Consider the following 56,276-nt stretch of genomic DNA (forward strand, 5'->3'; position numbering starts at 1 on the left):
GCCCCCAGGACCGCGGGCGCGACCAGCCACGCCGAACCCGCAGCCGCCACAGCGCAAACGCCCCCGAGCTCTCAGGCGTTCGGCCGCAGCCCGCCCAATCACCGGCCGACGTCCGCGCCCCCAGGACCGCGGGCGCGACCAGCCACGCCGAACCCGCAGCCGCCACAGCGCAAACGCCCCCGAGCTCTCAGGCGTTCGGCCGCAGCCCGCCCCGCGCCGCCCTCTCCATCGACTCCAGCTGTTCCAGCAGCGGCATGGGGTCCGTGCCCACCGTGCCCGGCAGGAGGTCGGCGATGCGCTCGGGGGTCCAGGAGCCCTCCGCGTAGGCCGCCCGCAGTTCTCTCGGCTGCGCCCAGACCGCGATCTTGGGGCCGGCGACCGTGTAGACCTGGCCGGTGATGCGCTGCTCCTTCGCGCGGTCCGACAGCAGGTAGACCACCAGGGCCGCCACGTCCTCGGGGTCGCCGATCTCCTTCAGCTCCATCGGGACGTTCACCGACATCCTGGTCCGGGCCACCGGGGCCACCGCGTTGGCGGTCACACCGTACTTGTGCAGGCCGAGCGCGGCGCTGCGCACCAGCGAGATGATCCCGCCTTTCGCCGCGCTGTAGTTGGCCTGCGAGACGGAGCCCTGGTGGTTGCCGCTGGTGAAACCGATCAGGGTGCCCGAGCGCTGCTGCCGCATCACCGCCGACGCCGCCCGGAACACCGTGAACGTGCCCTTGAGATGGGTGGCGAGCACCGGGTCCCACTCCTCCTCGGCCATGTTGAAGAGCATCCGTTCACGCAGGATCCCGGCCACGCACACGGCGCCGTCCAGCCGTCCGTACGACCTCAGGGCCGTATCGACGATCCGCTGTCCCCCGGCCATCGTGGAGACGTCGTCGGCGACCGCGACCGCGTCCCCGCCCGCCGCTTCGATCTCCTTGACCACCGCCTCGGCGACCTCGTCGGCCGGTGCGGCGCCGTCGACGGACACGCCGTAGTCGTTGACGACGACATGGGCGCCCTCGGCGGCCGCGGCGAGGGCGACGGCCCGTCCGATGCCGCGTCCGGCGCCCGTCACGGCGACGACCTTGTCTGCCAAGAAGTTCCCCACACCCGGCCCCTTCCCGTGGTTTCTGACGGACCGTTAGATTCTATGTCCGGGCGGACGGCCGCGGACAAGCCCCGGGAAGGACCGAGATGCCACTGCCGGAGGAGTTCCACGACATCGCCAAGCGCGTGAACAACTGGGGCCGTTGGGGAGCCGACGACGAGATCGGCACCCTCAACCTGATCACCGACGAGGTGGTACGCGAGGCCGCCGCCCAGGTGCGCAGCGGGCGGCGGGTACCGCTCGCCCTGCCCCTGAAGCAGGACGGCGTGCAGACCGGCGTGATTCCGGGCCGGGTCAACCCGTTGCACGTGATGGTGCAGATCAACCAGGAGCTCTTCGGACCGGGGACGGTCGCGTGCAGCGACGACGTTGTGACCATGGGACTGCAGGCGGCCACCCACTGGGACGCGCCGGCCCATGTCTCGCACTCGGGCAGGCTCTACAACGGCCGCCCCGCAGGCTCCGTCACCGCGCACGGCGGCGCCGCGCTCTGCGGCATCGACAAGGCCCGGCACATCGTCTCGCGCGGGGTGCTGCTCGACGTCGCCCGCGCGCGGGGCGTCGACCGGCTCGACGGCGGGCACGCGGTCACCACCGAGGACCTTGAGGCCGCCGAGGACCTGGCCGGCACCCGGGTGCGCGCCGGGGACATCGTGCTGGTGCGGACCGGGCAGGTGCAGGTGTATCTCGCGGGCGACCCGCACGGCTACGGCCATCCGTCGCCGGGCCTCTCGGTGCGCACGCCGGAGTGGTTCCACACGCGCGACGTCGCGGCCGTGGCCAACGACACGCTCACCTTCGAGGTATTTCCGCCGGAGATCGAGGACTTGTGGCTTCCGGTGCACGCCCTGGACCTGGTGGAGATGGGAATGCCCCAGGGCCAGAACTGGAACCTCGAAGAGTTGTCCACAGCCTGTGGAGAAGAGGGCCGCTACACATTCCTGCTGTCGGCGATGCCAGAACCGTTCGTCGGCGCCACGGGAACACCCGTCGCTCCGGTGGCCGTTCTCTAGACCCTGCCGCCGGGCCCCGTCGCCAGGCCCTGCCCGCCGGGCCCCGTACGCCAGGCCCTGTCGGCGAAGGCGCGTTTGCCGTCAGCGGCCGGACCGTCGGGCGTACCCGGCTGGCGGCGCGCCCATGCCCGCCCCGAGCACGGCATCGCGCGCCGCCATCCGACTCCGGCGCACCGACCCCACCCCCTCGGCCCTGAAAGGGACCGGCGGACGCCGACCTCACGACTCACACTCGTCGAGGGCCTCCGTCAACCGGACCCTCGTCGTCCCCTCGCGGCGAATCGCTGATCCCAAGCGTGATCACACGGACACGAGCCGTCAACACCAGCGCTGCGATTTACCCGTTATGCCGGATTCATCATGGGCGCGCACGGAAGCATCCCCCGGCGCACAGCCTGCTTCGGACCGATGCGGAACAGCGACTTCTGCAACCATGCTCCGGGCGGCCGCACCCCGGCCTACACCGCCTCGTACGTCAGACCCTCGTACGCCGCCGTGTCGCACGTGCCGTAGGCGGCGGGTGCCGCCGCTCGCGCGGCGGACGCACAGCGGTCCAGTTCGCACCAGATGCGTTTGCCCGCGCCCTCCAGGCTCCAGCCCCAGCGGTCCGCGAGGCCGTCGACGAGGGCGAGGCCGCGGCCACCGGTGGCGTCGTCACCCACGCAGCGGGGTACGGGAGCCCGCGTGCTGTTGTCGGCGACCTCCAGGCGCACGGTGGCCGCCTCCGCCGCCGCACCGGGCAGCGACAGCCGGAGCACCGCCGGACAGCCGGTGTGCACCACGGCGTTGGTCACCAGTTCGGAGACGAGCAGGATCAGGGTCTCGGCGAGCGCCTCGTCGGCCTCTATCCCCGACCCGGCAAGCCGGGAGCGGGCCCACTTCCGGGCTCGACCCACCTCCGCGGGGTCGGGCCGGATCTCCAGCTGCACTTGAAGCACCTGCACCGCTCACACCATCCGAACCGGCGGACACATGACCCCGCACCGGGCGAGGGCCACGATCGTAGCCATTTTCTGCATGGCCAGAACAACGGCCAGAGCAAGGGTCACGGACCGTGACTCCCTTACCAGCAAGCATGGTTGACGTACTGTCACCGCGACAAGCGCTTCAGGCATATTCCCGCGAGAAGGAGTACTCGTGCGGCATACTGTGCGACGCTCGTCCCGGGGGGTCGAACAGACGGGCGCGGAGGGCGTCCTGGCCCTGCAAACAGCGGGGCGCACCGCCCGAGCCGGCCCCACGGCAGGGGCGGCACCGGGATGGCTCGTGCTCGGAACCACTCGCATTGCACACAAGGTACCCGAGCCGGACGGCGACTCCAGGACGTGACGAGTCACACCTAGGACACAACCAGATATCAACGCTCCGTAGTTCCGGTATGCCACGATCCGTGACATCCCGGCGCGCCGCTCGCCGTCGCCGCAGCCCAGCGGCCTTTCACCGCCCGGGGCCCAGGAGATCGCGGGCGAGCAGCTCCTCACTCTGTGTAATCCCGCCACCACGGTGGGCCCGCACCCACGTTCGCTTCAGGTGCAGCTGCACCTCGGTCTCCCAGGTGAAGCCCATGCCGCCGTACACCTGGAGGCAGTCGCGCACCCCGCGCACGGCGGCCTCGTCGGCGAGGAGCCGCGCCGCCGCGATGTCGGGGATGTCGCCGGTGACCGCGGCGGCGTACACCGCGGCGCGGGCCGTTTCCGCGCGGACCAGCATGTCCGCGCACAGGTGCTGCACCGCCTGGAAGGCTCCGATCGGCCGCCCGAACTGTTCCCGCGTCCGGGCGTGTTGCACGGCGAGCTCGCAGGCGCGCGTGGCCGTGCCGAGCTGCTCGGCGGCGGTGAGCAGGACGGCCACCGGGTCGGGCCCGTCCGGCCCCTCGGGATCGTCCGGCCCCTCCGGATCGTCCGGCCTGTCTGTATCACCCTGCCTGTCCAGACCGTCCGGCCCCTCCGGTCCGGACGCCCGCACCCGGTGCAGGGGCGTCAGCGGGTCAACCGACCGCAGCGGTACGGCGCCGACGGCGTCGCCGAGCACGACGTCCGCCTCCGCCAGCCACTCCACCAGGGCGCCGTCGACGGACGTCACGACCACCTCCCCGGTGGCCGCGCCGGGCACGCTCCCGGCGGCGAGGTGGGTGGCCAGCACCGGGCCCGGCAGCAGCGCCCGGCCCATCTCCTCGAACACCAACACGGCCTCGGGCAGACCGAGTCCGACCCCGCCCTCCGCCTCCGGCAGCCGCAGCGCGAAGACACCCGCCGCCCCGAGCTCCCGCCACAGCACCCGGTCCAGACCCGGCTCCGCGGCGGCCGCCCGCAGCGCCCCCGCGTCGAACCGGCGCTCCAGCAGCTGCCGTGTCGCCTCCCGCAAGGCCCGCTGTTCGCCGGTGAGTTGGAACCGCATACGGCAGCTCACCGCCCCTTCGGCAGACCTAGGACGCGCTCGGCCACGATGTTGCGCTGGATCTGCGAGGTGCCGGCGGCGATGGTGTACGACAGGGAGGAGAGCCGGCCGAGGACCCAGGGCCGGTCCAGGTCGAGGGAGTCCTGGCCCAGCACCTCGGCCGCCGCGTCGTACAGCTCCTGGCGCGCGAGCGAGTACCGCAGCTTGAAGACCGATCCGCCGGTGCCGGGAACGCCCCCCGTCGCCTCGGCCTCGCTCACGTTCCACTGCGTCAGCCGCCACAGCGCACGGAACTCGGCGTTCAGCCTGCCCAGCCGCCGCCGCAGGGCGGGGTCGTCCCAGGTGCCGTTCTTCCGCGCCCGGCCCGCGAGGTCGCCCAGCACACGGCGGCAGGCCACGACCTCGCCGACGAAGGCCGTACCCCGCTCGAAGGAGAGCGTCACCATGGTCACCCGCCAGCCGTCGTTCTCCGCCCCGACCCGGTTGGCCACCGGCACCCGCACCTCGTCGAGGAACACCTCGGCGAACTCCGCCGACCCGGCGAGCGTGCGCAGCGGCCGCACCGTGATGCCCGGCGCGCCCATCGGCATGGCCAGCCAGGTGATGCCCCGGTGCTTGGGCGCCGTGGGGCCGGTGCGCACCAACAGCTCGCACCAGTCGGCGACTTCGGCGTGCGAGGTCCAGATCTTGGAGCCGCTCACCACGTAGTCGTCGCCGTCCCGCCAGGCGCGCGTGCGCAGTGCCCCGAGGTCGGAGCCGGCGTCCGGTTCGCTGAACCCCTGGCACCACACCTCGTCGCCGCGCAGGATCGGCGGCAGCCAGCGCGCCCGCTGGCCGGCGGTGCCCTCTGCGGCGATGGTCGGCCCGGCGTGCAGCAGTCCGACGAAGTTGGCGCCCACATAGGGCGCCCCGGCCTGCTCCGTCTCCTCCAGGAAGATCAGCCGCATGGTCGGTGAGGCGTCCCAGTGGACGTCGGCGTACCCGGCGTCGTAGAGCATCCGCTGCCAGCCGAGGTCGTAGGCCCGGCGCCCCGGCCAGTCGTCGGGGGACGGCTTGGGCGGCAGGCTCGGCAGCGTCTTCGCCAGCCACGCCCGCAGCCGTGCCCGGAACTCCTCCTCCTCGGGCGTGTACGACAGGTCCATGGGCGGGGCTACCGGTCGAAGTCCAGGTCCAGCATGCGGATCGCGTTGCCCCGCATCAGCTTGTAGACCGTCTCGTCGTCCAGGCCCTTCACATGGTCGAGGGCGACCTCCCTGGTGTGCGGGAAGGTCGAGTCGACGTGCGGGTAGTCGGTCTCGAAGGTGGCGTTGTCGCGGCCGACCACGTCGAGCGAGGCGACGCCGTGCCGGTCGCGGAAGAAGCAGCAGAAGACCTGCCGGTAGTAGTACGTCGACGGCGGCTGCGGGATCGTCTCCCGCACCCCGCCCCAGGCCCGGTGCTCCTCCCACACGTCGTCGGCGCGCTCCAAGGCGTACGGGATCCAGCCCATCTGTCCCTCGGAGTAGGCGAGCTTGAGCCGCGGGAACCTCACCAGCACCCCGCTGAACAGGAAGTCCATCATCGAGGCCATCGCGTTGTTGAAGGAGAGCGAGGCCTGGACGGCGGGGGGCGCGTCCGGGGACGCGGCCGGCATCTGGGAGCTGCTGCCGATGTGCATGTTGACGACCGTGCCGGTGTCCTGGCAGACGGCGAAGAAGGGGTCCCAGTGGCCGGAGTGGATCGAGGGCAGCCCGAGGTGGGTGGGGATCTCGGAGAAGGTCACCGCCTTCACCCCGCGGGCCGCGTTGCGCCTGATCTCCTCGACCGCCAGCCCGACGTCCCACAGCGGGATCAGGCACAGGGGGACGAGCCGGCCGCCGCTGTCGCCGCACCACTCCTCGACCATCCAGTCGTTGTAGGCGCGCACGCAGGCCAGCGCGACCTCCTTGTCGTGCGCCTCGGCGAAGGTCTGCCCGCAGAAGCGGGGGAAGGTCGGAAAGCACAGGGAGGCCTCGACGTGGTTGAGGTCCATGTCCCTCAGCCGCTCGGCCGGGTCCCAGCAGCCGCGCCGCATCTCCTCGCGGGTGATGCCCTCCAGCGTCATCTCGTCGCGGTCGAAGCCGACGGCGGCGATGTTGCGCTTGTAGGGGAACTTCAGGTCCTCGTAGATCCACCAGTCGGTGGGAGGGCCCTGCGGATCCATGGTGATCTGGTACTTGCCGCCCACGTAGGCGAGTTCGCCGATCCCGGCGGTGAGCGGCTTGGGACCGCGGTCACGGTACTTCTTCGGCAGCCAGGTCTCGAAGAGGTGCGCGGGCTCGATCACGTGGTCGTCGACGCTGATGATGCGGGGCAGTTCCGAGGCGCTCGTGGTCATGGGTCCCCTCCGCCGTACCACTGAACTGACGGTGCGTCAGATCGACTGTCAAGCAGGCTAGCCCCGCACCCCTGGACCGACAAGGCGACCGGCCCTACGCTCTGCGCATTGTCTGACGCCCCGTCAGTTACAAGGGGGACCGCCGTGAACGACACCGCACACGCCCTTGGTTCCGCACCCACGCTCTGGGAGCTCGTCAGCCGCCGCGCCGAGCTCAGCCCCGGCCTGCCCGTGTTCCTGCAGGACGACCGGAGCCTGACCTTCGGCGAGCTCCACGACCGCGCCGAGCGGGTGGCGGCCGGGCTGTACGGCATGGGCGTACGCGCCGGCACGGTCGTCGCCTGGCAGCTGCCCACCCGGATCGAGACGGCACTGCTGTCCTTCGCGCTGGCCCGCCTCGGTGCCGTGCAGACCCCCGTCATCCCCTTCCACCGGGACCGCGAGGTGGGCTTCGCGCTGCGCGAGGCGAAGGCGGAGTTCTTCGCGGTGCCCGGGGTGTGGCGCGGCTTCGACCACACGGAGCTGGCCCGGCGGCTGGGCGCCAAGGGCGTCTTCGAGGTGTACGAGGCACTGCCGGACGGCGATCCCGCGGTCCTGCCCCCGCCGCCCGCGGACGGCACCACCGTCCGCTGGATCTACTGGACCTCGGGTACGACGTCCGACCCCAAGGGCGTGCTGCACACCGACCGTTCGCTGATCGCGGGGGGCGCGTGCCTGGCCCACGCGCTGCGCCCGACGGCCGGCGACGTGGGCTCGATCGCCTTCCCGTACGCGCACATCGGCGGCCCCGACTACACGGTGATGCTGCTGCTCTACGGCTTCCCGGCGGTGCTGTTCGAGCAGTTCGCGCTGCCCGGGGCGCTGGCCGGATACCGGCGGCACGGGGTGACCATCGCCGGTGGGTCGACGGCGTTCTACTCCATGTTCCTGGCCGAGCAGCGCAAACAGCCGGGCGTGAAGCTGATCCCGACGCTGCGGCTGCTGGCGGGCGGCGGGGCGCCCAAGCCGCCCGGCCTCCACCACGCCGTGGTCCGCGAGATGGGCGTGCAGCTCACCCACGGATACGGCATGACCGAGGTGCCGATGATCACCATGGGGGCACCGGACGACAGCGCGGAGAACTTGGCGACGACGGAGGGGCGGCCCCCGCAGGGGATGGAGATCCGCCTCGTGGACGGGGAGGTCCGGCTGCGCGGGGAGGCCGTGTGCCGGGGCTATCTGGACCCGGCACAGACCGCCGAGGCGTTCGACGCGGACGGGTTCCTGCGCACCGGTGACCTGGGACATCTGACGGACGGCGGACACCTGGTGCTCACCGGCCGGCGCAAGGACGTCATCATCCGCAAGGGCGAGAACATCTCGGCCAGGGAGATCGAGGACCTGCTGCACCGGCACCCGGCGGTCGGGGACGCCGCCGTGGTCGGGCTGCCGGATCCGGAGCGCGGGGAACTGGTGTGCGCGGTGGTGGAGCAGCCCCCCGGGGCCGCGGAACTGACCCTGGACGCGGTGACGTCCTTCCTGCGCTCCCAGGGACTGTCGGTGCACAAGCTGCCGGAGCGGCTGGAAGTGGTGGACGCCCTCCCGCGGGGCGAGACACTCCGGAAGGTGCTCAAGTACCAGCTGCGCGAACGCTATTCGGGCACGGTGAAGTAACGGGCGAAAGCGGGCACGATCTCCGCCTCCCCCACGTTGCCGTCCCCGTCGGCGTCGAGTCCCGCGGCGATCACCCGGGCGATGTCGTCCGGCACCCCGAGGACCCTGAGCACACGCGCGGTGTCCTCGACGGTGGCGGCGCCGTCGCCGTCCGCGTCCGCGACGGCCAGGGCGGCGTGCAGGAAGGGGCGGGCGATCTCGGCGAACCGGTCCGGGTTGTCGCGCAGGCGCTTGACCGCGCCGCCCACGAACTCCTCCCGGGTGATGCGCTGGTCGCCGTCCCGGTCCGCGATCCCGGCCATGCCCTGCCAGAAGGCCTCGGCACCGGCGTACAGGTCCTGTCCCTTGTCGGAGCGGGCGGCGGTGCCGAACTCCGCGAGCAGCGCCTTGGCCGCCACGCTGAAGTCCTCGCGGTCGATGTAGCCGTTGCCGTCCTGGTCGAAGGTGGCGAACCGGGCCCCGATCCTGCGCTCGTACTCGCTGCTGACCATCTCTTCTAGAGCCGCCTCACATGTGGGGTGCATCTGGCAGGGAGCGTACGACGGGAAGGGCCGTCCGCGGACTGGAATCGACGGTTGTGCCAAGACCGGGGGAATTCTGCGACAACTGAGTGGCACGGCGGCGGGCGGGGACGGCGCGCGGGGGTCAACCGCGTGCGGCGCCGCGTGCCGTGGTGAACCGCGTGCTGTGGTGCGGCGCACGGTGGTGAACGGCGCGCGTCTGCCGCGCCGGTGTGCGGTCCGGGTCAGGCGGACAGTGGTTCGTCGTCCACCGCCGCCGCGAGGTCCGGGTAGACGTCGAACAGGCGGCGGATCCCGAGGGCGCCGAGCACGCGGTTGACGTGGGAGCCGTCGACGGCGCCGCGGGCCGGCAGGATCAGGCGCAGGCGGCCCTGGCAGGAGCGGATCAGGCGGCGGGCGGCTATCAGGACGCCGACGCCGCTGGAGTCGCAGAAGAAGACCTCCGAGAGGTCCAGGACCAGATGGTGGTGGCCCTGGGCCACCACCTCGTGCACCCGCTGGCGCAGGACCGGCGACGACACCAGATCCAGTTCGCCCGAGACCTGGAGCACGCTCCACTCGCCCTGTTCGTCATCGGTCACCTTGAACGCCACGGCCCGCCCTCCGCTCGCCGGAACTTCCCCGGAACCGCTCAGAACGGAAGCAGTTCCTACGCTTCTTTCCGCGCGGCTGCCCAGCGGCCGTTCCCTGAAACACCGCGCGACAAACCGATACCGATCACTCAAGGACTTGTTTCAGTCACCTTCGATCGTGTTCGATCGGAGTTGGTCGGAAAGTGCAGGGGTAGGCGAGACGGAAAGCGCCAGCCGCCCAGGGCCTCGCCCTCTACCACCGGCGGCTCGTCGGGGGGCGCACATTGCCACAAAGGGGCGTGCGCTGTCAGACGTGCCGACTACATTCGAGGAGACGGCCGGCGGACGCTGGACAGGACAGACCGGGACAGAAGCACGGCACGAACAGGCGCAGAGGGGGCCGCATGGCGAAGAAGGACGCACCGCCCCGCTGGGACCGCAAGATGCAACAGCGGCTCGCACGCGGAGAGGCGGCCGCCCTCGGCGAGCTCTACGACCGTTTCGCCTCGCTCGTGCACGGCCTCGCCCACCGCGTCCTCGGGGACGAGCGGGCCGCCGACGGCATCACCCGCGAGGTCTTCGCCCACGTGTGGGAACACCCCGACGCCTACGACCCGAGGGAGGGGCCCCTGCGTGCCTGGGTCGCCGGCCTGACCCACCGGCTCGCCGTGCAGCGGCTGCGTACCACCGAGACCGCCGCGCTGGCCCGCGGCGGCCAGGGCTCCGCCGAGGAGCTGGAGCGCAAGGTGCGCCGCGCCTCGGTCGCCGCCCGGGCCGACTACATCGTCCACTCCATGCCCACGCCACTGCGGGCCGCCCTGGAGCTGGCCTACTTCCAGCGCCGCGACTACCGCCAGACCGCCGTCGACCTCGACGTCACCGAGGACGAGGCCCGCCGCCGGCTCCGCCTCGGCCTCCAACTGCTCTCCACCGCCCACGAGACCGGAGCCCCGGGGGCACCACCCGGATACGGGGGTGCGGCGTGAGCGGAGCGAGCGGGTTCGAGGCGTACGACGAGCACGGCGGACACGACGAGAAGGAGCACCCCGCGGAGAACGACGGCCACGGCACCTCCGGTGCCGACTCCGGCTCCGGTACGGATGCCGGTTCAAGTGCCGGACCCCGCGGACCCGGCGGGCCCGGCGGTCCGCCGGGCCGGGACGGTCGCGACCCGGCCCGGCCGCCCCGCATACCGATGCCCCGCGCCTCGGTCGAGGACACCGGACGACCGCTGCCCGCGCTGGAGGACCTGGACGAACCCCCACCGCGGGTCGAAGCGCCGGCCGGAAGGCCGGCGCCCCTCGTGCTGGAGCACCACGTCCTGAAGTCGCTCCTCGGTGCGTGGGCGCTGGCCGCCTGCTCACCGGAGGAGACCGCGGCCGTCGAGGAGCACCTCGGCGAGTGCGGCGGCTGCGCGGACGAGGCGCTGCGCCTGAGGGAGGCCGTCGGTCTGCTCCACCGGCCCGACAGCCTCGACCTGGATCCGAGCCTGCGCACCCGGGTTCTGGAGCACTGCCTGGACCGGCGGCCGCCGCGCATCCCGGTGCCCGACTGGGCGGACCCCTACGACGCCGAGACCGCGCGGCTCGACGCGCTGCTGCAGGACATAGGGGACGCCGAGTGGCACGCGCCGGTGCGGCTGCGCTGGTTCGACGGCGAGAACGCAAAGAGCGCAGACCGGCGTACGACCGTCGCCGGGGTCATCGCCCACCTGCTGAGCGTGGACGGACTGGTCGCGGGGGCGCTCGGGCTGGACGACCCGCTCGGGGACGTCGCCGCCGAGGGCCGGAACCCGGCGGCGCGCACCGAGGCGTACTGGCGCGCCTCGCACTTCCCGCCCACCCGGTCCGTACGGCCGCTCTGGCGGGAGCAGACGCACGCCCTCGTGCGGACGGTGTCCTTCACCGGCGGCACCTCGGGGAAACTTCCGGTGTCCTACGGCGAGTTCGAGCTGCCGCTGCGCGACGCCATGCTCGACCGGGCCTTCGAGTGCTGGGTGCACGCGGAGGACATCGCCGAGGCGGTCGACTATCCGTACGAGCCGCCGGCCCCGCGCCATCTGCACGGGATGCTCGACCTGGCGGCCCGGATGCTGCCGAGCGTGCTCGCCGCACGCCGCCGCGCCGGGCTGGCCTCGCCCGGCCGGGCCCGGCATCTCGTCCCGGCGGGCGAGCCCGGGCGCAGCCTGCGGCTGGAGATCGAGGGGCTGGGCGGCGGCGAGTGGCTGATCCCGCTGGACTCACCCGGCGCGGTGGGCTCGGCGGAGCACGAGGTGGCCCATGTGGCGCTGGACGGCGTGGAGTTCTGCCGGCTGGCGGCGGGCCACGTCTCGCCGCGGGAGGCGGCGGCCGGTCAGGCCGGGGACCGGGAGGCGATCAGGGACGTGCTGTACGCGGCGGCGTCGCTGAGCCGCATGTGACACCCACCGCCCCACACGAAGCCGTACGCGAGACTCACCGGCCCCACACGAAGCCGTACGCGACGCCCACCGGCCCCGCGCGAAGCCGTACGCGAGACCGACCAGCCCCACACGAAGCCGTACGCGAGACTCACCGGCCCTACGCGAAGCCGTACGCAGGACCGACCAGCCCCACACGAAGCCGTACGCGAGACCGACCGGCCCCACGCGAAGCCGTACGCGAGACCGACCGGCCCCACACGAAGCCGTACGCGACGCCCACCGGCCCCACACGAAGCCGTACGCGAGACCGACCGGCCCTACGCGAAGACGACCGTCCGCCGTCCGTTCAGCAGGATCCTGCGCTCCGCGTGCCACTTGACCGCGCGCGCCAGCGCCTGGCACTCCACGTCCCGGCCGATCGCGACCAGCTGGTCCGGCGTGACGCCGTGGCCCACCCGCTCGACCTCCTGCTCGATGATCGGGCCCTCGTCGAGGTCGGCCGTCACATAGTGGGCCGTCGCGCCGATCAGCTTCACGCCCCGCGCATGTGCCTGGTGGTACGGCTTGGCGCCCTTGAAGCTCGGCAGGAAGGAATGGTGGATGTTGATGATCCGGCCGCTGAGCTGCTTGCACAGGTCGTCCGACAGCACCTGCATGTAGCGGGCGAGGACGACCAGTTCGACGTTCTCCTCCCGCACGAGCTCCAGCAGCCGCGCCTCGGCCTCCGGCTTGGTGTCCTTGGTCACCGGGATGTGGTGGAAGGGGATGTCGTACGACGCCACCAGCTCGGCGAAGTCGGTGTGATTGGACACCACCGCCGCGATCTCCACCGGCAGGGCGCCGATACTGGCGCGGAAGAGCAGGTCGTTCAGGCAGTGCCCGAACTTGCTGACCATGAGCACGATGCGCATCTTCTCCTCGGCCCGGTGGATCTGCCAGTCCATCTGGAAGGAGTCACCGACCGCCGCGAAGCTGGCGCGCAGCTTGTCCACCGTGGCCGGAGTCTCGGCCGAGAAGTGGACGCGCATGAAGAACAGTCCGGTGTCGTGGTCGCCGAACTGCTGGCTGTCCTCGATGTTGCACCCGGTCATGAACAGGTAGCTCGACACGGCATGCACAATGCCCTGCTTGTCGGGGCAGGCAATGGTCAGGACGTACTGGTCGCCCTTGGTCGTGGCTCGGGAGGACTGCTCGCTCATGGACGACAGGGTCTCATGCCCCGCCGGGCCCGCGGGGGGCCGTCCGGGAAGCGGACCGCCGGAGCGCGCTACGCGGACCGCGTCATGATCCGCAGCACCTCCAGGCTCCGCGGCGGGGCGTCGGGGTCCTCCCCGTCACTCGCCGCGAGGCGCAGGTGCGCGTCCCGCGCCGCCCGCACCGCCTCCGGCCAGGCGTGGTGGTCGACGTAGGCCGACACCGGCGCGTCCGGGCCGACCTGGTGCATGATGCGCAGCACGCGCAGCACGGCCGTGTCGACCAGCGCGGCCTCCTGGGAGTCCCGGAAGATCGTGCCGACGTACTTCTCGGCGGACCAGCTGTCCAGCCAGGTGTCCTCGACCAGGCGGTACACGGCGTCCGTGACGTCGCCGTATCCCTCCACACCGGCCAGCCAGACGTCCCGCTGGAACACCGGGTCGGAGAGCATGTGCAGCGCCGAGCGCACGTTGCTGCGCCAGCGCCACCACGGCATGTCATTCAGGGGCATGCCGCCCATGGTGGATGAGCGACGGCCGCGACGGGAAGAGTTCTCCGAACCTTGCACGGTCATCGATCGTACGTTCCCCGCCCCAGCAGCCTCACCGGCCCCCGTAATTCACCTTCAGGTCACCTTTCGTTGACCATGGGTCACTCTCTGGTTAGTGGTGTGACGGAATCGTGTGTGTGCATGACCGGCAGGCGACGCACCCGCAGCACTTTCCTCCCCAGCTCCACCGGGCCCGTCACAAGAAAGACCGTGCTGTCCGCGGGCGCTCTGGTGGCGTGTGCGTCGCTCGCCGCCGGATGCGGTGTCATCCCCGGTGCCACGGGGGGCTCCGGGGACGACACCGTCAAGGTCATGACCTGGGCGCCGGAGAACACCCGGGCGACCAACAAGCCCGGCATGCCCGCCATGGCGCGGGCGTACGCCCGCTGGGTCAACGCCCACGGCGGCATCGACGGCCGCAAGCTCGACGTCGTGACCTGCAACGAGAGCAACGACAGCGTGGCGGCCGGCAAGTGCGCCCGGCAGGCCGTCAAGGAGGGGGTCGTCGCCGTCGTCGGCTCCTACAGCCAGTACAGCGACGCCTTCTTCCCGCCGCTGGAGGGCGCGGGCATCCCGTACATAGGCGGCTACGGGGTCACCAGCGCCGAGTTCACCCGCGCCCTGTCCTATCCCGTCAACGGGGGCCAGCCGGTCCTGCTGGCCGGCCTCGGCAGGGAACTCGCATCGGAGTGCGGTCCGGTGGCGCTCGTCAGGCCCGACACCATCGCGGGCGACGAGCTGCCCAGCCTGCTCGACGCCGGTCTCAAGGCGGGCAAGCACGAGCCGGCGCGCGACCAGCGGGCGGCCGAGGACGCCACCGAGTACTCGAGCCAGTCGGACCGGGCGCTGCAGCAGGCGACGACCGACCCGGCGAAGAAGGGCTGCGTGGTACCCGCCCTCGGGGAACGCACGGACATCTTCATGGACTCCTTCCGGCGCGACCGCGAGGGCTACCGGCCGGTGCGGACCGCCGCCGTGCTCGGCGACGTCGACCAGACCGTGATCGACACGAGCGGCGGCCAGTCGGGTCCCTACGAGGGGGCCTACATCACCGGCTGGTACCCGGCCGCGGGCGACCCGCGCTGGGGAGAGATGAAGAAGGTGATCAACGAGGAGGCCTTCGGCGACAACCGCATCGACCCCGCGGACGCCGGAGTGCAGACGACGTGGATCGCCTACACCGTGCTCAGCGCCGTACTGGAGAAGATCGGCAGCGGCGAGGTGACCGCCGACACCGTACGGCGGACCCTCGACGGCGGGCTCGAGGTCGCCACGGGCGGCCTGACCCCGCGGCTGCACTGGCGCTTCCAGGACCTGCTCGCCTCGGTCGGCTTCCCCCGTCTGGTCAACGCCGACGTGACCCTCCAGGTCGTACGGCAGGGCCGGCTGGAGTCGGCCACGAACGGCTTCGTCGACGTGACGAAGACCCTGGAGGACGCGGACGTGTCCTGACGTCCGGCACCGGGGCCGCGCCCTCGCACCCGCCCTCCGGGGGCCGGTCGCGGCCGGCCCCCGGAGCCCGGTCAGAGCTGGGTCGGCTGGCGCTGGGTGAGGCCGTACGTCTGCGCGATCGCGTTCCACAGCTGCGCGGCCTTGGCCTTCTGGGCGCTGGCGACGCCGCTCGCGCGGTTGCCGGCCTGGGCCTCGCCGGTGACACGGGCGTGGCCCTTCTTGCAGCCCCTCTTGCCGCCGGTCTGGTCGGCCCAGGCCGCGTAGTGGTCGTCGGCCGACGCGGACGCCTTCCACGCGCCGTTGAGGGCGGCGGTCAGCTCGGCGTGACCCGGCAGCTTGTCGACGGACAGCTGCCCCAGGCTGGTCACCAGGTCGTTGCGCTGCTTGGCCGCGTCGCGCAGGTCGGAGGCCGCCTTGTCGGGGTTGTCACAGCCCTTGACGTCGGCCACCGCCTTGATCACGGAAGCGCGGCTGCTGCCGCTGTCGGCGAGCAGCTTGTCCAGCGCGACCGCCTGCTGCCGCGCCGGGTCGGCCGCCGCCGAGGAGGAGCCGTCGGGGGCCGCCGAGGAGGCGGCGACGTTCTGGTTCTTGTCGCCGCTCCCGCCGCCCGAGCCATTGCCACCGCTGAGCAGGGCACCCGCGCCGACGCCCAGCACGACCAGACCGACACCGACGGCGGCGATCACCGGCAACCGCGAGCGCTTGCCCCGTCCGCCGTCGTCGTCCGGCCCGTCGTACGAGCCTGCGCGCGGCGGCAGGAACGACGGCTGGGCGGAGTGCGACGGCTCGACGCGCGGCAGCTGCTGGGTCGAGCCGCCCGGAACACCGCCGCCGGGCCCGCCGCGGAAGAGGTTGTCGAACTCGGCGGGCGTCTGCCGTACACCGGCGCCACCGGGTCCCGCGCCGTGCGGCGGCGCACCCGCGGACTGCGCGTCCACCGGAGCGATGTACTGCGTGGCCTCGGCGTCCGGATGGCCGCCGGCGGGCGGCAGCGGGCCCGGCCCGCCGTGCGGCACCCGGCCCAGGAACCGGGTCGACTGGTCGCCCGGCGCCTCGTGCGGCGGCGCCCCCGCCGTCACCGGCGGTATGTACTGCGTGGCGCCCTCGTCCGCCGACGCCGCCGCGGCGACGGGCGGCAGGTACTGGGTGGCCCCTTCGTTTCCGGGGGCGGCCCCGGCCGGCGGCAGGTACTGGGTGGCACCCTCCTCGGCCGGGGGCAGGGCGCCGGGGGCACCCGGACCGGCAGCCGCGTACGGGGCGGGCTGCCCGGCCGCAGAGCCGTAGGGGCCGGTACCGAGGTCGGCACCGGCGGGCGGCAGCGGGGCGGCCGCCTGACCGGTCGCGGAGTACGGCTGCTGGGCCGCCGGGCCCTGCCGGCCGTGGAACGGCGCGGGAGCGGCGCCCTGCTCGCCATGAGCCGACGCAGCAGCGCCCTGCCGGCCGTGGGACGGTGCCGGAGCGGCGCCCTGCCGGCCGTACGACGGCGCTGCAGCTGCGCCCTGCGGCCCGTGCGACGGAGCCGGAGCCGCGCCCTGCCGGCCATGGCCCGACGCCGGAGCCGCGCCCTCAGGCGGCAGCGGGCCGGCACCCGCCTGGTGCGGGGGTTCCGAGGCGCCCGCGCCCTGGGTGCCCCACGCTGCCTGCTGCGGCTGCTGGTACCCCTCGGAGGCCCAGGGCTGGGCGGGCGGTGCCTGCCAGCCCTGGTCCTGCGGCGCGGGCGGGGCCTGCTGCGGGCCGGGCCCCCACGGCTGGCCCCACGCCTGGCCGCCGGCCGGAGCCGAGGCCGGGGCCGGCTGCGCGGGCGGCGGGCCGCCCGCTTCACCCGTCATGCCCGGCAGCAGGGGCTCACCACCGTCCGAGGGCAGCACGATGCCTTCGTGCGCGGGCCGCGCCGAGGGCTCCTCGCCCTGTCCACTCTGCGTCACCGGGACTCCTACGAATGGGGGACTTTCGGAATCGTCGGCTCACGCTACCGGGTCCCCCGAGCCCGGTGCCACGCAGCACAGGGCGCGATCTTCTTCCCTGTGACCGCAGTAACAAAACCCGCCCGCCGTGCGCTGTCTATGCCCGCGCCTGCACGCCCGGCGGTCGTTTCCCCCAGGTTCACGCGGGGATGAACCGCGCGTTCACGCCGCCGCCTGGAGCTCCAGGCGCGCCCCGAATTCCCGCACCACCGGCTCCTCCCGGTACGGGTCCAGGCGCTGCTGGAAGTCCTCCAGATACTCCGCGCCCCGGTTCGAGCGCAGCGTCTGGAGGAGTTCCACCGCCTTCAGCCCGGTGTGACAGGCCTGTTCGATCTCGCGCTGCTGCACCTGCGCGGTGGCGAGCAGCACATATCCGATGGCCCTGCGGCGCGCCCGCGACGGCGGATGCCCGGCCAGCGACTCCTCCGCGTGCCGCGCCGCCGCCTCCGCCTGCCCCAGGTCCCGGTGGCAGTGCGCCAGTTCGTCGGCGAGGTAGGCCCCGTCGAAGTGCGCGATCCAGGCCGGGTCGTCCGCCGAGCACGGATCGGCGGCCTCCAGCGCGCTCACCGCCCGCCCGGAGGCCAGCTGGGCCGCCCGCGCGTCTCCCATCAGGGCGTGCCCGCGCGCCTCGGCCGCATGGAACATCGCCTCCGCCCGTGGGGTCACGCGCCCCCGCGCCCCCTCCTGCGCCGCCCGCGCCAACTGCGCGATCTCCCGCGGGTTCCCGAGCTGTGCGGCGAGGTGGCTCATGGAGGCGGCGAGCACATAGCCGCCGTATCCGCGGTCCCCGGCCGCCTGGGCGAGCCGCAGCGCCTGGATGTAGTAGCGCTGGGCAAGGCCGGGCTGCCCGGTGTCGACGGCCATGTACCCGGCGAGCTCGGTCAACCGTGCGACCGCGGAGAACAGTTCGCGGCCCACCGCCTCGCGGTAGGACCCGGCCAGCAGCCCGGAGACGACACTGTTGAGGTAGTGCACGACCACCGGACGCACATGCCCGCTGCCGTACTGGTGGTCGAGGTCCGTCAGCGCCTGGGTCATCGCCCGTACGGCCGCCACGTCGGACTGGCCCACCCGCGGCCCCGCCGTGCGGGCCACCTGCGCGTCCGGCGCGGAGATCAGCCAGTCGCGGCTCGGCTCGACCAGCGCCGACGCGGCGACGGACGAGCCGGACAGGAAGTCCCGGCGTCCGACGTCGCTGCGCCACAGCTCGCAGACCTGCTCGATGGCGCCCAGCACGGTCGGCGAGAACTGCAGGCCCACTCCGGAGGCGAGGTTCTTGCCGTTGGCCATGCCGATCTCGTCGATCGTGACCGTACGGCCGAGCTTGCGGCCGAGGGCCTCCGCGATGATCGCCGGGGCGCGGCCCCGTGGCTGCTGGCCACGCAGCCAGCGGGCCACGGACGTCTTGTCGTAGCGCAGGTCGAGGCCGTGTTCGGCGCCGCACATGTTGACCCGGCGGGCGAGCCCGGCGTTCGAGCAGCCCGCTTCCTGGATGAGCGCCTGCAGCCGTTCGTTCGGCTGCCGCGCGACGAGAGGCCTTGCGGCCATGGCGTAAACCCCCTGTGGCTGCGGTGCCTGCCCACGCACCGAGTTGACGACTCTTCCCTGACCGCACCTCTCCGCGTCCCGGCGAAAGGATCCGGCCCCGTGAAGATCGATGCCCCGCGAACATGAGGAAAATGCGAGGCATGCGAGGATTGCCGGTAAAGGTGAAAGCCACCCCTCCACGGATCTACCCACCGCCCGCCGTCGATCCTCCTGCGCGCCCCCACACGTGCATCCATGCGCCCCAGGTGAGGAATCGATGCTCCTCCCCCGCGCGCGCTACGCCCGTAACTCCAGGTGGGTGCGGGAGTTGAGTGGAACGTGGAAGAGACGATCCCGGGCACCGAAACCGCACAGATTGCCGGTCAGATTCCCCAGCAGCGCGGTGACTCGCTGCCGGAGACCGCAGTTCGCTACGCCGAGGAACGCCACTGGGACGTGTTCCCCGGCACCTGGCTGGAAGCCGTCGACGGGGTGCAGCGCTGCTCCTGCGGAGATGCCGCGTGCGCCGTGCCCGGGGCGCATCCGGCGCGCGACGACTGGGCGACCCAGGCGACCGGCAGTGCGACCGTCGCGCGCCGGATGTGGCAGAAGCAGCCGACGGCGTCGATCCTGCTGCCCACCGGCCGTACCTTCGACGCGCTTTCCGTCCCGGAGACGGCCGGCTTTCTCGCGCTGGCCCGGATGCAGCGGATGGAGCTCATGCTCGGGCCGGTGACCCTGACACCGGACCGGCGGATGCAGTTCTTCGTCCTGCCCGGGGCGACCGTGAAGGTGCCGGACCTGGTGCGGAAGCTGGGGTGGTCACCCGCGTCTCTTGACCTGGTAGCACTGGGAGAGGGTTCGTACGTGGCCGCTCCGCCCACGCGGTTCGGGGCGCGGGGGGCGGTGCAGTGGGCGTGCCGGCCGACTCCGGCGAACCGGTGGCTGCCGGACGCGGAGGAGCTGCTCTCGCCGCTGGCCTACGCGTGCGGGCGGGAGCGGTAGCCGCCGCGCAGCCGCATGCCGGCGCAGTCCCGCGCCCCTGTGGGCGCGCTGTCCCCGCCGTAGGGTTCATCCTGACGGAGGGAGCACCAGTGGCAAGTGCCAGCGCCGTGCGCGTACAAGGGCTCTGGAAGCGGTTCGGGCAGCAGGTTGCCGTTGCCGGGATCGATCTCGAGCTGCCCGCGGGGAAGTTCATCGGGCTCGTCGGCCCCAACGGGGCCGGGAAGACCACCACGCTGTCCATGGTGACCGGGCTGCTGCGGCCCGACCAGGGAGCCGTCGAGGTCGTCGGCCACGACGTGTGGCGGGACCCGGTGGCGGTGAAGGCGCGCATCGGGGTGCTGCCGGAGGGACTCAGGCTCTTCGAGCGGCTGTCGGGGCGGGAACTGCTGTCGTACTCGGGGCGGTTGCGCGGTCTGCCCGGTGCCGAGGTGGACCGGCGGGTGACCCAGCTGCTCGACGTGCTGGACCTGGCCGGCGCCCAGCACAAGCTCGTCGTCGACTACTCCACCGGCATGCGCAAGAAGACCGGACTCGCCGCCGCCCTCCTGCACAACCCCGAAGTCCTCTTCCTGGACGAGCCGTTCGAGGGCGTCGACCCGGTCTCCGCCCAGACCATCCGGGGCGTCCTGGAGCGCTACACGGCCTCCGGCGCGACCGTGGTGTTCTCCTCGCACGTCATGGAGCTGGTCGAGTCCCTGTGCGACTGGGTGGCCGTCATGGCCGCGGGCCGCATCCGCGCCCACGGCCCCCTCGCCGAGGTGCGCGGCGAGGCCCCCACGCTCCAGCAGGCGTTCCTCGAACTGGTCGGTGCACAGGGGCGGAACGCCGGTTCCGACCTCGACTGGCTGGGCGGCGGAGCCCGGTGAGCGCCGCGACGCAACCGACGTCGATCACCCCCGTCGTCGTACGGCTGAAGCTGTCACTGCTGCGCAACGGGCTGAAGCAGTCGGGTGGGCGGCGCGCCGCGTACGTCACCTCGGCCGTCGTCGCGCTGCTGTTCGCGGCGCTGCAGCTGCTCGGTCTGATCGCGCTGCGCGGCCATGCGCACACAGCCTCGGTGGCCCTGCTCGCGGCGGCCGTGCTGGCGCTGGGCTGGGCCGTGATGCCGCTCTTCTTCCCCAGCGGCGACGAGACCCTCGACCCGACCCGCCTGGTCATGCTGCCGCTGCGGCCCCGTCCCCTCGTACGGGCCCTGCTGGCGGCCTCGCTGGTCGGCATCGGCCCGCTGTTCACCGTCCTGCTCCTCGTGGGCTGCGTGATCTCGGTGGCGCACGGGACGGCCGGCTACGTCGTCGCGGTCGCCGCCCTCGTCCTCGCGCTGCTGCTCTGCCTGGCGCTGGCCCGCGCCGTGGCCGCCGCCAACATCCAGCTGCTGACCAGCCGGAAGGGGCGGGACCTGGCGGTACTGAGCGGACTGGTCATCGCGGTCGGCGCGCAGCTGGTCAACTTCGGCATGCAGCGGCTGGGCACCGCCGGGCTCGCCCAGCTGGATCCGGCGGCGGACGTGCTGCGGTGGGTGCCGCCCGCGTCCGCGGTCGGGGCGGTGGACTCGGCGAGCAAGGGGGCGTACCCGGCCGCGGCCGCCCAGCTGGCCGTGACCGCCGTAGCGCTGGCCGCCCTGCTCGCGGTGTGGGCGCGGAGCCTGACCCGGCTGATGACCTCCCCGGACGCCTCGACGCTCCAGGCCGCCGACGCCGCCGTGCGCGAACGGGCCTCGGCGGGCGGCCTGACCCGGCTGCTGCCGTCCGGCCGCACCGGTACGGTCATGGAACGCAGCCTGCGCTACGTGTGGCGCGACCCCAAGACCAAGGCGGCCTGGGTGACCTCGCTCGCCATCGGCCTGATCGTTCCGGTCTTCAACGCGTTGCAGGGCACCGGCTCGCTCTACTTCGCCTGCTTCGCCGCCGGGATGCTCGGCATCCAGATGTACAACCAGTTCGGGCAGGACACGTCCGCGTTCTGGATGGTCGCGCTGACCATCTCCTCCCCGCGCGACGCGTACGTCGAGCTGCGTGGACGGGCGCTCGCCCTGCTGGTGATCACCCTGCCCTACGCGACCCTCGTGACCGTGGTGACGACGGCGCTGCTGCACGACTGGCCGCGGCTGCCCGAGGTGCTGGGTCTGTCCTTCGCGCTGCTCGGCGCGATGCTGGCGACCGGTGCGTGGACCTCGGCCCGCTTCCCGTACTCCATCCCGCAGGAGGGGTACAAGAACGTGGCCCCCGGCCAGGCCGGCCTCGCCTGGATCTCCATCTTCGGCGGCATGGTCGCGGCGGCCCTGCTGTGCTCACCGGTCATCGCCCTCACCATCTGGGCGAACGTCAGCGCGAGCGGCGACGAGTGGAGCTGGCTGCTGTTCCCGGCGGGCGCCGCGTACGGCGCCGCGCTCACCCTGCTGGGCCTGCGCCTCGCGGCCCCCCGCACAGCGTCCCGCCTGCCGGAAATCCTGACGGCAGTGAGCAGGGGCTGAAACGGCGGCTGCCCCGCCCACCCGGCCCCGGCCTGCCATCCCGGCCTGCCGCCCCGGCACGGTCCACGGGCGGTGCGGCAGGGCCGGGGCGGACATTGCCTGGTGGACACCCCCTAGGCCTCCCCTAGGCCACCCCTAGGCCGTGAGCACCGCGTCCAGGAAGGGTTCGATGGCCGCGCGCCACGCCTCGGGCTGGTCGTAGTGGACCAGGTGGCCCGCGTCGGCCACCTCGGCGTACTCGCCGTACGGGAGGACCCGGACCATCTCCTGGGACTCGGCGCGGCCCAGTTCGCCGTCGAGGCCCCGGACGACCAGGGCCGGGCACCTGACCTGGGCGAGCTCCTCCCAGTGCGCGTCGTACACCCAGGTCTCGCGGGACTTCAGCATCTGCTCCGGCTCGAACACCGGGCGCCAGCCGTCCTCGCACTCGTGCATGACCTCGGCGTAGAACTCGCCGCGGGCCGGATTCGGGCGTTCCACCCACGGGTCGTCCTCGCCGAACCACTTGCGGACGTCGGCGAGGGTGGCGAAGGGCACGGGCCAGGACCGGAACCAGTCCACCCACTCGCGCTGGGAGGCGGCGCCGAGCGCGGAGGCCCGCATGTCGCAGATGATCAGTCCGCGTACCAGGTCGGGGCGCTTGGCGGCGAGCTGCCAGGCGGTCAGGGCACCCATCGCATGGCCGATGACGACGGCCCGGGCCAGCCCGAGCTGCTCCACGGCGGCCTCGGCGTCCTCGACGTAGGCCTCACGGGCGTACGCCGCCCGCGGGGGCTTCTCGCTCTGTCCGTGCCCACGCTGGTCCAGGGCAACGGCACGGTGCCGTTCGGACAGCCAGCGGGCGGTGGCCGCCCAGTGCGAGGCACGGCCCATCAGGCCATGCAGTAAAAGCACACCCGGGCGCCGGTCGGTCTCGCCCTCGGCCGTCGGCCCGGGCGAATCGGGCGGATCGGCCCGGTCCAGGGGGCTCTGCGCGGGAATCCTCCCGGACGGGTCCGTCTTCGGGGGGTCCGCGAACTCCCAGGCGGCGAGGCGTACGCCGTCCGCCCCGGTCACGTCGATGCGCCGCGCCATTGGTCCTGGCACCCCCCTAGCTCCGCTCGGACCGCTCGCTCCCACCGAAGCCCGCGGGTCCTGTGAACCGTGTCCTGACTGCCGTCGTGCACATTCCTGTTAGCGCAGGTCCCTCTTGACCCGTCACCCACAGGCTATCGAATACACATTCGAAAATGCCGTTTCTGCCGCCAACACCCCTCGTTCGAGTGACCCCCCGCCAGGCATGATCGCCGCATCCCAGGGGAGATCTTCAACGGGAGGCGGACCGCTCGGGGAAAAACGGTCCGAGGGGGATGACCCTGAGAGCTCGGGGCTCCGGGTCAGCACAGGGGAGGACAGGCCCCGGCGCCCTACGGCGCCGGGGCCCTTCACGCGCCTGCGACACATCCTCCCGCCCCCTCCAGGTCATATGCCTCAAGCGACAGCCTCGCACGCGAAACGTCCGAGCGCTGCGATTCGACGCACTGAATTTTGGATTCGACTGGATCGCCGGCACAGCCTCAACTGCCCCTGTAATCACATAAGTTGACTGATCTCTCGGAAGCCCATGCGAGAGGTTGACGCTGCGTCACGAACAGCGGGGGCGCAGCCCCACCCCGGGGACCGCCGTGGGCGCGCCCCCAAGGCCCCGAAGGCCCCCCAGGTCGACCGTCAGCGCTTGGCCACGAAGACGTGGGAGGCGACGTCCGCGGCCAGCTCGGCCGCCTCGCCGCCACTGCCGACCAGCACCCCGCCCGCCGACTCCGTCACGCTCACCACCGAGCCCGGCTGCACGCCGGCGCGACGGAGCGTGTACATCAGCTGCGCGTCCGTCTGAATCGGCTCCCCGATCCGCCGGACCACGACCGTCTTGCCGTCGTGGCCCGCGTCCAGGTCGGCCAGCGACACCATGCCCTCGTCCAGGAACGGGTCGGCACCGTCCTTCTCGCCCAGCTCCTCCAGGCCCGGGATCGGGTTGCCGTACGGCGACTCCGTGGGGTGGCGCAGCAGCTCCAGAACACGGCGCTCGACGGCCTCGCTCATCACGTGCTCCCAGCGACAGGCCTCGGCGTGCACCTGCTCCCACTCCAGGCCGATCACGTCGACGAGCAGACACTCCGCGAGCCGGTGCTTGCGCATCACGCGCGTGGCCAGCCGGCGGCCCTCGTCCGTCAGCTCCAGGTGGCGGTCCGCGGCGACCGACACCAGGCCGTCCCGCTCCATCCGCGCCACCGTCTGGCTCACCGTCGGACCGCTCTGGTCCAGCCGCTCGGCGATCCGTGCGCGCATGGGAACGACGCCTTCCTCCTCCAGCTCGAGGATGGTGCGGAGATACATCTCCGTGGTGTCGATCAGTCCGGACATACGTGCCCCTCGATTACCTCTGCCGGAGGCTCGACGGCTCCCCGGCGCGTGCGCTGGCCCTGGAACCAATTCTGACGCATAGCACTGACAACCGGGGCGCTACGCGGGAACGGCGGGGCCGAACCACGGACACCTGCGAAAACGCAGACGACCCGCGAGCTCGGATCCCTCCACCGTACGGCGGGGGAGCCGGCCGGACGTACCGGCGAGCTCGCGGGTCGGGTGACTGCTTGGGATTGGGCCGGCTGTACGCGTGTCTCACGTACTGGTCCGGCACCGCACTGGGTGTGGTGACGGGCCGCTAGCCCGCAGCCACCTCACGCGTCCGGTTTTCATACATCTGCCGAACCACCTCCCTTCTCGTGTAGCCCACACACTAGGAACCGCTCGGCCCCCGATCAACCACTTTTTTTCCGGCGCGCTAGCGTGCGGCCCATGACGGAGCGACGTGCGGTTCTCAGCGGTTCGGTGTTCGAGGAGCAGATCGGCTACGCGCGGGCCGTGGTCGACGGGGACTGGGTGCACGTGTCGGGGACGACCGGGTACGACTACGCGACGATGAGGATCTCCGAGGACGTGGTGGAGCAGGCCGAGCAGTGCCTGCGGAACATCGGGACGGCCCTGGAGGAGGCGGGGTGCGGCTTCGCCGATGTCGTCAGGGTGCGCTACCTGCTGCCCGAACGGGCCGACTTCGAGCCGTGCTGGCCGGTGCTGCGCCGGGTCTTCGGCGAGGTGCGGCCGGCGGCGACGATGATGGTGTGCGGGCTCGCGGATCCCCGTATGAAGATCGAGATCGAGGTGTACGCGAGGAGGCGGGACGCCGCCGCCTGACGCCGACGCCGACACCCCCTAGTCCCCCCGGCCGTTCAGCAGTGCGGCCAGGTCCAGCGCCGTGGCGACGCGTACGGCGACGTCCTCGGCGTAGGCCGCGTCGGACCGCTCGAAGGGGCTGCGTCCGGCGCTGCGCAGGAACGTCACCACCCCGAGCGTGCGGCCCCGGCTGCGCAGCACCGCGCACAGGGCGTGCACGGCGTCCGCCGGCCACTGCCGGGCCAGGGCCCACTCACGTGCCTGCTCGGCCGGTACGGTCCCGACCGTGGCCCGTACGGAGCCGATCCGCTCCACGCACTGGAGGGCGGGGTGCCCCTCGGCGTACCGGACGGGCAGCCCGGCCTGCCCGGTGAGCAGGGTGGGCCCGGTGCCGCCGGAGGGCGAGGCGGCGACCCGCACCAGCCGTACCGGTCCCCTCTCCTCGCCGTCGACGGGGGCGCCCCCCACCACGCGGTCGACCAAGGCGTGGTCGGCGAAACCGGCGAGGGCGAAGTCGAGGTGGACGGTGGCGGCCTCCGTCGGGTCCTCGCACTCGGCCGCGGCCCGGGCGGCCCGGTGCAGCTGGTTGCCGCGGAACCGCAGCATCGAGGTTTCCTGCTCGCCGTGCTTGGCCTCGGTGACGTCGACGAAGAGCCAGGCGACACCGAGCGGCACCGGTTCCTCCGCCAGCGGGGAGGCCAGCCGGACGAACCCGCTGCGCCAGCAGCGCCGCTTGTCGCCCTCCGTGCTGCGCACGCTCACCCAGATCTCCGCGGGCGCGGGCGGCGCGCCCTCGGCCAGGACGTGCGTCAGCGCGCTCTCCAGCTCCTCCACGCCCTGGGAGAGCAGGTCGCCGAGCGGCCGCCCGAGCGCGGCCGTACGGCCGGTGCCGAGCGCGCGGGCCGCGTGCGAGTTGACGACTGCGGGCCGCAGGTCGGCGTCGACGAGGACGACGCCCCAGGAGGCGTCCTCGAAGAGGGCCTCGCTCAGTGCGATGGACCGCTCCAGGTCGATCTGCGCGTGCACCTCGCTGAAGGCGCAGTACACGCCCGCGGGCTTGCCGTCGGGGCCGCGCACGGCCGCGGACTGGGTGCGTACCAGGACGCGGCCGCCGTCCTTGGTGAGCAGGGCGAACTCGTGCACCTGGCGTCCGGGGGCGTGCATGGCGGACATCAGCCGCCCCTCGACCTCCTCGGCGTCCGCGCTGCGCACGGCCCACCCGGCGAAGCCGGGCCGCCCCACGGCCTCGGCCGCGGTCCAGCCGAGGATCCGCTCCGCCTCGCGGTTCCAGTGCGTGACGACGCCGTGCGCGTCGAAAGCGCACAGGGCCGCGTCCATCCCGTCGAGCAGGGCGGCGAGCAGGTCGGAGCCGTCGGGGCCGTCGGGGCCCTCGGCACCGTCCCGCTCGGGCTCGTCCGGCCCCAGCTCGTCGGTGGTCCCACTACGCCGGGAAGCACTCACCTGGACCCCCTGCAGGCTGCGTCCGCACGTACGGCGCGTCGGTTCGCTCACTGGCAATCATTCAACTGGAACGTGACGCAGCACACACCGAATTCCCACAAGATTGAAGGAATCGTTGTACGGCGGAATTCCCCGTCGGGCGGGAATCAGTCCGGGTTCCGTCCGGTTTTCGGCGGTCAGCGTCGGTAGAAGATCCGGTCGGCGTACTCGTCGAAGATCCGGCCGTTCCACTCGTGGCCGCCGTCGACGTTGCCGGAGCGCAGCAGCGGGGGTTCGATGCCCCGGTCGACCAGGGTGGCGGCCGCGGTGGCCATGACCGCCTGGAGGAGGGCCGCGGTGACGACCGTGGAGGCCGGGGCGAAGGGCGCCGGGACGGTGTCGAGGGTGAGCTCGGCATCGCCGACGGCGATCTTCGAGTCGAGGACGACGTCGCAGTGGTCCTTCAGGTACGTCCCCGAGGCGTGCCGGGACGTCGTCTCCCTGGCGTACGCAAGAGAGGTCACGCCGATGACCTTTACGCCGAGGGCGCGGGCCTCGGCGGCCATTTCGACGGGGAGGGCGTTGCGGCCCGAGAGCGAGATGATCACCAGGGCGTCGCCGGAGCGGAGCGGGGAGCTGTCCAGGACGGCGGTGGCCAGGCCGTCGACGCGTTCCAGGGCGGAGCCGAGGGTGGCCGGCATGACGTCGACGCCGACGACTCCGGGGACGGTGAGCAGGTTCATCAGGGCGAGGCCGCCGGCGCGGTAGACGATGTCCTGGGCGGCGAGCGAGGAGTGCCCGGCACCGAAGGCGAACAGGCGGCCGCCGGCGGCGACGGTGTCGGCGAGCAGGGTGCCGGCGGCCGAGATCGACCCGGCCTCCTCGTCGCGGACCCGCTGGAGCAGGCCGATGGCGGCGTCGAAGAACCGGCCGGCCGGCGTGCCGTCGCTCATCCGTGAGTCCCTTCGAATATCAAAATATTCGCGTTCCGGCGAAATGTACGTGTCCGGTGTGTCGTTCCGTGTGTGTCGTTCCGTGTGTGTTCCGTGTGTGGCGCGGATCACGGTGAGGTCCGGACCAGAGCCGTGTCAATACGGTGGCGGCCCACGGCACGGCCGTCAGGGGCTCAGCCGCTCCACCCGCCAGTTGCCGTCCGGTCGCACCACGTAGCGCAGGCGGTCGTGGAGGCGGTTCTCGCGCCCCTGCCAGAACTCCACGCTCTGCGGCGCGACCAGGAAGCCGCCCCAGTTCGGCGGGACGGGCACCTGCTCACCCTCGGGGTAGCGGGCGGCGAGCTCGGTGTAGGCGGCGTCGATCTCGGCGCGGGTGGAGATCACCGAGGACTGTGCGCTGGCCCAGGCGCCGAGCTGGGAGCCGTGCGGGCGGGTGCGGAAGTACGCGGCGGTCTCGTCCCGGCCGGTGCGGCGGGCGATGCCGTGGACGATGACCTGGCGGGCCATCGGGTGCCACGGAAAGAGCAGCGAGACGTACGGGTTCTGGGCGAGGTCACGGCCCTTGCGGGAGTCGTAGTTGGTGTAGAAGACGAAGCCCCGGTCGTCGAATCCCTTGAGCAGCACGGTGCGCGAGCTGGGGCGGCCGTCGGCGTCCGCGGTGGAGACGATCATGGCGTTGGGCTCGAACAGCCGGCCCTCGGTCGCTGCCTGCTGGAACCAGTGGGCGAACTGCGCCATCGGGGTGTCGGCCAGGTCGGCCTCGGACAGGCCCTCCTCGCGGTAGTGCTTGCGCATGGAGGCGAGGTCGAAGGGGGCGACTTCCCCGGCCTCGGCGGCCTCCACTCCGGCCCGGACGGCTTCGACGGCTTCTCGGTCGGTCACTCGGTCATCTTGCCGTATCGGCGCGCCGCTCCTCTCCGGGTGTACTTGGTCACTGGCTGGCACTGAGTGCCGAGAGCTCTCCCCAAGCGTGGCACTCGGGGATATCGTGCTGCTGCCGTCCCGGTTTGGGTGACCGCCGACCGCTCGGGGCATCACAGGGATGACTGCCCCGGACCGCGAGTTCTCGCACACGACCGCGGATCCGCTTGACGAACGCCCATTTCTGACCCCCGGCACATGGTTGTCGTCCCCCGCGCACCATCTGTCGCACAGACCACGAGGAGCCGCCTGATGTCCGACTTCGTACCCGGGCTTGAGGGAGTCGTCGCGTTCGAGACGGAGATCGCAGAACCGGACAAGGAGGGCGGTGCCCTCAGGTACCGGGGTGTCGACATCGAGGACCTCGTCGGTCACGTCTCCTTCGGCAATGTGTGGGGTCTGCTCGTCGACGGCGCCTTCAACCCCGGTCTGCCGCCCGCCGAGCCGTTCCCGATTCCGGTGCACTCGGGTGACATCCGCGTGGACGTCCAGTCGGCGCTGGCGATGCTCGCGCCGGTGTGGGGCCTGAGGCCGCTGCTGGACATCGACGTCGAGGAGGCCCGCCACGACCTGGCCCGGGCCGCGGTCATGGCCCTGTCGTACGTGGCCCAGTCGGCCCGCGGGCAGGGCCTGCCGATGGTGCCGCAGCGAGAGATCGACAAGGCGCACTCCGTCGTGGAGCGGTTCATGATCCGCTGGCGGGGCGAGCCGGACCCCAAGCACGTGGCCGCCGTGGACGCCTACTGGACGTCCGCCGCCGAGCACGGCATGAACGCCTCCACGTTCACCGCCCGCGTCATCGCCTCCACCGGAGCCGACGTGGCGGCCGCCCTGTCGGGCGCGGTGGGCGCCATGTCCGGCCCGCTGCACGGCGGCGCGCCCTCCCGGGTCCTCGGCATGATCGAGGAGATCGAGCGGACCGGGGACGCCGAGCGGTACGTCAAACAGGCGCTGGACCGGGGCGAGCGGCTGATGGGCTTCGGGCACCGGGTGTACCGGGCCGAGGACCCGCGCGCGCGGGTGCTGCGCCGGACCGCCCGGGAGCTGGGCGCGCCGCGGTTCGAGATCGCGGAGGCGCTGGAGAAGGCGGCCCTCGAGGAGCTGCACAACCGCCGGCCCGACCGGGTGCTCGCCACCAACGTGGAGTTCTGGGCGGCGATCATGCTGGACTTCGCCGAGGTGCCGGCGCACATGTTCACGTCGATGTTCACCTGTGCCCGTACGGCGGGGTGGTCGGCGCACATTCTCGAGCAGAAGCGGACGGGGCGGCTGGTGCGGCCCTCCGCCCGGTATGTGGGGCCGGGGCCGCGCAGCCCGCAGGAGATCGAGGGCTACGCGGACATCGCCCACTGATCGCCTTGCGCAGGGGGCGCGAGCGTCTGCGGCACCGTCGCGGCCGGCCGCGCCCACGCGGCCGAGCCGCACAGTGATACCGCCTCGCGCCCCTGAGCGGCGTCGATCACACCGGGGCCGGCAAGCCGGCGTGATGTCGTTCCGCCACCAGCGGGTGGGCCCTCAGTTTGCCCTTCAGCTCGTTGTAGCCGTACTCGGCGAACAGCGGGTTGTCCGGGTCGTCGGTGATGCCGGGGGCGGTGGACGCGTGCGGGAAGGGCAGCGGCTCGACCCGGGCGTCCAGGCGCGGGTTGTAGAAGAACGGCACGGAGAACCGCTCGGTGGCACCGGGCGGGCTGACCACGCGGTGGTTGGTGGCCACGAGGTAGCCGTTGGTCGCCACCTCCAGTAGTTCGCCGAGGTTGACGACGAAGGCACCGTCGATCGGCGGCACGTCGTGGAAGAGCCCGTCCTCGCGCTGCACCTGCAGTCCGCCGACCCGGTCCTGCAGCAGCAGCGTCAGGAACCCGTAGTCCTTGTGGGCGCCCACGCCCTGGTCGGTGCCGTCGGCCGCGCTGCCCGGGTAGCGGACGAGCTTGAGGTGCGGGTGGGCGTGCGCGCCGAAGACGGGGTCGTAGAAGCGGGCCGGGGCGCCGATCGCGGTCAGCAGCTCGTGCAGCAGCTTCTCGGCGACCGCGCTGAGCCGGTCGATCCAGGTCAGCGCGGCGGTGCGCAGCTCGGGCAGGGCGGCCGGCCACTGGTTGGGGCCCTGGAGCCACCAGTAGGCGGGCTCGCCCGGTCCGGGGACGCGGGCGGGCCGCTCGGCCCCTATGTCGAGCTGGTCGCGCCAGTCGCGGGCACCGGCGGTGCGCTCGTCGCCGGTGCGCGTGTAGCCGCGGAAGTGCGGCGAGTTGACGTTGTCCAGGGCGAGGCGGTCGGCCTCGGGGAGCTGGAAGAAGGCGTGCATGGCGCCGAGCAGCGCGTTGGTCTCGGCCTGGGTGACGCCGTGCCCGACGAGCTGGAAGAAGCCGACGTCGTGGGCGGCGCTGTGCAACTGCGCGTGGAGCAGCGCGCGGGCCTGGGGGCCGCGGTCGGCGGCCGACAGGTCGATGATCGGGAGCTGATCGTACGACGGGGTCGTCGCAGGGTGCGTCGTCATGGATGCGTCCACAGGGTGTGTGGGCCACGGGCAGGCCGCCGAGGGTGGGGCGGCGCCCAGAATGCCGCAAGAAAGGTGAGAAGAAAGGGGCTGATTCAGGCCGAAAGCCGACAGCCCATGCTCGTGACGCGCACGTAGTCCACGTGGCGGCGTCGCACGAGCATCGGAGGCATGCGGACAGGTTACTGCGCGGGCCGGTGTTGGGATGTGGCCCGGTTCACGGTGCGCCGGACGTTCAGCGCAGCGCCTGGTCCAGAAGCGTCGCCCACTGCGTGACGACCCGCTCGCGCCGGGCCCCGTCATCGGTGAGGAGGTTGGCCAGGCCGAGGCCCCGTGCCATGTCGAGCAGGCCCTGCACGGCCTCCCGCACGCCCGGGCGGGATTCGTCGGCGCCGAGGAGTTCGACCGCGATCCGGTGGGTCTCGCGGCCGACGCGGGCCTCCAGTTCGGTCACGCGCGGGCGCAGTTGTTCCTCGTTGGAGGCGGCCACCCACAGCTGCAGGGCGGCGCGGAAGAGGGGGCCGGTGTAGAGGTCGGCCAGGGCGGACACCACGGCCCGCCGGTCTCCGGCCGCGCCCTGCGGGAAGAGGGCGCGCAGCGCGGTGGAGCGTTCTTCGGCGACGTACTCGACGGCTGCCGTGAAGAGGTCCTCGCGGGTGGGGAAGTGGTGCTGGGCCGCGCCGCGGGAGACACCGGCGCGTTCGGCGACGACCAGGACCGTGGAGCCCGCCCAGCCGTGTTCGGCGAGGCAGGCCACTGCGGCTTCCAGGAGCCGCTGCCGGGTGGCCCGGCTGCGGTCCTGTTTGGGGACGCGTTCCACGCGGTCCTCTGTGGTCACACCACCCATTCCGGATCCCGTCGTTCGAGGAAGGCCGTCATGCCCTCGCGCGCCTGCGCGGAGGCGAACAGCCGGGCCGAGAGCGCGGTCAGGTCGGCCGCGTCCCGGTCGAAGGCTTCCAGCACCCTAGCCGTGAGCAGCCGTTTCGTCTCGGCCAGGCCTTGTGGCGAGGAGCGGCGCAGCCCGTCGAGGACGGGCCCCAGTACGGCGTCGACGTCGTCGCCGGAGGCGGTCACCAGGCCGATCCGGGCGGCTTCGGCCGCGTCGAAGCGTTCCCCGGTGAGGTAGTAGCGGGCCAGGGCGCGCGGGTCGGTGCGGGGCAGCAGGGGCAGCGAGATGACCGCGGGGGCCACGCCGATGCGCACCTCGGTGAACGCGAACGTGGCCGTACTCGACGCGGCCGTGATGTCGCAGGCGGCCAGCAGTCCGAGGCCGCCCGCGCGCACATGGCCGGTGACCCGGGCGACGACCGGTTTGCCGAGCTCGACGATCTGCCGCAGCAGGCCGACCAGCGCGTCCGGCTGGGGCGGATCGCGCAGGTCGGCGCCCGCGCAGAAGGTGTTCCCGGTGTGGGTGAGGACGACCGCGCGGACGTCGCCGTCCTTGGCGCAGCCGGTCAGCGCGTCCGCCAGCTCGCCGACGAGGGCCGCCGACAGCGCGTTGCGGTTGTCCGTCGAGTCGAGGCTGAGTGTCTCGACGGCACGCGCGCGCGTGCGTCCGATCAACGTCGTCACCGCTCCCCCGGTTCCGGCTGCTGCTTCTCCCCGAGGTCCCTGAGCTCCCGGCGCAGGATCTTGCCGGAGGCGGCGCGGGGCACCGCGTCGACGAAGGTGACCTGCCGGACCCGTTTGTAGGGGGCGACGCGCTCGGCGACGTACATCATGACCTCTCCCTCCGAGAGGCCGGTGGCGGCCGGCTGGCGCACCACGTAGGCGTGCGGGACCTCGTTGCCGTCGTCGTTGTAGACGCCGATGACGGCCGCGTCGGCGATGCCCGGATGGGTGAGCAGGAGGGCCTCCAGTTCCGCTGGCGCCACCTGGAAGCCCTTGTACTTGATGAGTTCCTTGACCCGGTCGACGACGAACAGCCACCCGTCGCGATCCACGTGGCCCACGTCCCCGGTGTGCAGCCAGCCGTCGGCGTCGATCATCGCGGCGGTGGCGTCGGGCCGGCCCAGGTAGCCCTTCATGACCTGGGGTCCGCGGATATGGATCTCCCCGGCCTCGCCCGGACCGAGGTCCGTGCCGGGGTCGGACAGGGAGACGAGGCGCATCTCGGTACCGGGGATCAGCCTGCCGACCGTGCCCGGGGGCGCCTCGCGCATGGCGTCCAGCGGCACGATGTGGGTGCAGGGCGACAGTTCCGTCATGCCGTACCCCTGGCCGACGGGCGGCAGCCCGAGGCGCCTGGCGCAGGCCTGGGCGAGTGTGGCGTCCAGGGGCGCGGCGGAGCTGATGATGTACTTCAGGGACGACAGGTCGTACTGGGCGACGGCCGGGTGCTTGGCCAGGGCCAGCACGATCGGCGGGGCCACGTACAGGCCCGTGATGCGGTGCTTCTGGATCGCCGCGAGGAAGGTCTCCAGTTCGAAGCGGGGCAGGACGACCACGGTGGCCCCCTTCCGCAGGGGCGCGTTCATCAGCGCGGTCAGCCCGTAGATGTGGAAGAAGGGCAGTACGGCGAGGATCCGGTCGCCCGGGCCGTTCGAGACCACCGGTTCGAGCTGGGCGAGGTTGGTGGCGATCTGGCGGTGGGTGAGCATCACGCCCTTGGGGACGCCGGTGGTGCCCGACGAGTACGGCAGGGCCGCCACGTCCTCCCCCGGGTCGATGGCGACCGCCGGCTCCGGCGCGGCGGAGGCGAGCATGTCTATCAGCGACCGGTGCCCGGGTGCGGTGTCGCAGACGAATATCTCCTCGACGCCGCCCGCGAGTTCGGCGGCCCGGCGCGCGCCCTGAAGCAGCGGCGAGACGGTGACGATCCAGCGGGCCGCCGAGTCCTTCAGCTGCTTGGCGAACTCCTCGGGGGTGGCCAGCGGGTGCACGGTGGTGACCGAGGCACCCGCGCGGGTGGCGGCGTAGAAGGCCGGCGGGAAGGAGATCGTGTTCGGGCTGTGCAGGGCCAGGACGTCGCCCTTGCGCACGCCTGCCTCGGCGAGCGCGGCGGCGATCCGCCGGTGGAAGCGGTCCACCTGGTCGTACGTGAGGGTGGTGCCGTCGGTGCCGTCGACCAGTGCGGGCACCTCGCCGAACTCGGCGGCCCGGCCCAGCACGGCCTCGTGGATGGGCAGTTCGACGGCCGGGACGTCTGCGTACTCGCTGCGGAACACGGTTCCTCCTCGCACGGCGGTGTTCGCCCGGTGTGCGTACGGGGGCCGGAATACGGCCTAGTACGACTTGGGCAGGCCCAGGGTCTGGTGGGAGACGTAGTTGAGAATCATCTCCCGGCTCACCGGAGCAATACGAGCCACGCGTGCGGCGGTTATCAACGAGGCGAGTCCGAATTCGCGCGTGAGGCCGTTGCCGCCGAGGGTGTGCACGGCCTGGTCGACGGCCCTGACACAGGCCTCCCCGGCGGCGTACTTGGCCATGTTGGCGGCCTCCCCGGCGCCCATGTCGTCGCCCGCGTCATACAGATGGGCCGCCTTCTGCATCATCAGGCGGGCGAGTTCGAGGTCGATGTGCGCCTGGGCGAGGGGGTGGGCGATGGCCTGGTGGGAGCCGATGGGGGCCTTCCACACGGTGCGGTCGCGGGCGTACTCGATCGCCCGGGACAGCGCGTACCGGCCCATGCCGACGGCGAACGCGGCCGTCATGATCCGCTCGGGGTTCAGGCCGGCGAACAGCTGCAGCAGACCCGCGTCCTCGTCGCCGACCAGCGCGTCGGCGGGCAGCCGTACGTCGTCCAGCACCAGCTCGAACTGCTTCTCCGCGGCGTTCAGTTCCATGTCTACGGGCCGCCGCTGGAAGCCGTCCGCGTCGCGCGGCACGATGAACAGGCACGGCTTGAGACGGCCCGTGCGGGCGTCCTCGGTGCGGCCGACGATGAGCACCGCGTCGGCGATGTCGACGCCGGAGATGAACACCTTGCGGCCGGTCAGCAGCCAGTCGGCGCCGTCGCGGCGGGCGGTGGTGGTGATGCGGTGGGAGTTGGAGCCCGCGTCGGGTTCGGTGATGCCGAAGGCCATGGTGCGGGTGCCGTCGGCTATTCCGGGGAGCCAGGTCCGTTTCTGTGCCTCGGTGCCGAAACGGGCGATGACCGTGCCGCAGATGGCCGGGGAGACGACCAGCATGAGCAGGGGGCAGCCCGCGGCGCCGAGTTCTTCGAGGACGATGGAGAGTTCGGCGACGCCGCCGCCTCCGCCGCCGTACTCCTCGGGGAGGTTGACCCCGAGGTAGCCGAGTTTGCCTGCCTCGGCCCAGAGTTCGTGGGGGTGGCGGCCCTCCTTGACGACGCCGGTCAGGTACTCGCGGCCGTAGCGCTTGCCGAGGGCGGACACGGCGGACCGGAGGGCCTTGTGCTCTTCGGATTCGATGACGGGGCTCATTGTCGTCTCCCGAGTGCGAGTGGTGTGTGGTTGCCCGCGCAGTTCCCCGCGCCCCTCAGGTCTCCTGGACGACCGCCAGGAGCGCACCGACCTCCACCTGCTGGCCGGGGTCGGCGTGCAGGGCGGTGACGGTTCCGGTGACCGGGGCCGTGATCTTGTGTTCCATCTTCATCGCCTCCAGCCACAGCAGGGGCTCCCCGGCCCGTACGGCGGCGCCCACCGCCAGGCCGTCCGCCACCCGTACGACCGTGCCGGGCATGGGGGCCAGCAGTGAGCCGGGGGCGCGTTGGGCCGTGGGGTCGGGGAAGCGGGGCAGCGCGATGAGGGCGGCCGGTCCCACGTACACCTGGTCGCCGTGGCGGGCCACCTCGAACCTGCGCTGTACGCCGTCCACTTCCAGGACGACGAGACCGGCGTCGGCGTGCACGATGCGCACCCCGTCCGCGTCGGCGACGAGGCCCTCGCGGGTGTGCCGGTAGCGGACCTCGTGCTCCTCCCCCGCCATGACGTACCGCTTGATCTGCGGCTGGGACGGCACGTTGCGCCAGCCGCCGAACCGGGAGCGGCCGTGGGCGTCGGCGAGCGCGGCGGCCAGCGGGGCACAGGGGTCGGGGGCGGGTTCGGTCAGGGCGGCGAGGTGGCGGTCGTAGAAGCCGGTGTCCATGTGGCCGCTTCGGAACTCCTCGTGCCGCAGCGAGCGGACGAGGAGGTCGCGGTTGGTCACCGGGCCGTGGATCGCCGCTCGTTGCAGGGCACCGGCGAGCTTGCGGATCGCCTCCGCCCGGGTGGGGGCGTGGGCGACGGCCTTGGCGAGCATCGGGTCGTAGTGGACGCCGATCGGGTCGCCGTCGGCGTAGCCGGTGTCCAGGCGGACCCCTTCGGGGAAGGCGAGGCGGTGCAGGGTGCCGGTCTGCGGGGCCCAGTCCCGGGCCGGGTCCTCGGCGTACAGACGTGCCTCGATCGCGTGGCCACGCGCGCGTGGCGGCTCGGCGTCGAGGGCGTGCCCCTCGGCGACCCGGATCTGCAGGGCGACCAGGTCGATGCCGAACACGGCCTCGGTCACGGGGTGTTCGACCTGGAGACGGGTGTTCATCTCCAGGAAGTGCGACCTGCCGTCGGCCACCAGGAACTCGACGGTGCCGGCGCCGACGTAGTCGACGGCACGGGCGGCCCGTACGGCCAGCTCGTGCAGTTCCCGTTCCAGCCCGGCGGCCAGTCCGGGCGCCGGGGCCTCCTCGATCACCTTCTGGTGGCGCCGCTGCAGGGAGCAGTCGCGGGTGCCGAGCGCCCACACGGTGCCGTGGGTGTCGGCGAGGATCTGCACCTCGACGTGACGTCCGCCCTCGACGTACGGCTCGACGAAGACCTCGCCGTCGCCGAAGGCGCTCGCCGCCTCCGCGCGGGCGGCCGCCAGCTCCGTCTCCAGGTCGGCGAGGCGCCGTACCACCCGCATTCCGCGCCCGCCGCCGCCCGCGGCCGCCTTCACCAGCACGGGCAGGTCGGCCTCGGTCACCTCGTGCAGCGGATCGAGGCCCATCAGCTGCTTGGCCCGGGTCTTGGACGCCATGGCCTCGATGGCGCCCGGTGGGGGTCCGATCCACACCAGGCCGGCGTCCAGCACGGCGCGGGCGAAGCCGGCGTTCTCGGACAGGAACCCGTACCCCGGGTGCACGGCGTCCGCGCCCGCCGCGACCGCCGCCTTCACGATCAGGTCGCCGCGCAGATACGTCTCGGCGGGCGACGACCCCGGCAGCCGTACCGCGGTGTCGGCCACGCGCGCGTGGAGCGCGTTCCCGTCGGCGTCCGAGTGCACGGCGACCGTCCGGATCCCCGCTTCGGCACACGTGCGGAAGACGCGGCAGGCGATCTCGCCGCGGTTGGCGACGAGCACAGAAGTGATCACTGGAAGTGTCCTCGCATCCGTCATGGCCGTCACATCCGGAAGACGCCGAAGCCACCGCGCGCCCCCTGGTAGGGCGCGGTGTGGACGGCCGACAGGCACAGGCCGAGGACGGTGCGGGTGTCGCGCGGGTCGATCACCCCGTCGTCGTACAGCCGCCCGGACAGGAACATGGGCAGGGACTCGGACTCGATCTGCTGCTCCACCATGGCGCGCAGCGCGGCGTCCGCGTCCTCGTCGTACGGCTGTCCCTTCGCGGCGGCCGACTGCCGGGCCACGATGGACAGCACGCCCGCGAGCTGCTGCGGGCCCATGACGGCGGACTTGGCGCTGGGCCAGGCGAACAGGAAGCGCGGGTCGTAGGCGCGCCCGCACATGCCGTAGTGACCGGCCCCGTACGACGCCCCCATGAGCACCGACAGGTGCGGGACCCGGCTGTTGGACACCGCGTTGATCATCATCGCGCCGTGCTTGATGATGCCGCCCTGCTCGTACTCCCGGCCGACCATGTAGCCCGTGGTGTTGTGCAGGAACAGCAGCGGGACGTCCCGCTGGTTGGCGAGCTGGATGAACTGGGCGGCCTTCTGCGACTCCGCGCTGAACAGCACACCCTGCGCGTTGGCCAGGATGCCGACCGGGTAGCCGTGCAGGCTCGCCCAGCCGGTGACGAGACTCGTCCCGTACAGCGGCTTGAACTCGTCGAAGTCGGAGGCGTCGACGATCCGGGCGATCACCTCGCGCGGGTCGAAGGGGGTCTTCAGGTCGCCGGGGACGATGCCCAGGAGCTCGTCCCCGTCGTACTTGGGAGGGACGGCCGGGCCGGGATCGCCGTACGCCTTGCGGTGGTTGAGGCGGGCGACCACCCGGCGTGCCTGGCGCAACGCGTCCTGCTCGTCGACGGCGAAGTAGTCGGCGAGACCCGACACGCGCGCGTGCATCTCGGCGCCGCCCAGGGACTCGTCGTCGCTCTCCTCACCGGTGGCCATCTTCACCAGTGGCGGCCCGCCGAGGAACACCTTCGCCCGCTCCTTGACCATGATCACGTGGTCGGACATGCCGGGGATGTAGGCGCCCCCGGCGGTGGAGTTCCCGAAGACGACGGCGACGGTGGGGATCCGGGCGGCGGACAGCCGGGTCAGGTCCCGGAAGATGGCGCCGCCGGGGATGAAGATCTCCTTCTGCGAGGGCAGGTCCGCGCCCCCGGACTCGACGAGGCTGATGCAGGGCAGCCGGTTGGCGAGCGCGATGTCGTTGGCCCTCAGGGCCTTCTTCAGGCTCCAGGGGTTGCTGGCGCCGCCGCGCACGGTCGGGTCGTTGGCGGTGACGAGGCACTCCACGCCCTCGACGACCCCGATGCCGGTGACCAGGGAGGCGCCGACGGGGTGGTCGCTGCCCCAGGCGGCGAGCGGTGACAGCTCCAGGAAGGGCGTGTCCGGGTCGAGGAGCAGCTCGATGCGCTCACGGGCGAGCAGCTTGCCGCGCCGCCGGTGCCGTTCGACGTACTTCGTGCCGCCGCCCGCGAGGGCCTTGGCGTGCTCGGCGTCGAGGTCGGCGAGCTTGGCGAGCATGGTCTCGCGGTTCGCCCGGTAGTCCTGGCCGTTGATGTCCAGGGCGGAGGAGAGGACGGTCACAGGAGTGCCTCCGGGATGTCCAGACGGCGGGAGCGCAGCCATTCGCCGAGGGCCTTGGCCTGCGGATCGAAGCGGCGCTGGGCGGCGACGCCCTCGCCGAGGATGCCCTCGACGACGAAGTTGAGGGCGCGCAGGTTGGGCAGGAGGTGGCGGGTGACGGGCAGCTCGCGGCTTTCGGGCAGGAGCTGCCGGAACCGCTCGGCCGTCAGCTCGTGGGCGAGCCACCGCCAGGCCTCGTCCGTGCGCGCCCAGACACCCACGTTGGCGTTCCCGCCCTTGTCACCGCTGCGGGCGCCGGCGACCAGGCCGAGGGGGGCGCGGCGCGTGGGGCCCGGCGGGAGGGGGCCCGGCAGGGACGGCTGCGGTACGTCAGTGAGTACGACGGTGTCGTGAGGCGCGGCCACATGGACGCGCCGCCCGTCATCGAGCACCGCCACCTGGTCGACGGCCCCATGGGGGACGTACACATCCTCGAAGACCCCATAGGGCGCGCCCTTCCCCGGTGGGGCCGGCACATGGAAGCCGGGGTAACTGGCCAGCGCCAGCTCGATCGCGGCCCCGCTCAGCGCACGCCCGACGACCTCCTGGTCCGGGTCCCGCACGACGAGCCGCAACAGCGCGCTCGCCGTCTCCTCGGTGTCCGCGTCGGCCCGGTCGGTGCGGACCAGCTCCCACCGGACCTCGGCGGGCGGTGACTTGGACAGCGCGCCGCTCATCTGTTCCCGCACGAGCGCGGCCTTGGCCTCGATGTCGAGCCCCGTCAGCACGAAGACGACCTCGTTGCGGAAGCCGCCGAGCCGGTTGAGCCCGACCTTGAGCGTGGGCGGCGGGGCTTCCCCGCGCACCCCGTCGATACGCACCCGGTCGGGGCCGTCCTGGGTGAGCCGCACGGTGTCGAGGCGGGCGGTCACGTCGGGCCCGGCGTACCGGGAACCGGCCGTCTCGTACAGCAGCTGAGCGGTGACCGTACCGACATCCACGAAGCCGCCGGTGCCGGGATGCTTGGTGATGACGCAGCTGCCGTCGTCGTGGATCTCGGCGAGCGGGAAGCCGGGCCGCCGTACGTCGCCGTCCCCGAAGAAGGCGTAGTTGCCGCCGGTGGCCTGCGTCCCGCACTCCAGGACGTGCCCGGCGACGACGGCGCCCGCGAGCCGGTCGTACTCCCCCGGCTGCCAGCCGAAGTGGGCGGCGGCGGGCCCGGTGACGAGGGCCGCGTCGGTCACCCGACCGGTGACCACGATGTCCGCGCCCGCCCGCAGGCACTCCGCGATGCCGAAGCCGCCGAGGTAGGCGTGGGCGGCGAGGACGCCCTTGGGGGTCCCCCCTGGTCGGGCGGAGTCGAGACCATCGAGACCTTGGGGGAGCGCGGCGGTGAGGTCGTCGCCCTCGACGTGGGCGACGCGGACCGGGATGCCGAGCCGGTCGGCCAGTTTCCGTACGGCGTCGGCGAGTCCGGCCGGGTTGAGGCCACCGGCGTTCGTCACGATCTTGACGGACCGCTCGTGCGCGAGCCCGAGACACTCCTCCAGCTGCCGCAGAAAGGTGCGGGCGTATCCGGCGGCGGGGTCCTTCAGCCGGTCCCGCCCCAGGATCAGCATGGTCAGCTCGGCGAGATAGTCGCCGGTGAGAACGTCCAGCTCACCGCCGGTGAGCATCTCGCGCATGGCGTCGAAGCGGTCGCCGTAGAAGCCGGAGGCGTTGCCGATGCGCAGGGTCACTCGGCGTCCCCCTTCGGGGAACGTCCGCTGCCGGGCGGTCCCGCGAAGGCCTGGGCGATGTCGAGCCAGCGGTCGGCGTCCGGCCCCTCGGCGCGTACGGCGAGGTCGGCGCGGTGGGCGCGCTGGGTGACCAGGAGGCAGAAGTCGAGGGCGGGGCCGGTGACGCGCTGGGGTGCGTCTTCGGGACCGTAGGTCCATGTGCCGCCTGAGGGCGCCTGGACTTCCACCCGGAACTCCTCGCCGGGCACGGGCAGCCCATGCGCGCCGAAGGCGAAGTCCCGTGCGCGGACCCCGATGCGGACCACATGCCTCAGCCGGTCGGTGGGGGTGCGGACCACACCGAGTGAGTCGGCCACGTCCTGGCCGTGGGCCCAGGTCTCCATCAGCCGGCCGGTGGCCATGGAGGCGGCGGACATGGGTGGCCCGTACCAGGGGAAGCGGGCGCCGGGCGCGGACTGGCGCAGGGCCCGGTCGAGGGCGGCCCGTCCCTCGCGCCACTGCGCCAGCAGTTCACCGGGCGGCAGCTGGGCTCCCGCCTCGGCGCCCTCGTCCACGAACGTCCCGGGTGCGGTGAGGGCCTTCTCGATCAGGCCCTGGAAGGCGTCGGCGTCGGTGACGGCGAGGAGGGCGGAGCGGTCGGTCCAGGCGAGGTGGGCGATCTGGTGGGCGATGGTCCACTTGGGCGCCGGGGTCGGGAGCGCCCACTGTGCCGGGCTCAACTCGGCCACGAGCCGGTCGAGTTCTTCGCTTTCGTCACGCAGATCGTCGAACACGGGCGTCGGATCGGACATGGGGGGAGCATGGCAGCGGCCCCGGAAACAATCAAGCACGCTTGCATGAATTTGTTTTCCACAACCTGTCACCCGTCTGCGCACGTCTCGCTACTCTCGGTGACTGGAGGTGGTTGGCATGCGAGGCCGCGAACTCGACCCGAGCGCGTCACCCTTGGACTACTACGGCCATGAGCTGCGCAGGGCCCGGGAGGCGGCGGGGCTCACGTTGGCGCAACCGGGCTCGATCGTCTTCTGCACGGCCTCGCTCGTCGGCCGGATCGAGACGGCGGCGAGGGTGCCCCAACGGGAATTCTCCGAGCGGGTGGACGTGGCTTTGAGGACGGATGGGTTGTTCTCCCGGCTGGTGGGGCTGGTTTTGCGGAACCAGTTGCCCAGTTGGTTTCAACCGTATGCGGAGATGGAGGCCAAGGCGGCGTACATCTCCACCTACCAGGCACAGTTGGTGTATGGGCTGCTCCAGACCGAGGCATGCGCCCGCGCGGTGCTCGGCACGCGGGACGAGGGCAATCTCGACGCCAAGGTGGCTGCGCGGCTTGACCGGCAGCGCATCCTGGACCGTGACAAACCGCCGGTGGCACTTCGTGTCCCAGTCGACCGGTTGCCGCTGCCGGGGACCGAGGGGCATCGCCGACTCCAATCCCAGCGCGTCTCATCCTGCCGCAGGATCAGTCAGGAAGCAGACGCCTGCGTCGGCTTCCCCCGCCGCACCTGCGCGCGCACCGCTCCCATGCTTGCCGCGATGACCAGGGTGATGGCGAGGGCCTCGGTGGGTGCGAGGGACTGGCCGAGGACGAGGAAGCCGGCTGTGGCGGCGATCGCCGGTTCCAGGCTCATGAGGATGGCGAAGGTGGGGGCGGGCAGGCGGCGCAGGGCGAGGAGTTCGAGGGTGTAGGGGAGGACGGAGGAGAGCAGCGCCACCGCCGCGCCGAGCGCGAACGTCGTCGGGTTGACGAGCCGCGCGCCCGACTCGGCGATCCCCAGCGGCAGGAACAGCACCGCCCCGACCGCCATGGCCAGCGCGAGTCCGTCGGCCTGGGGGAAGCGTCGGCCCGTACGGGCGCTGAAGACGATGTACGCCGCCCACATGGCGCCCGCGCCCAGCGCGAAGGCGACACCGGCGGGGTCGAGGCCGCTGAAGCCCCCGCCGCCGAGAAGGAAGACCCCGGTGAGGGCGAGTGCGGCCCAGACGAGGTTGAGCGCGCGCCGTGAGGCCAGGACCGACAGCGCCAGCGGGCCGAGGACTTCGAGGGTGACGGCCGGGCCCAGCGGGATGCGGGCGACCGCCTGGTAGAAGAGGCCGTTCATCGCGGCCATGGTGATGCCGAAGACGACGACCGTGCCCCAGTCGCTGCGGGAGTGCCCGCGCAACCGTGGCCGGCAGACCAGGAGCAGCACGACCGCGGCGACCAGCAGCCGCAGGCTCACCACGCCGAGCGCCCCGGCCCGTGGCATCAGCGTCACGGCGAGGGCTCCGCCGAACTGGACCGAGATTCCCCCGGCCAGCACCAGCCCGACCGGCCCGAGCGAACCGAACCGGTGCGGGGCACGCGGGGACGTCGGCGTCACGGACGTCGAGGAAGCTGCACTGGAGGTGCTGACGGTACTCACGGGCGGTCCTGTGGCTGAATCGGATCGATCATGTACATCTCCATGTACTACCGAGTCCAGGGTAGTGGACTTCGTCAGGAGTGTGCACCCTTGATGGAACTGGCCAGCACCTCCGCCAGGTGCCGTCCCCGCACTCCCGCGAGTTGCTCCAGCTGGGTGCGGCAGGAGAAGCCGTCCGCCAGGACCACCGCCTCCTGCGCGGCCTGCCGCACCGACGGCAGGAGCTGTTCCTCCGCGCACGCTCTCGACACCTCCCAGTGGCCCCGCTCGAAGCCGAAGTTCCCGGCCAGTCCGCAGCAGCCGCCGGACAGTTCGCCGGTCAGGCCCGCCGCCGCGCGCAGGCGGCGCTCGGCCGCGTCGCCGAGGACCGCGTGCTGGTGGCAGTGGGTCTGCCCGACGACGGGGCGGTCCAGTCGGGGCGGAGACCAGTGGGGGGCGTGACGCTCCAGGGTTTCCGCGAGGGTCAGGACGCGGTCGGCCAGGCGGCGGGCGCGCGGGTCGTCGGGCAGCAGCTCCGGCAGGTCGGCGCGGAGTGCGGCGGCGCAGCTCGGTTCGAGGACGACGACCGGGGCGGCGGTCTCCAGCACCGGTTCCATCAGGTCGAGGGTGCGGCGCAGCACCGCGCGGGCCCGGTCGAGCTGGCCCGTCGAGACGTACGTCAGCCCGCAGCAGACCCGGCCCCGGGCCCGCAGCACGGACAGGGGGTTCACCAGGCGCGACCTGCCGTCGCCCACCGGGAACCGGCGCGGCCGCAGGGTCGGCGGGAGCGCCACCCTCAGCCCGGCCGCCTCCAGTACGCGTACGGCCGCGCGTCCCACCGAGGGTGCGAGGTACTCGGTGAAGGTGTCCGGCCAGAGGACGACCAGGTCGCCGGTGCGGTCGTCCGGGCCCTGCCGCCGTCCGCGCCACCACCGGCTGAACGGCCGCGCCGCGAGCCGCGGGACGGACCGCTCGGGCGCGATCCCGCCCAGCCGTTTGGCCGCCGAGGCCAGTGGGCGCGCCGCGGCCAGCGCGTTGACCACCGGCGCCGTGTGCGTGCGGGCCACCCAGCGCAGCCACACCGGCAGCCACCCCATCGAGTAGTGCGCGGCCGGGCGGCGCCGCCCGGCGTAGTGGTGGTGCAGGAACTCCGCCTTGTAGGTGGCCATGTCGACCTCGACCGGGCAGTCGGACCGGCACCCCTTGCACGACAGACACAGATCGAGCGCGTCGCGCACCTCCGCCGACCGCCACCCGCCGGTCACCAGCTCACCCGCGAGCATCTCGTGCAGCAGCCGGGCACGCCCGCGCGTGGAGTGCCTCTCCTCGCCGGTCACCCGGAACGACGGGCACATCACCGCGGGCCCGGACACCGTCGTCGTACGGCACTTGGCGACCCCGACGCACCGGCGCACCGCCGCCGAGAAGTCCCCGCCGTCGCCCGGGTAGCCGAAGCCCGCCGCCGAAGGGTCCACGGGCTCGCGCGGCAGCACGGAGAAGCGGAGGTTCGCGTCCAGGGGCGCGGGCCGGACCAGCATGCCCGGGTTGAGCACGTCGTCCGGGTCCCACACGCCCTTCGCCCGCTCGAAGAGGGCGACCGTCTCCTCGCCGTACATCCTCGGCAGCAGTTCCGCGCGGGCCTGCCCGTCCCCGTGCTCCCCGGACAGTGAGCCGCCGTGCGCCACCACCAGGCCGGCGAGGTCCTCGGAGAACCGCCGGAACCGGCCGATCCCCGGCACGGTCATCAGGTCGAAGTCGATACGGACGTGGATGCAGCCGTCGCCGAAGTGCCCGTACGGCGTGCCGCGCAGCCCGTGATCGGCCAGCAGCGCCCGGAAGTCCCGCAGGTACGCGCCGAGCCTGGCCGGTGGCACCGCGCAGTCCTCCCAGCCGGGCCACGCCTCGGTGCCGTCCGGCAGCCGCGTCGCCGTACCGCTGGCGTCCTCCCGGATCCGCCACAGCGCGCGCTGCCCGGCCGGATCCGTCACCACCCGGGCGTCCACGGCGTCGGCCGCGCGCACGATCGCCTCCGCACGCGCGCGTGCCTCACCCGCCGACTCCCCGCCGGTCTCCACGAACAGCCAGGCGTCGCCCCCGGGCAGCGCGGTCGCGGACGGGACGAGATCCCGCGCCATCCCCTCGACCGTGAGCGGGCCGTACGGCAGCAGCCCGGCCGCGGCCTCGGCGGCGGCGCTCTCGTCGGCGTACCCCAGCACGGCCAGGGCCCGCGCGCGGGGGGCCCGGACCAGGCCTACGACCGCCTCGGTCAGCACGCCCCAGGTGCCCTCCGAACCGCAGAAGGAGCGGGCAACATCCGCGCCCCGCTCCGGCAGGAGCGCGTCCAGCGCATACCCGGAGATACGGCGGGGCAGCCGCGGAAAGCCGGTCCGCAGCCGGGCCAGCTCGCCCTCCACGAGCTCCCGCAGGCCTTCCGGAGCCCCGGCCCACCCCTGTCCGAGCCGCAGCCGCTGCCCGCGTGCGGTGACCACCGACAGCTCCCGCACGCTGTCCGCGGTGGTGCCCCACGCCACCGAGTGCGAGCCGCACGAGTTGTTGCCGATCATCCCGCCGAGCGTGCACCGGCTGTGCGTGGAGGGGTCGGGCCCGAAGCACAGCCCGTGCGGTGCGGCGGCCTCCTGAAGCCGGTCCAGCACCAGCCCCGGCTGGACCACGGCCACTCCCGCCTCGGGGTCGAGCGACAGCACGCGGTTCATGTGCCGGGTGAAGTCCAGGACCACCCCGGTCCCCGTCGCCTGCCCCGCGATCGACGTCCCCCCGCCGCGCGCCACCACCGGCACCCCGCGCGCCCGGCACACCTCAAGGACCGCCGCCACGTCGTCAACATCCCGTGGAGCCACCACCCCCAACGGGACACGCCGGTAGTTCGACGCGTCCATCGTCACCAGCGCCCGGGACGTCACATCGAAACCCACCTCGCCCCGGACGGCTCCCCGCAGCTCCGCCGCCAGATCCGTCATGCGTCCAGGATGCATCCGGCCACTGACAGTGACGGAGCCGGCGTGACGTCGTAGATCCTCACAAGTCCACGGGCCGGAGGGGTCGTCTCATCGAACGGACACGTTTCCGTCCGGTTTCACCGAAGAGATACCCTCCGCCTCGTGGCTGAGATCCAGATTCCCTCTGACATCAAGCCCGCGGACGGTCGTTTCGGCGCGGGTCCCTCCAAGGTGCGGACGGAGGCGCTGGACGCCCTCGCCGCGACCGGCACGTCCCTGCTCGGCACCTCCCACCGCCAGGCCCCCGTCAAGAACCTGGTCGGCAGGGTCCGCGAGGGCATCAGCGAGCTGTTCCAACTGCCCGACGGGTACGAAGTGATCCTCGGCAACGGCGGCTCCACCGCCTTCTGGGACATCGCGACCCACGGACTGATCGAGAACAGGTCGCAGCACCTGAGCTTCGGCGAGTTCAGCTCGAAGTTCGCCAAGGCGGCCAAGCTCGCCCCCTGGCTCGCCGACCCCAGCGTCATCTCCGCCGATCCGGGCACCCACCCGGAGGCGGAGGCGGAGGCGGGCGTCGACGTCTACGCCTTCACCCACAACGAGACCTCGACCGGCGTCGCCATGCCCATCAAGCGGGTGGCCGGTGCCGACGAGGGCGCCCTGGTCCTGGTGGACGCCACCTCCGGTGCCGGCGGCCTCCCGGTGGACGTCGCCGAGACCGACGTCTACTACTTCGCGCCGCAGAAGTCCTTCGCCTCCGACGGCGGCCTGTGGATCGGCGTGTTCAGCCCGGCCGCGATCGAGCGCGCCGAGCGCGTCCACGCCTCCGGCCGCCACGTCCCGGAGTTCTTCTCGCTGCCCACGGCGATCGACAACTCCCGCAAGAACCAGACGTACAACACCCCGGCCCTCGCCACCCTCTTCCTGCTCAACGAGCAGCTGGAGTGGATCAACGGCCAGGGCGGCCTGGACTGGGCGGTCCGCCGCACCGCCACGTCCGCCCGCACGCTGTACGGCTGGGCCGAGGACGTCAAGTTCGCCACCCCGTTCGTCGCCGACCCGGCCAAGCGTTCGCAGGTCATCGGCACGATCGACTTCTCGGACGAGATCGACGCCGCCGCCGTCGCCAAGGTCCTGCGCGCCAACGGCATCGTCGACACCGAGCCCTACCGCAAACTCGGCCGCAACCAGCTGCGCGTCGCCATGTTCCCGGCGATCGACCCGGCGGACGTCGAGGCACTGACGAAGTGCGTCGACTACGTGATCGAGAAGCTGTAACCGCCTCGTCAACCGCCTCGTCCACGCCACGAAGGGCGCCCGCCGTCGGCCGGGCGCCCTTCGTGCGTCGCGCCGATCGGCCTCGTTCGTGCAGGCCTGCGGAGGACCCTGCACCGACGGGTGCGTGACGCTGGCCCGGATCGGTGAGGACGCCTGGGCCCTCGGTGACAGCAAGCGGCCCGACAAGGAGCCCCTGCGGTTCACCACGGAGGAGCTGAGCGTGGCCGGGATCGACCCGGCGCGGTTCGGTCTGACGCTCTGAACCGCCCGCTGCCCCGGCCGGCTGCCGGCCGGGGCCCGCGCGCACCCAGCCGATCACACCGAACAGGACCACCGGTGCACCACCACGGCTATCTGTGGGCCGGCCCGAAGGCTCGCTTCGACCAAGAAGCACTGCGGCGCCCTCCCCATCCCGAGCCACCCCCGGCAGAGAGCCGACCGGGACTGATCCAGCGTTACCGTGAAGTCGCCGCCGAGTTCCCGACCTCCGACCTGCCCCCGCTGGAGACGGCGTACTGGCTTGTCAAGCCACGCCCGCTGGTACGGGGAACATGGCCGGGGCCCTCGGAAACAGCGGCATGGCTGGGCAACCGGCCGGCCGAGTTTGCGCCACGGTTCGCGTCCGAGGCGCAGCGCGACAGGCGTCGGCGGGCCGCCCTCGTCACCTCCGCGGTCGAGCGGCTCGGGGCGGGTGGCGATGTCTCGCTCGGCTTCTCTCTCGAACGGCCCGCGTATCTCTGCCTGGCGCTGGTGACCTGTTCGCCGAACCGCGAGAGACCCGAAATCCCTTGCCCGCTGGACGGTTCGTCACTTGTTGCGCCGTAGCCGACGCAGCAGGAACAGGGGAGCGGCGCCCGTCGCGACGGCGATGGCGCCGAGCTTGATGCTGTCGCTGCTGGCCCCGTCGCCGTCGGCGGGGCCGGAACTGCCCTTGGGTGACCTGGTGGCGGCCGCGCCCGGCGCGTCCTTCGCCTCCACCGGGCTGTCGGCGCCCTCGCTGCCGTACAGGAGCTCGGTGCCGTCGGGGCTGTATGTGACGGACTCTCCCTGCCCCTGCAGGGGAACGTCGAGCTTGCCTTTGCGTTTGATCCTGCCGTCGGCGAAGTCGTAGTGGATCCCGCCGAAGTAGCCGCGCACGGCGAGCTGTCTGCCGTCGGGGGAGAAGGCGGCGTCGGTCGCCCACAGGTCGACGGGGGCGACGGGCCGGAAGACGTTGGTCCCGGAGGAGGAGAGGTGGGCGGGTCCCTTGTACAGGTGACCGCCGTTCTCCTTCTTGTCGATGATGTAGGCGCGCCCGGTCTTCGGGTGCACGACGAGCGACTCGGCGTCGCGGGCGCCGTCCGCGTACTTCACGACGTACTGCGTGGCCCGGATCGTCTGGTCCTTGAGGACCTTCGGCTCGGGCAGCCGGTAGATCCACACGTACGGCCAGGTGCCGCCGAGGTTGTCGCCGATGTCGCCGACGTAGATCTGGTTGCCGGGGCCGATGGAGATGGCCTCGACGTCGCGGGGCCTGCCGATGCCGCTGAGCGTGATGGTGGCGACGGTCTTCCCGGTCCTCGAGTCCACCGCGTAGATGTAGGGGCCGTCGTCGCTGTCGTTGTGGGTCCAGTAGACGCCGGGGTGCAGACGGGAGGCGGCGAGGCCGCTGGACTCCTTGATCCGGGGATCCCTGATCGTGAAGCCGTCGTCGCCGTCGGCCGCTGAGGCGGGCACGGTGAACGCGCCCACGACAAGGGCCGCGGCGAGGAGGGCGAACGGTCGGCGCATACCCCCAAGCCTGCCATCCCGTCAGTTCATGGTTCGTGAGGATCTTCGAAAGTCCGGGGCCCGTGGGGATCTTCGAAATCGCGGTGTCCGGCGTGGCGGGCCTCACACCCCGGCCGCCGCTTTGATCGTTCATCATGAGCGGATGCTCAGGTTCATGCCCGTCGGTGACTCCATGACGATCGGCAGCGCGGGCGAACACACATGGCGTCACCGGCTGTGGCGCCACCTGTGCTCCGCGTACGGCGGCCCTTTCACGTTCGTCGGCCCGCGCGAGACGCTGTACGACAAGGCGGCGGACGCGCCGACGTCGCTCGCGTACGCCGAACCGGAATTCCCCCGGGCGCACCTGGCGGGCTGGGGCGAGGGCTGGGCGCACATGGTCCCGCTGATCGGCGAGGCGGTGCGCGAATGCCGGGCGGACGTCCTCCTGGTCTCGCTCGGCCTGATCGACCTGGGCTTCTACACCAACGCGGAGCAGACGGCTGCGAACGTGCGGTCCTTCGTGGCCGAGGCGCGGGCTGCCAACGCGCGCATCAGCATGGTGATGCTGCCGGTGATCCCGAACATCCGCGCCGCCTCGGACGCGTCCTTCGCCGAACAGGTCACCCGCTTCAACGAACTCCTCGCGAAGACGGCGGCCGACCTGGACGAGCCCCGTTCCCCCCTGCTGCTGGCGTCCCCGCCGGCCGCGTACGACATCCACACCGACACCTACGACGGCACCCACCCCAACGCGAACGGCGAGCACAAGCTGGCGGCGGCCTTCGCGGAGGCGATGTACGAGGCGTGGGGGGTCGGACAGACGTACACGGCCGGAACGAGCTGACCGAATTCCGGCGACTACGCCGACAGGACCCCGGTGGACTTCGGCACCGACATCGACCTGACCGGCACCGTCGTCGACCTCGTCCTCAAGACGGAGGGGTTCCCCCGCGACTGACCACTGTCGCCCCCGACTCCCCTTGCCTTGAGCGCGCTCCAACACGTTGGCTTGGAGACCATGGAGTACACACAGCTGGGACGCACGGGACTCGAGGTCGGCCGACTGGTCCTCGGCACGATGAACTTCGGCCCGCAGACCGACGAGGCGGACAGTCACGCGATCATGGACGCGGCGCTGGACGCGGGCATCAACTTCTTCGACACCGCCAACGTGTACGGCTGGGGCGAGAACAAGGGCCGTACCGAATCGATCATCGGCAGCTGGTTCGCCAAGGGCGGTGACCGGCGCGACAAGGTCGTGCTCGCCACCAAGGTGTACGGGAACATGGCACCGGACGACTCCCCCGTCTGGCCCAACCACCACAGGCTGTCCGCCCTGAACATCCGGCGGGCCGTCGACGCCAGTCTCAAGCGGCTGCAGACCGACCACATCGACGTCTACCAGTTCCACCACATCGACCGGAACACTCCCTTCGAGGAGATCTGGCAGGCCGTGGACGTGCTCGTGCAGCAGGGCAAGATCCTCTACGTCGGCTCCTCCAACTTCCCCGGCTACAAGATCGCCCAGGCCAACGAGATCGCCGCCCGCCGCCACGGCACCATCGGCCTGGTCAGCGAGCAGTGCCTGTACAACCTGGCCGAGCGCCGCGCCGAGATGGAGGTCATCCCGGCCGCGCAGGACTACGGGCTGGGGGTCATTCCCTGGTCCCCGCTGCACGGCGGTCTGCTGGGCGGCGTGATCAAGAAGGAGGTCCAGGGCGGCCGCCGCGCCTCCGGCCGGTCCGCCGACGCGCTCGGCAACACCTCCGTACGCGCCCAGATCCAGGCGTACGAGGACCTGCTCGACAAGCACGGCCTCCAGCCCGGCGAGGTCGCGCTCGCCTGGCTGCTCACCCGTCCCGGCGTCACCGGCCCGATCGTCGGCCCGCGCACCACCGAGCAGCTTCAGTCGGCCCTGCGGGCCGTCGAGCTGCAGCTGAGCGACGAGCTGCTGGCCGGGCTCGACGAGATCTTCCCCGGGCCGGGGCCGTCCCCGGAGGCCTTCGCCTGGTGAGCTCCCCGAGCCGGCCGGGCTCCCCGAGCCGCACAGGCTCCCCGAGCTCCTGAGAGCACTCTCGCGGCCGCGCTCGGCGTCACCTGCCGAGCGCGGCCGCGAGGGCGACGACGGCGAACATCAGCACAAGCGCACCGGCCATGATCCGGTTCCGGGTTTTCGGGTCCACGTATTCGAGACTAACCGGCTCCGCCCAGTGCCCAGCGGGCGACCGGTTCGTACCGCGGCTGTTCACCGGGGACGCCGGACCTCGGCAGATTGCTGCGGACCAGGACGAGCTCGTCCACCGTCCAGCTGCGGCTGCCGAAGGCGGCCAGGGACTCGACGTGGGGCCGTACGTCGACCGCATCGCGGCTGCGCGCCACCGTCAGGTGCGCCTTGTAGCGGCGGTGCTCCCCCATCGGCACCCCCGCCTTCCGTGCCGCCGCCTCCGCGCGCTCGGCGAGCAGCCGCAGGGTCCGCAGGTCCCCGTCCGCCCCGGCCCACAGCGCCCGGCCGTGGCCGAACTGTCCGCCGCCGCGCAGTGCCAGCGCAAAGGACGGCGTCCGGCCGGCCGTGCGCTCCAGGCGGGCCGACAGCTCGGGTACGAGCTCCTCGTCCACCTCGCCGTAGAAGGCGAGCGTGAAGTGCCAGCCGGGGCGCCCGGTCCAGCGCAGTCCGTCCGCACCGGGCAGCTTCTTCAACTCGGCGACCTCGTGGCCGAGTTCAAGGGTGACGTCCTCCGGGGGCAGGACCGCGGCGAAGAGTCTCATGGGACCAGTGTCCCCGCCGCGTACCCGGGGTGTCCGAATGACCGTGCGTATCGTTGTACTGCGCGGCTGCACTCGTCCACGAGGCAGCCGGGGAGGAGCGCCACGATGACCATCCTGGAAGACAGGATCGAGATGGCCGAAAGCAACGGTGACCTTACGCTCGACATGATGTTCGAGTGGCTGGAGAAGATGCCCGTCCCCGACGGATACAAGGTCGAGATCGTTGGGGGAAACATCTTCATGTCGCCGCAGCGCCGCACCCACTGGCAGATCATCTTCGACATCCTCGACCAGCTGCGCACCCGGTATCCGAAGCAGCGTCTGATGTCCGACGTGCGCATCGACTTTCCGGGCCGCCTCAACGGATTCGCAACCGACGTCACACTCATCACCGAGGACGCGAAGCTGGACGACAAGGGCCGCTGGCACTACCGGGACGTGGAGTTCATCGCGGAGGTGATCTCGGCGGACACCGCCACCAACGACTACGGCCCCAAGAAGGACGCCTACGCCGCCGCCGAGGTGCCGGTGTACCTGATCGTGGACCCGTACACCGGCCGCTGGCACCTGCACACCCTGCCCAAGGACGGCGAGTACCGAGCCGGCCTCAGCCTCGACTTCGGCGACGACATCGACCTGACCGACTCCCCGGTCGGGCTCGTCCTCAAGACCGGCGAGTTCCCCCGCGACTGACCCGGCCCGGACCCTGCGTCACGCCGCCGTCGCCAGCGCCGCGCGCCCGTCGCGCGGGACGAACCGCACCTGCGGGTGGCCGCGGTGCCAGCCGACCGCCAGGCGCAGGCCGCCGATACGGGCCAGGACCAGGCCGACGGTGACGGCCGCGGCGGCCGAGACGGCACCGCCGAGGGCGAAGCCGATCCGGGGGCCGTAGGTGTCCGTGACCCAGCCGACGACCGGCGCGCCCAGCGGCGTACCGCCCACGAAGACCATCATGAACAGGGCCATCACCCGACCGCGCATCGCGGGGTCGGTGGCCATTTGCACCGCGGTGTTCGCCGTGACGTTGACCGTCAGGCCGAAGACCCCGATCGGGGCCATGAGCAGCGCGAACAGCCAGTACGACGGCGTCAGCGCGGCCACGATCTCCAGTGCCCCGAAGACGGCGGCCGCCGCGATCAGCACGCGCAGCCGGGCCGTGCCGCGCCGGGCGGCCAGCAGGGCACCGACCAGCGAGCCGACCGCAATCAGCGTGTTGAAGAGGCTGTAGGCGCCGGCGCCGGCGTGGAAGACGCCGTTCGCATAGGCGGACAGCCACACCGGGAAGTTGAAGCCGAAGGTCCCGATGAAGCCGACCAGGACGATCGGCCAGATCAGGTCGGGGCGTCCGGCGACATAGCGCAGGCCCTCGCGGAGCTGGCCCTTGCCTCGCGCGGCACGCTCGACGACATGCAGCTCGCGGGTGCGCATCAGCAGCAGACCGGCGATCGGCGCGACGAAGGACAGGCCGTTGAAGAGGAAGGCCCAGCCGGTGCCGACGCCGGTGATCATGACGCCCGCGACGGCGGGGCCGACCAGGCGGGCCGACTGGAAGTTCGCGGAGTTCAGGCTGACCGCGTTCTGCAGGTGCTTCGGGCCGACCATCTCCGAGACGAAGGACTGGCGGGCCGGGTTGTCGACGACCGTGGCCAGGCCGACGGCGAAGGCGGCCAGGTAGACGTGCCAGACCTGGACGTGCCCGGTGAGGGTGAGCCCGGCCAGCACGAGGCCGGTGACGGCCATGGCCGACTGGGTGCCGAGCAGCGTGGGCCGCTTGGGCAGCCGGTCGACGAGCACACCGCCGTACAGGCCGAAGAGCAGCATCGGCAGGAACTGCAGGGCCGTGGTGATGCCGACGGCGGCGGAGGAGCCGGTGAGGCTGAGCACCAGCCAGTCCTGGGCGATGCGCTGCATCCAGGTGCCGGTGTTGGAGACGACCTGCCCGATGAAGAAGAGGCGGTAGTTCCTGATCCTGAGCGAGCTGAACATCGATGAGCCCCGGGTGCGCCGGGGCCGGGTGCCAGTGACGGGCGGGGTGTCGGTAGTGGGCGGGGTGTCGGTAGTAGGAGTAGGTGCGGGGGCGGAAGCTGCTCCGGATCCCGTACTCAAAAGGGTTCGCCTCCTTGAATGACGAATGACGTGCTCTTACAGGTGTGCGAGCTTCTCCAGCACGGGGGCGGCGGCGCGCAGTGCCGCCCACTCGTCCTCGTCGAGGCCCTCGACCAGACCGGCCAGGAAGGCGTTCCGCTTGCGGCGGCTCTCCTCGAGCATGGTTTCGGCCTGCTCGGTCTGGGTGACGACCTTCTGGCGCCGGTCCTCGGGGTGCGGCTCCAGCCGTACCAGCCCCTTGGCTTCGAGCAGCGCCACGATGCGGGTCATCGAGGGCGGCTGGACGTGCTCCTTGCGGGCGAGCTCACCCGGGGTGGCGCTGCCGCAGCGGAAGAGGGTGCCCAGCACCGACATCTCGGTGGGGCTCAGTGACTCGTCGACGCGCTGGTGCTTGAGCCGACGGGACAACCGCATCACGGCGGAGCGCAGGGAGTTCACGGCGGCAGCGTCGTCGCCATGGGTAAGGTCCGGCATGTTCTTTAGAGTAACTCATTACTCTCGCTAAAGACCACCGACGACACGCCCATACGCCCGTGACCCTGGCCACTGCATCCACAGATCACTCATATGGGTGATCCCAGTGCGGAACGTGACCCGTCACCCGGAAGCGTGCGGCGACCCTCGTGTCCATGGGGACCAGCGTGCTCAGCCTGCGCATGGACCGTGAGCTGCTCGAACGGCTCCGGCACCACGCCGCCAAAAGAGGAATGAGCGTCCAGGACTATGTCGTCCGGACGCTCATTCGGGATGACTTCGACGAGCGGTTCCAGGCCGCCGTCGAGGAGACGGAGAGGTTCTACGGGCTCACCTGACGCGGCGCGAACAGGGGGCCGGGCCGGTCTGAGGCCGAGGGCCGGTCAGGTCAGGCCCAGGGCCGGTCAGGTCAGGCCCAGGGCCGGCATCAGGTAGTAGAAGGCGAACACCGCCGCGACCACGTACATCGCCACCGGAATCTCGCGGGCGCGGCCGACCGCCAGGCGCAGCACCACGAAGGTGATGAAGCCCATACCGATGCCGTTCGTGATCGAGTAGGTGAACGGCATCATCACCATCGTGACGAAGGCCGGAATGGCAAGGGTGTAGTCCGCCCAGTCGATGTCCCTGACCGAGTTGGCCATGATCAGGAAGCCGACCGCGACCAGGGCCGGGGTGGCCGCCTGGGACGGAACCATCGTGGCGACCGGGGTCAGGAACAGGGCCAGGGCGAACAGGGCGCCGGTGACGAGGTTGGCGAAGCCGGTGCGGGCGCCCTCGCCGACGCCGGCGGTGGACTCCACGAAGCAGGTGTTGGCCGAGGAGGAGCCGACGCCGCCCGCGGCAACCGCGATGCCGTCGACGAAGAGGACCTTGTTGATGCCCGGCATGTAGCCCTGCGCGTCGGTGAGCTTGGCCTCGTCGCTGACACCCATGATCGTGCCCATCGCGTCGAAGAAGGACGACAGCAGCACGGTGAAGACGAAGAGGATGCCGGTCAGCAGCCCGACCTTTTGGAAGCCGCCGAAGGGGCTGACCTGCCCGATCAGGCCGAAGTCGGGGGACGAAACCGGGTTGCCGGGCCACTTCGGGGTGGTCAGGCCCCAGGTGGGCACCTTGGCGACCGCGTTGACGATCATCGCGAGGACGGTCATCGAGACGATCGAGATCAGGATGGCGCCGGGCACCTTGCGCACGATGAGGGCGAACGTGAGGAGCACGCCGAGGATGAAGACGAGGACCGGCCAGCCCCGGAGGTGGCCGTCGAGGCCCAGCTGGAGCGGGACGGTGGTGTGGGCGACGTCCGGGATCCGGGTGACGAAGCCGGAGTCGACGAGGCCGATCAGCATGATGAACAGGCCGATGCCGATGGCGATGCCCTTGCGCAGGCTCAGCGGCACGGCGTTCATGACGCGCTCGCGCAGGCCGGTGGCCACCAGCAGCATCACGATGAGGCCGGCCCAGACGACCATGCCCATGGCGTCCGGCCAGGACATCCGCGGAGCGAGCTGGAGGGCGACGACCGTGTTGATGCCGAGGCCGGCTGCCAGCGCGATGGGGACGTTGCCGACGACACCCATCAGAAGCGTGGTGAACGCGGCGGTCAGCGCGGTCGCGGTGACCAGCTGGCCACTGTTGAGTTGATGCCCGTACAGGTCCCTCGCGCTGCTGAGAATGATCGGGTTCAGCACGATGATGTAGGCCATCGCGAAGAAGGTGGCGAATCCGCCGCGGAT

General features: G+C 72.0%; 49 protein-coding genes and 1 pseudogene (1 of these 50 cut by a window edge). 18 read left to right on the top strand and 32 right to left on the bottom strand.

What is annotated here, in order from left to right; all coding sequences use genetic code 11:
* Positions 1 to 187: 187 nt before the first annotated feature.
* Positions 188 to 1,099, bottom strand: coding sequence for an SDR family oxidoreductase (locus tag AB0A61_RS23530; protein ID WP_361295419.1), 912 nt, complete (start codon positions 1,097 to 1,099; stop codon positions 188 to 190).
* A gap of 86 nt (positions 1,100 to 1,185) precedes the next feature.
* Here AB0A61_RS23530 and AB0A61_RS23535 point away from each other — a divergent pair, with 86 nt between their 5' ends.
* A complete protein-coding gene (locus tag AB0A61_RS23535; protein ID WP_361295422.1) occupies positions 1,186 to 2,112 on the top strand; it encodes a cyclase family protein in 927 nt (308 codons plus the stop codon).
* A 458-nt stretch (positions 2,113 to 2,570) separates the two neighbouring features.
* On the opposite strand, the gene AB0A61_RS23540 is transcribed toward AB0A61_RS23535, so the two are convergent.
* From AB0A61_RS23540 to AB0A61_RS23555, 4 genes are all read right to left on the bottom strand, one after another.
* Positions 2,571 to 3,041, bottom strand: a complete 471-nt coding sequence (locus AB0A61_RS23540; protein WP_361295795.1) for an ATP-binding protein — start codon at positions 3,039 to 3,041, stop codon at positions 2,571 to 2,573.
* 508 nt (positions 3,042 to 3,549) lie between these two features.
* The gene (locus AB0A61_RS23545) at positions 3,550 to 4,509 is read right to left on the bottom strand and encodes an acyl-CoA dehydrogenase family protein (RefSeq protein WP_361295425.1); all 960 of its coding nucleotides are present in this window, start codon (positions 4,507 to 4,509) and stop codon (positions 3,550 to 3,552) included.
* 8 nt (positions 4,510 to 4,517) lie between these two features.
* Entirely contained in the window at positions 4,518 to 5,651 is a 1,134-nt protein-coding gene (locus AB0A61_RS23550) for an acyl-CoA dehydrogenase family protein (RefSeq protein ID WP_361295428.1), read from the bottom strand.
* Positions 5,652 to 5,659: 8 nt separating this feature from the next.
* Positions 5,660 to 6,865, bottom strand: coding sequence for an amidohydrolase family protein (locus tag AB0A61_RS23555; protein WP_361295431.1), 1,206 nt, complete (start codon positions 6,863 to 6,865; stop codon positions 5,660 to 5,662).
* Between the two features lie 144 nt (positions 6,866 to 7,009).
* Here AB0A61_RS23555 and AB0A61_RS23560 point away from each other — a divergent pair, with 144 nt between their 5' ends.
* On the top strand, positions 7,010 to 8,518 hold the full coding sequence (locus AB0A61_RS23560) for an AMP-binding protein (protein WP_361295434.1): 1,509 nt from the start codon (positions 7,010 to 7,012) through the stop codon (positions 8,516 to 8,518).
* On the opposite strand, the gene AB0A61_RS23565 is transcribed toward AB0A61_RS23560, so the two are convergent.
* Positions 8,497 to 9,009: an EF-hand domain-containing protein gene (locus AB0A61_RS23565; RefSeq protein ID WP_361295798.1), complete on the bottom strand. Its 513-nt coding sequence runs from the start codon at positions 9,007 to 9,009 to the stop codon at positions 8,497 to 8,499. The genes AB0A61_RS23560 and AB0A61_RS23565 overlap by 22 nt on opposite strands.
* 254 nt (positions 9,010 to 9,263) lie before the next feature.
* Positions 9,264 to 9,632 (bottom strand): STAS domain-containing protein, encoded by a 369-nt coding sequence (locus AB0A61_RS23570; RefSeq protein WP_361295437.1) that lies wholly within the window; start codon positions 9,630 to 9,632, stop codon positions 9,264 to 9,266.
* Between the two features lie 383 nt (positions 9,633 to 10,015).
* Between AB0A61_RS23570 and AB0A61_RS23575 the strand changes: the two genes are divergently transcribed.
* Entirely contained in the window at positions 10,016 to 10,597 is a 582-nt protein-coding gene (locus AB0A61_RS23575) for a sigma factor (RefSeq protein WP_361295440.1), read from the top strand.
* Positions 10,594 to 12,030 (top strand): zf-HC2 domain-containing protein, encoded by a 1,437-nt coding sequence (locus AB0A61_RS23580; RefSeq protein ID WP_361295443.1) that lies wholly within the window; start codon positions 10,594 to 10,596, stop codon positions 12,028 to 12,030. Before AB0A61_RS23575 ends, AB0A61_RS23580 begins: the two co-directional genes overlap by 4 nt.
* A gap of 299 nt (positions 12,031 to 12,329) precedes the next feature.
* Here AB0A61_RS23580 and purU read toward each other — a convergent pair whose 3' ends face one another.
* Together purU and AB0A61_RS23590 are read right to left on the bottom strand one after the other, a co-directional pair.
* Positions 12,330 to 13,211: a formyltetrahydrofolate deformylase gene (gene purU, locus AB0A61_RS23585; RefSeq protein ID WP_361295446.1), complete on the bottom strand. Its 882-nt coding sequence runs from the start codon at positions 13,209 to 13,211 to the stop codon at positions 12,330 to 12,332.
* A 68-nt stretch (positions 13,212 to 13,279) separates the two neighbouring features.
* The gene (locus tag AB0A61_RS23590; RefSeq protein WP_361295449.1) at positions 13,280 to 13,780 is read right to left on the bottom strand and encodes a hypothetical protein; all 501 of its coding nucleotides are present in this window, start codon (positions 13,778 to 13,780) and stop codon (positions 13,280 to 13,282) included.
* 117 nt (positions 13,781 to 13,897) lie between these two features.
* Between AB0A61_RS23590 and AB0A61_RS23595 the strand changes: the two genes are divergently transcribed.
* Entirely contained in the window at positions 13,898 to 15,208 is a 1,311-nt protein-coding gene (locus tag AB0A61_RS23595; protein ID WP_361295452.1) for an ABC transporter substrate-binding protein, read from the top strand.
* 71 nt (positions 15,209 to 15,279) lie between these two features.
* Here AB0A61_RS23595 and AB0A61_RS23600 read toward each other — a convergent pair whose 3' ends face one another.
* Both AB0A61_RS23600 and AB0A61_RS23605 read right to left on the bottom strand, forming a co-directional pair.
* A complete protein-coding gene (locus AB0A61_RS23600) occupies positions 15,280 to 17,133 on the bottom strand; it encodes a hypothetical protein (RefSeq protein ID WP_361295455.1) in 1,854 nt (617 codons plus the stop codon).
* A 201-nt stretch (positions 17,134 to 17,334) separates the two neighbouring features.
* Complete coding sequence (locus AB0A61_RS23605) at positions 17,335 to 18,720, bottom strand: transcriptional regulator (protein ID WP_361295462.1); 1,386 nt, start codon at positions 18,718 to 18,720, stop codon at positions 17,335 to 17,337.
* Positions 18,721 to 19,038: 318 nt separating this feature from the next.
* Here AB0A61_RS23605 and AB0A61_RS23610 point away from each other — a divergent pair, with 318 nt between their 5' ends.
* The 3 genes from AB0A61_RS23610 (at position 19,039) to AB0A61_RS23620 (ending at position 22,174) form a co-directional block, all read left to right on the top strand.
* Entirely contained in the window at positions 19,039 to 19,704 is a 666-nt protein-coding gene (locus tag AB0A61_RS23610; RefSeq protein ID WP_361295465.1) for a bifunctional DNA primase/polymerase, read from the top strand.
* 71 nt (positions 19,705 to 19,775) lie between these two features.
* A complete protein-coding gene (locus AB0A61_RS23615) occupies positions 19,776 to 20,570 on the top strand; it encodes an ABC transporter ATP-binding protein (RefSeq protein WP_361295801.1) in 795 nt (264 codons plus the stop codon).
* Positions 20,567 to 22,174, top strand: coding sequence for a transporter (locus tag AB0A61_RS23620; protein WP_361295468.1), 1,608 nt, complete (start codon positions 20,567 to 20,569; stop codon positions 22,172 to 22,174). The genes AB0A61_RS23615 and AB0A61_RS23620 overlap by 4 nt, the downstream gene beginning before the upstream one ends.
* Positions 22,175 to 22,309: 135 nt before the next feature.
* On the opposite strand, the gene AB0A61_RS23625 is transcribed toward AB0A61_RS23620, so the two are convergent.
* A complete protein-coding gene (locus AB0A61_RS23625; protein WP_361295470.1) occupies positions 22,310 to 23,248 on the bottom strand; it encodes an alpha/beta hydrolase in 939 nt (312 codons plus the stop codon).
* Positions 23,249 to 23,881: 633 nt separating this feature from the next.
* Entirely contained in the window at positions 23,882 to 24,574 is a 693-nt protein-coding gene (locus tag AB0A61_RS23630; protein WP_361295473.1) for a metal-dependent transcriptional regulator, read from the bottom strand.
* 435 nt (positions 24,575 to 25,009) lie between these two features.
* Here AB0A61_RS23630 and AB0A61_RS23635 point away from each other — a divergent pair, with 435 nt between their 5' ends.
* On the top strand, positions 25,010 to 25,405 hold the full coding sequence (locus AB0A61_RS23635) for a RidA family protein (RefSeq protein WP_361295476.1): 396 nt from the start codon (positions 25,010 to 25,012) through the stop codon (positions 25,403 to 25,405).
* A gap of 18 nt (positions 25,406 to 25,423) precedes the next feature.
* Here the strand turns inward: AB0A61_RS23635 and AB0A61_RS23640 are convergent, their stop codons facing one another.
* From AB0A61_RS23640 to pdxH, 3 genes are all read right to left on the bottom strand, one after another.
* On the bottom strand, positions 25,424 to 26,845 hold the full coding sequence (locus tag AB0A61_RS23640; protein ID WP_361295479.1) for a PAS domain-containing protein: 1,422 nt from the start codon (positions 26,843 to 26,845) through the stop codon (positions 25,424 to 25,426).
* 176 nt (positions 26,846 to 27,021) lie between these two features.
* Positions 27,022 to 27,777: an SIS domain-containing protein gene (locus AB0A61_RS23645; protein ID WP_361295481.1), complete on the bottom strand. Its 756-nt coding sequence runs from the start codon at positions 27,775 to 27,777 to the stop codon at positions 27,022 to 27,024.
* 165 nt (positions 27,778 to 27,942) lie between these two features.
* Positions 27,943 to 28,572, bottom strand: coding sequence for a pyridoxamine 5'-phosphate oxidase (gene pdxH, locus AB0A61_RS23650; RefSeq protein ID WP_361295804.1), 630 nt, complete (start codon positions 28,570 to 28,572; stop codon positions 27,943 to 27,945).
* Between the two features lie 378 nt (positions 28,573 to 28,950).
* Between pdxH and AB0A61_RS23655 the strand changes: the two genes are divergently transcribed.
* Positions 28,951 to 30,051, top strand: a complete 1,101-nt coding sequence (locus tag AB0A61_RS23655; RefSeq protein WP_361295484.1) for a citrate synthase 2 — start codon at positions 28,951 to 28,953, stop codon at positions 30,049 to 30,051.
* A gap of 106 nt (positions 30,052 to 30,157) precedes the next feature.
* Here the strand turns inward: AB0A61_RS23655 and AB0A61_RS23660 are convergent, their stop codons facing one another.
* The 9 genes from AB0A61_RS23660 to AB0A61_RS23700 form a co-directional block, all read right to left on the bottom strand.
* On the bottom strand, positions 30,158 to 31,189 hold the full coding sequence (locus AB0A61_RS23660; protein ID WP_361295487.1) for a 2-oxoglutarate and iron-dependent oxygenase domain-containing protein: 1,032 nt from the start codon (positions 31,187 to 31,189) through the stop codon (positions 30,158 to 30,160).
* 235 nt (positions 31,190 to 31,424) lie between these two features.
* On the bottom strand, positions 31,425 to 32,036 hold the full coding sequence (locus tag AB0A61_RS23665; RefSeq protein WP_361295490.1) for a TetR/AcrR family transcriptional regulator: 612 nt from the start codon (positions 32,034 to 32,036) through the stop codon (positions 31,425 to 31,427).
* Positions 32,024 to 32,761: an enoyl-CoA hydratase family protein gene (locus AB0A61_RS23670; RefSeq protein ID WP_361295493.1), complete on the bottom strand. Its 738-nt coding sequence runs from the start codon at positions 32,759 to 32,761 to the stop codon at positions 32,024 to 32,026. Before AB0A61_RS23670 ends, AB0A61_RS23665 begins: the two co-directional genes overlap by 13 nt.
* The gene (locus tag AB0A61_RS23675) at positions 32,758 to 34,356 is read right to left on the bottom strand and encodes a 4-coumarate--CoA ligase family protein (RefSeq protein WP_361295496.1); all 1,599 of its coding nucleotides are present in this window, start codon (positions 34,354 to 34,356) and stop codon (positions 32,758 to 32,760) included. The genes AB0A61_RS23670 and AB0A61_RS23675 overlap by 4 nt, the downstream gene beginning before the upstream one ends.
* Before the next feature lie 57 nt (positions 34,357 to 34,413).
* Positions 34,414 to 35,574: an acyl-CoA dehydrogenase family protein gene (locus tag AB0A61_RS23680; RefSeq protein ID WP_361295499.1), complete on the bottom strand. Its 1,161-nt coding sequence runs from the start codon at positions 35,572 to 35,574 to the stop codon at positions 34,414 to 34,416.
* Between the two features lie 55 nt (positions 35,575 to 35,629).
* Entirely contained in the window at positions 35,630 to 37,477 is a 1,848-nt protein-coding gene (locus AB0A61_RS23685; RefSeq protein ID WP_361295502.1) for a biotin carboxylase N-terminal domain-containing protein, read from the bottom strand.
* A gap of 29 nt (positions 37,478 to 37,506) precedes the next feature.
* Positions 37,507 to 39,105: a carboxyl transferase domain-containing protein gene (locus AB0A61_RS23690; protein ID WP_361295505.1), complete on the bottom strand. Its 1,599-nt coding sequence runs from the start codon at positions 39,103 to 39,105 to the stop codon at positions 37,507 to 37,509.
* Positions 39,102 to 40,823 (bottom strand): acyclic terpene utilization AtuA family protein, encoded by a 1,722-nt coding sequence (locus tag AB0A61_RS23695; RefSeq protein WP_361295508.1) that lies wholly within the window; start codon positions 40,821 to 40,823, stop codon positions 39,102 to 39,104. The genes AB0A61_RS23690 and AB0A61_RS23695 overlap by 4 nt, the downstream gene beginning before the upstream one ends.
* Positions 40,820 to 41,614 carry a TIGR03084 family metal-binding protein gene (locus AB0A61_RS23700; protein ID WP_361295511.1) on the bottom strand — a complete coding sequence of 265 codons (795 nt, stop codon included), beginning with the start codon at positions 41,612 to 41,614 and terminating at the stop codon, positions 40,820 to 40,822. The genes AB0A61_RS23695 and AB0A61_RS23700 overlap by 4 nt, the downstream gene beginning before the upstream one ends.
* Before the next feature lie 118 nt (positions 41,615 to 41,732).
* Here AB0A61_RS23700 and AB0A61_RS23705 point away from each other — a divergent pair.
* Positions 41,733 to 42,194: pseudogene (locus AB0A61_RS23705) on the top strand (Scr1 family TA system antitoxin-like transcriptional regulator); the annotation flags it as partial.
* 92 nt (positions 42,195 to 42,286) lie between these two features.
* Here the strand turns inward: AB0A61_RS23705 and AB0A61_RS23710 are convergent.
* Both AB0A61_RS23710 and AB0A61_RS23715 read right to left on the bottom strand, forming a co-directional pair.
* Complete coding sequence (locus AB0A61_RS23710; protein WP_361295807.1) at positions 42,287 to 43,183, bottom strand: EamA family transporter; 897 nt, start codon at positions 43,181 to 43,183, stop codon at positions 42,287 to 42,289.
* Between the two features lie 116 nt (positions 43,184 to 43,299).
* Positions 43,300 to 46,182: an FAD-binding and (Fe-S)-binding domain-containing protein gene (locus AB0A61_RS23715; protein ID WP_361295514.1), complete on the bottom strand. Its 2,883-nt coding sequence runs from the start codon at positions 46,180 to 46,182 to the stop codon at positions 43,300 to 43,302.
* A 141-nt stretch (positions 46,183 to 46,323) separates the two neighbouring features.
* Between AB0A61_RS23715 and serC the strand changes: the two genes are divergently transcribed.
* The 3 genes from serC to AB0A61_RS23730 all read left to right on the top strand — a co-directional run bounded on the left by serC (position 46,324) and on the right by AB0A61_RS23730 (position 48,267).
* Complete coding sequence (serC, locus tag AB0A61_RS23720; protein WP_361295517.1) at positions 46,324 to 47,442, top strand: phosphoserine transaminase; 1,119 nt, start codon at positions 46,324 to 46,326, stop codon at positions 47,440 to 47,442.
* 88 nt (positions 47,443 to 47,530) lie between these two features.
* Positions 47,531 to 47,704: a DUF397 domain-containing protein gene (locus AB0A61_RS23725; protein ID WP_361295520.1), complete on the top strand. Its 174-nt coding sequence runs from the start codon at positions 47,531 to 47,533 to the stop codon at positions 47,702 to 47,704.
* A gap of 74 nt (positions 47,705 to 47,778) precedes the next feature.
* Positions 47,779 to 48,267 carry a hypothetical protein gene (locus tag AB0A61_RS23730; protein WP_361295522.1) on the top strand — a complete coding sequence of 163 codons (489 nt, stop codon included), beginning with the start codon at positions 47,779 to 47,781 and terminating at the stop codon, positions 48,265 to 48,267.
* On the opposite strand, the gene AB0A61_RS23735 is transcribed toward AB0A61_RS23730, so the two are convergent.
* Complete coding sequence (locus AB0A61_RS23735) at positions 48,250 to 49,212, bottom strand: WD40 repeat domain-containing protein (protein ID WP_361295525.1); 963 nt, start codon at positions 49,210 to 49,212, stop codon at positions 48,250 to 48,252. The two genes, AB0A61_RS23730 and AB0A61_RS23735, sit on opposite strands and share 18 nt — an antisense overlap.
* A gap of 142 nt (positions 49,213 to 49,354) precedes the next feature.
* Between AB0A61_RS23735 and AB0A61_RS23740 the strand changes: the two genes are divergently transcribed.
* Together AB0A61_RS23740 and AB0A61_RS23745 are read left to right on the top strand one after the other, a co-directional pair.
* Positions 49,355 to 50,038 carry a GDSL-type esterase/lipase family protein gene (locus AB0A61_RS23740; RefSeq protein ID WP_361295528.1) on the top strand — a complete coding sequence of 228 codons (684 nt, stop codon included), beginning with the start codon at positions 49,355 to 49,357 and terminating at the stop codon, positions 50,036 to 50,038.
* A 174-nt stretch (positions 50,039 to 50,212) separates the two neighbouring features.
* Positions 50,213 to 51,208 (top strand): aldo/keto reductase, encoded by a 996-nt coding sequence (locus tag AB0A61_RS23745; protein ID WP_361295531.1) that lies wholly within the window; start codon positions 50,213 to 50,215, stop codon positions 51,206 to 51,208.
* Between the two features lie 179 nt (positions 51,209 to 51,387).
* Here the strand turns inward: AB0A61_RS23745 and thpR are convergent, their stop codons facing one another.
* Positions 51,388 to 51,960 (bottom strand): RNA 2',3'-cyclic phosphodiesterase, encoded by a 573-nt coding sequence (gene thpR, locus AB0A61_RS23750; RefSeq protein WP_361295534.1) that lies wholly within the window; start codon positions 51,958 to 51,960, stop codon positions 51,388 to 51,390.
* 105 nt (positions 51,961 to 52,065) lie between these two features.
* Here thpR and AB0A61_RS23755 point away from each other — a divergent pair, with 105 nt between their 5' ends.
* The gene (locus AB0A61_RS23755) at positions 52,066 to 52,653 is read left to right on the top strand and encodes a Uma2 family endonuclease (RefSeq protein ID WP_361295537.1); all 588 of its coding nucleotides are present in this window, start codon (positions 52,066 to 52,068) and stop codon (positions 52,651 to 52,653) included.
* An 18-nt stretch (positions 52,654 to 52,671) separates the two neighbouring features.
* On the opposite strand, the gene AB0A61_RS23760 is transcribed toward AB0A61_RS23755, so the two are convergent.
* Positions 52,672 to 54,066, bottom strand: a complete 1,395-nt coding sequence (locus AB0A61_RS23760) for an MFS transporter (RefSeq protein ID WP_361295540.1) — start codon at positions 54,064 to 54,066, stop codon at positions 52,672 to 52,674.
* A gap of 36 nt (positions 54,067 to 54,102) precedes the next feature.
* Positions 54,103 to 54,540, bottom strand: coding sequence for a MarR family transcriptional regulator (locus tag AB0A61_RS23765; RefSeq protein WP_361295542.1), 438 nt, complete (start codon positions 54,538 to 54,540; stop codon positions 54,103 to 54,105).
* A 155-nt stretch (positions 54,541 to 54,695) separates the two neighbouring features.
* On the opposite strand from AB0A61_RS23765, the gene AB0A61_RS23770 reads away from it, so the two are divergent.
* A complete protein-coding gene (locus tag AB0A61_RS23770; protein WP_361295545.1) occupies positions 54,696 to 54,878 on the top strand; it encodes a ribbon-helix-helix protein, CopG family in 183 nt (60 codons plus the stop codon).
* A gap of 66 nt (positions 54,879 to 54,944) precedes the next feature.
* Here the strand turns inward: AB0A61_RS23770 and AB0A61_RS23775 are convergent, their stop codons facing one another.
* Positions 54,945 to 56,276, bottom strand: the 3' portion of a protein-coding gene (locus AB0A61_RS23775) for an NCS2 family permease (RefSeq protein ID WP_361295548.1). 120 nt of this gene lie beyond the right edge of the window; only the last 1,332 of its 1,452 coding nucleotides appear in the window; the start codon falls outside the window, past its right edge; its stop codon occupies positions 54,945 to 54,947.

The sequence above is a fragment of the Streptomyces sp. NPDC046197 genome (genome assembly GCF_040646295.1).
Classification (GTDB): Bacteria; Actinomycetota; Actinomycetes; order Streptomycetales; family Streptomycetaceae; genus Streptomyces.

What these genes read in the sequence shown, in the direction of transcription:
- AB0A61_RS23535 (WP_361295422.1), top strand. Translation starts at nt 1,186, where the DNA reads ATGCCACTGCCGGAGGAGTTCCACGACATCGCCAAGCGCGTGAACAAC.
- AB0A61_RS23545 (WP_361295425.1), bottom strand. Translation starts at nt 4,509, where the DNA reads ATGCGGTTCCAACTCACCGGCGAACAGCGGGCCTTGCGGGAGGCGACA.
- AB0A61_RS23550 (WP_361295428.1), bottom strand. Translation starts at nt 5,651, where the DNA reads ATGGACCTGTCGTACACGCCCGAGGAGGAGGAGTTCCGGGCACGGCTG.
- AB0A61_RS23555 (WP_361295431.1), bottom strand. Translation starts at nt 6,865, where the DNA reads ATGACCACGAGCGCCTCGGAACTGCCCCGCATCATCAGCGTCGACGAC.
- AB0A61_RS23565 (WP_361295798.1), bottom strand. Translation starts at nt 9,009, where the DNA reads ATGGTCAGCAGCGAGTACGAGCGCAGGATCGGGGCCCGGTTCGCCACC.
- AB0A61_RS23575 (WP_361295440.1), top strand. Translation starts at nt 10,016, where the DNA reads ATGGCGAAGAAGGACGCACCGCCCCGCTGGGACCGCAAGATGCAACAG.
- purU (WP_361295446.1), bottom strand. Translation starts at nt 13,211, where the DNA reads ATGAGCGAGCAGTCCTCCCGAGCCACGACCAAGGGCGACCAGTACGTC.
- AB0A61_RS23590 (WP_361295449.1), bottom strand. Translation starts at nt 13,780, where the DNA reads ATGACCGTGCAAGGTTCGGAGAACTCTTCCCGTCGCGGCCGTCGCTCA.
- AB0A61_RS23595 (WP_361295452.1), top strand. Translation starts at nt 13,898, where the DNA reads ATGACCGGCAGGCGACGCACCCGCAGCACTTTCCTCCCCAGCTCCACC.
- AB0A61_RS23605 (WP_361295462.1), bottom strand. Translation starts at nt 18,720, where the DNA reads ATGGCCGCAAGGCCTCTCGTCGCGCGGCAGCCGAACGAACGGCTGCAG.
- AB0A61_RS23625 (WP_361295470.1), bottom strand. Translation starts at nt 23,248, where the DNA reads ATGGCGCGGCGCATCGACGTGACCGGGGCGGACGGCGTACGCCTCGCC.
- AB0A61_RS23630 (WP_361295473.1), bottom strand. Translation starts at nt 24,574, where the DNA reads ATGTCCGGACTGATCGACACCACGGAGATGTATCTCCGCACCATCCTC.
- AB0A61_RS23635 (WP_361295476.1), top strand. Translation starts at nt 25,010, where the DNA reads ATGACGGAGCGACGTGCGGTTCTCAGCGGTTCGGTGTTCGAGGAGCAG.
- AB0A61_RS23645 (WP_361295481.1), bottom strand. Translation starts at nt 27,777, where the DNA reads ATGAGCGACGGCACGCCGGCCGGCCGGTTCTTCGACGCCGCCATCGGC.
- pdxH (WP_361295804.1), bottom strand. Translation starts at nt 28,572, where the DNA reads ATGCGCAAGCACTACCGCGAGGAGGGCCTGTCCGAGGCCGACCTGGCC.
- AB0A61_RS23655 (WP_361295484.1), top strand. Translation starts at nt 28,951, where the DNA reads ATGTCCGACTTCGTACCCGGGCTTGAGGGAGTCGTCGCGTTCGAGACG.
- AB0A61_RS23660 (WP_361295487.1), bottom strand. Translation starts at nt 31,189, where the DNA reads ATGACGACGCACCCTGCGACGACCCCGTCGTACGATCAGCTCCCGATC.
- AB0A61_RS23665 (WP_361295490.1), bottom strand. Translation starts at nt 32,036, where the DNA reads ATGGGTGGTGTGACCACAGAGGACCGCGTGGAACGCGTCCCCAAACAG.
- AB0A61_RS23680 (WP_361295499.1), bottom strand. Translation starts at nt 35,574, where the DNA reads ATGAGCCCCGTCATCGAATCCGAAGAGCACAAGGCCCTCCGGTCCGCC.
- AB0A61_RS23700 (WP_361295511.1), bottom strand. Translation starts at nt 41,614, where the DNA reads ATGTCCGATCCGACGCCCGTGTTCGACGATCTGCGTGACGAAAGCGAA.
- AB0A61_RS23715 (WP_361295514.1), bottom strand. Translation starts at nt 46,182, where the DNA reads ATGACGGATCTGGCGGCGGAGCTGCGGGGAGCCGTCCGGGGCGAGGTG.
- AB0A61_RS23735 (WP_361295525.1), bottom strand. Translation starts at nt 49,212, where the DNA reads ATGCGCCGACCGTTCGCCCTCCTCGCCGCGGCCCTTGTCGTGGGCGCG.
- AB0A61_RS23740 (WP_361295528.1), top strand. Translation starts at nt 49,355, where the DNA reads ATGCTCAGGTTCATGCCCGTCGGTGACTCCATGACGATCGGCAGCGCG.
- AB0A61_RS23745 (WP_361295531.1), top strand. Translation starts at nt 50,213, where the DNA reads ATGGAGTACACACAGCTGGGACGCACGGGACTCGAGGTCGGCCGACTG.
- thpR (WP_361295534.1), bottom strand. Translation starts at nt 51,960, where the DNA reads ATGAGACTCTTCGCCGCGGTCCTGCCCCCGGAGGACGTCACCCTTGAA.
- AB0A61_RS23755 (WP_361295537.1), top strand. Translation starts at nt 52,066, where the DNA reads ATGACCATCCTGGAAGACAGGATCGAGATGGCCGAAAGCAACGGTGAC.
- AB0A61_RS23765 (WP_361295542.1), bottom strand. Translation starts at nt 54,540, where the DNA reads ATGCCGGACCTTACCCATGGCGACGACGCTGCCGCCGTGAACTCCCTG.
- AB0A61_RS23770 (WP_361295545.1), top strand. Translation starts at nt 54,696, where the DNA reads ATGGGGACCAGCGTGCTCAGCCTGCGCATGGACCGTGAGCTGCTCGAA.